The sequence below is a fragment of the Bradyrhizobium sp. KB893862 SZCCT0404 genome (assembly GCF_018130885.1).
Taxonomy (GTDB): Bacteria; Pseudomonadota; Alphaproteobacteria; order Rhizobiales; family Xanthobacteraceae; genus Bradyrhizobium; species Bradyrhizobium stylosanthis.
Map to the genome: position 1 here is coordinate 385,151 of NZ_JAFCLT010000009.1, position 44,984 is coordinate 430,134.

41 protein-coding genes and 1 tRNA gene are annotated in these 44,984 nt (G+C 64.8%); 24 read left to right on the plus strand and 18 right to left on the minus strand.

Translation table 11 applies throughout. The features are described 5' to 3' along the window. The first annotated feature begins 93 nt into the window (after positions 1-93). Positions 94-1,299 carry an ABC transporter substrate-binding protein gene (locus JQ617_RS31640; RefSeq protein ID WP_212029719.1) on the plus strand — a complete coding sequence of 402 codons (1,206 nt, stop codon included), beginning with the start codon at positions 94-96 and terminating at the stop codon, positions 1,297-1,299. Between the two features lie 49 nt (positions 1,300-1,348). On the opposite strand, the gene JQ617_RS31645 is transcribed toward JQ617_RS31640, so the two are convergent. The 3 genes from JQ617_RS31645 to JQ617_RS31655 form a co-directional block, all read right to left on the minus strand. After that, complete coding sequence (locus JQ617_RS31645) at positions 1,349-1,837, minus strand: DUF2059 domain-containing protein (protein ID WP_212029720.1); 489 nt, start codon at positions 1,835-1,837, stop codon at positions 1,349-1,351. A gap of 47 nt (positions 1,838-1,884) precedes the next feature. Continuing rightward, complete coding sequence (locus JQ617_RS31650) at positions 1,885-3,102, minus strand: OpgC domain-containing protein (RefSeq protein ID WP_212029721.1); 1,218 nt, start codon at positions 3,100-3,102, stop codon at positions 1,885-1,887. 373 nt (positions 3,103-3,475) lie between these two features. Continuing rightward, the gene (locus JQ617_RS31655) at positions 3,476-6,532 is read right to left on the minus strand and encodes an ATP-binding protein (protein ID WP_212029722.1); all 3,057 of its coding nucleotides are present in this window, start codon (positions 6,530-6,532) and stop codon (positions 3,476-3,478) included. A 260-nt stretch (positions 6,533-6,792) separates the two neighbouring features. On the opposite strand from JQ617_RS31655, the gene JQ617_RS31660 reads away from it, so the two are divergent. From JQ617_RS31660 to JQ617_RS31670, 3 genes are all read left to right on the plus strand, one after another. Next, the gene (locus JQ617_RS31660) at positions 6,793-7,284 is read left to right on the plus strand and encodes a hypothetical protein (protein ID WP_063686739.1); all 492 of its coding nucleotides are present in this window, start codon (positions 6,793-6,795) and stop codon (positions 7,282-7,284) included. A 209-nt stretch (positions 7,285-7,493) separates the two neighbouring features. Further along, the gene (locus tag JQ617_RS31665; protein ID WP_212029723.1) at positions 7,494-8,528 is read left to right on the plus strand and encodes a thermonuclease family protein; all 1,035 of its coding nucleotides are present in this window, start codon (positions 7,494-7,496) and stop codon (positions 8,526-8,528) included. A gap of 178 nt (positions 8,529-8,706) precedes the next feature. Continuing rightward, on the plus strand, positions 8,707-9,549 hold the full coding sequence (locus JQ617_RS31670) for an enoyl-CoA hydratase-related protein (RefSeq protein ID WP_249157699.1): 843 nt from the start codon (positions 8,707-8,709) through the stop codon (positions 9,547-9,549). Between the two features lie 384 nt (positions 9,550-9,933). Here JQ617_RS31670 and JQ617_RS31675 read toward each other — a convergent pair whose 3' ends face one another. Next, entirely contained in the window at positions 9,934-11,070 is a 1,137-nt protein-coding gene (locus JQ617_RS31675; RefSeq protein WP_212029724.1) for a hypothetical protein, read from the minus strand. Positions 11,071-11,682: 612 nt separating this feature from the next. After that, positions 11,683-11,759 (minus strand) — tRNA-Met (locus JQ617_RS31680). A 310-nt stretch (positions 11,760-12,069) separates the two neighbouring features. Between JQ617_RS31680 and JQ617_RS31685 the strand changes: the two genes are divergently transcribed. Together JQ617_RS31685 and JQ617_RS31690 are read left to right on the plus strand one after the other, a co-directional pair. Continuing rightward, entirely contained in the window at positions 12,070-13,527 is a 1,458-nt protein-coding gene (locus tag JQ617_RS31685) for a coniferyl aldehyde dehydrogenase (RefSeq protein WP_212029725.1), read from the plus strand. 110 nt (positions 13,528-13,637) lie between these two features. After that, positions 13,638-15,236, plus strand: a complete 1,599-nt coding sequence (locus tag JQ617_RS31690; protein WP_212029726.1) for a GMC family oxidoreductase — start codon at positions 13,638-13,640, stop codon at positions 15,234-15,236. A 198-nt stretch (positions 15,237-15,434) separates the two neighbouring features. Here JQ617_RS31690 and JQ617_RS31695 read toward each other — a convergent pair whose 3' ends face one another. Continuing rightward, positions 15,435-16,196, minus strand: a complete 762-nt coding sequence (locus JQ617_RS31695; RefSeq protein WP_212029727.1) for an SDR family oxidoreductase — start codon at positions 16,194-16,196, stop codon at positions 15,435-15,437. A gap of 132 nt (positions 16,197-16,328) precedes the next feature. Between JQ617_RS31695 and JQ617_RS31700 the strand changes: the two genes are divergently transcribed. The 3 genes from JQ617_RS31700 (at position 16,329) to JQ617_RS31710 (ending at position 18,812) form a co-directional block, all read left to right on the plus strand. Next, complete coding sequence (locus JQ617_RS31700) at positions 16,329-16,841, plus strand: CvpA family protein (RefSeq protein ID WP_212029728.1); 513 nt, start codon at positions 16,329-16,331, stop codon at positions 16,839-16,841. Between the two features lie 202 nt (positions 16,842-17,043). After that, positions 17,044-17,826, plus strand: a complete 783-nt coding sequence (locus JQ617_RS31705) for an SDR family oxidoreductase (RefSeq protein ID WP_063686725.1) — start codon at positions 17,044-17,046, stop codon at positions 17,824-17,826. Further along, positions 17,823-18,812: an NADPH:quinone reductase gene (locus JQ617_RS31710; protein WP_212029729.1), complete on the plus strand. Its 990-nt coding sequence runs from the start codon at positions 17,823-17,825 to the stop codon at positions 18,810-18,812. The genes JQ617_RS31705 and JQ617_RS31710 overlap by 4 nt, the downstream gene beginning before the upstream one ends. A 4-nt stretch (positions 18,813-18,816) precedes the next feature. Here JQ617_RS31710 and JQ617_RS31715 read toward each other — a convergent pair whose 3' ends face one another. Continuing rightward, positions 18,817-19,248 carry a DUF3775 domain-containing protein gene (locus JQ617_RS31715; protein ID WP_145656618.1) on the minus strand — a complete coding sequence of 144 codons (432 nt, stop codon included), beginning with the start codon at positions 19,246-19,248 and terminating at the stop codon, positions 18,817-18,819. 121 nt (positions 19,249-19,369) lie between these two features. Here JQ617_RS31715 and JQ617_RS31720 point away from each other — a divergent pair, with 121 nt between their 5' ends. The 8 genes from JQ617_RS31720 (at position 19,370) to JQ617_RS31755 (ending at position 27,655) form a co-directional block, all read left to right on the plus strand. Continuing rightward, the gene (locus JQ617_RS31720; protein WP_212029730.1) at positions 19,370-20,218 is read left to right on the plus strand and encodes an MBL fold metallo-hydrolase; all 849 of its coding nucleotides are present in this window, start codon (positions 19,370-19,372) and stop codon (positions 20,216-20,218) included. A 249-nt stretch (positions 20,219-20,467) separates the two neighbouring features. Continuing rightward, complete coding sequence (locus JQ617_RS31725) at positions 20,468-21,310, plus strand: fumarylacetoacetate hydrolase family protein (RefSeq protein WP_063686704.1); 843 nt, start codon at positions 20,468-20,470, stop codon at positions 21,308-21,310. A 180-nt stretch (positions 21,311-21,490) separates the two neighbouring features. Continuing rightward, positions 21,491-22,102, plus strand: a complete 612-nt coding sequence (locus JQ617_RS31730; RefSeq protein ID WP_212029731.1) for a glutathione S-transferase family protein — start codon at positions 21,491-21,493, stop codon at positions 22,100-22,102. 14 nt (positions 22,103-22,116) lie between these two features. Next, on the plus strand, positions 22,117-22,986 hold the full coding sequence (locus JQ617_RS31735) for an MBL fold metallo-hydrolase (protein WP_212029732.1): 870 nt from the start codon (positions 22,117-22,119) through the stop codon (positions 22,984-22,986). Between the two features lie 218 nt (positions 22,987-23,204). Next, positions 23,205-24,353, plus strand: coding sequence for an alpha/beta hydrolase (locus JQ617_RS31740; protein WP_212029733.1), 1,149 nt, complete (start codon positions 23,205-23,207; stop codon positions 24,351-24,353). Positions 24,354-24,420: 67 nt separating this feature from the next. Further along, the gene (gene mbfA, locus JQ617_RS31745) at positions 24,421-25,392 is read left to right on the plus strand and encodes an iron exporter MbfA (RefSeq protein WP_212029734.1); all 972 of its coding nucleotides are present in this window, start codon (positions 24,421-24,423) and stop codon (positions 25,390-25,392) included. 262 nt (positions 25,393-25,654) lie between these two features. Next, the gene (locus JQ617_RS31750; protein WP_212029735.1) at positions 25,655-27,127 is read left to right on the plus strand and encodes an amidase; all 1,473 of its coding nucleotides are present in this window, start codon (positions 25,655-25,657) and stop codon (positions 27,125-27,127) included. A 174-nt stretch (positions 27,128-27,301) separates the two neighbouring features. Then, the gene (locus tag JQ617_RS31755) at positions 27,302-27,655 is read left to right on the plus strand and encodes a nuclear transport factor 2 family protein (protein WP_212029736.1); all 354 of its coding nucleotides are present in this window, start codon (positions 27,302-27,304) and stop codon (positions 27,653-27,655) included. Positions 27,656-27,796: 141 nt separating this feature from the next. Here JQ617_RS31755 and JQ617_RS31760 read toward each other — a convergent pair whose 3' ends face one another. Both JQ617_RS31760 and JQ617_RS31765 read right to left on the minus strand, forming a co-directional pair. Then, a complete protein-coding gene (locus tag JQ617_RS31760) occupies positions 27,797-28,885 on the minus strand; it encodes a Zn-dependent alcohol dehydrogenase (RefSeq protein ID WP_063686691.1) in 1,089 nt (362 codons plus the stop codon). A gap of 42 nt (positions 28,886-28,927) precedes the next feature. Next, complete coding sequence (locus JQ617_RS31765) at positions 28,928-30,712, minus strand: acyl-CoA dehydrogenase family protein (RefSeq protein WP_212029737.1); 1,785 nt, start codon at positions 30,710-30,712, stop codon at positions 28,928-28,930. 221 nt (positions 30,713-30,933) lie between these two features. Here JQ617_RS31765 and JQ617_RS31770 point away from each other — a divergent pair, with 221 nt between their 5' ends. From JQ617_RS31770 to JQ617_RS31780, 3 genes are all read left to right on the plus strand, one after another. Further along, positions 30,934-31,635, plus strand: a complete 702-nt coding sequence (locus JQ617_RS31770; RefSeq protein WP_212029738.1) for an SDR family oxidoreductase — start codon at positions 30,934-30,936, stop codon at positions 31,633-31,635. A gap of 153 nt (positions 31,636-31,788) precedes the next feature. Next, entirely contained in the window at positions 31,789-32,619 is an 831-nt protein-coding gene (locus tag JQ617_RS31775; RefSeq protein ID WP_212029739.1) for an enoyl-CoA hydratase, read from the plus strand. A gap of 287 nt (positions 32,620-32,906) precedes the next feature. Continuing rightward, complete coding sequence (locus JQ617_RS31780; RefSeq protein WP_212029740.1) at positions 32,907-33,077, plus strand: RNA polymerase sigma factor region1.1 domain-containing protein; 171 nt, start codon at positions 32,907-32,909, stop codon at positions 33,075-33,077. 88 nt (positions 33,078-33,165) lie between these two features. On the opposite strand, the gene JQ617_RS31785 is transcribed toward JQ617_RS31780, so the two are convergent. Further along, positions 33,166-34,056: a LysR family transcriptional regulator gene (locus JQ617_RS31785; protein WP_212029741.1), complete on the minus strand. Its 891-nt coding sequence runs from the start codon at positions 34,054-34,056 to the stop codon at positions 33,166-33,168. Positions 34,057-34,176: 120 nt separating this feature from the next. On the opposite strand from JQ617_RS31785, the gene JQ617_RS31790 reads away from it, so the two are divergent. After that, positions 34,177-35,016, plus strand: a complete 840-nt coding sequence (locus JQ617_RS31790; protein ID WP_212029742.1) for an oxidoreductase — start codon at positions 34,177-34,179, stop codon at positions 35,014-35,016. A 56-nt stretch (positions 35,017-35,072) separates the two neighbouring features. Here the strand turns inward: JQ617_RS31790 and JQ617_RS31795 are convergent, their stop codons facing one another. Both JQ617_RS31795 and JQ617_RS31800 read right to left on the minus strand, forming a co-directional pair. Then, positions 35,073-35,696, minus strand: a complete 624-nt coding sequence (locus JQ617_RS31795; protein WP_212029743.1) for a GNAT family N-acetyltransferase — start codon at positions 35,694-35,696, stop codon at positions 35,073-35,075. 94 nt (positions 35,697-35,790) lie between these two features. Next, entirely contained in the window at positions 35,791-35,994 is a 204-nt protein-coding gene (locus JQ617_RS31800) for a DUF1127 domain-containing protein (RefSeq protein ID WP_063686677.1), read from the minus strand. A 110-nt stretch (positions 35,995-36,104) separates the two neighbouring features. Between JQ617_RS31800 and JQ617_RS31805 the strand changes: the two genes are divergently transcribed. Both JQ617_RS31805 and JQ617_RS31810 read left to right on the plus strand, forming a co-directional pair. Continuing rightward, positions 36,105-37,004 (plus strand): transcriptional regulator GcvA, encoded by a 900-nt coding sequence (locus tag JQ617_RS31805; RefSeq protein WP_212029744.1) that lies wholly within the window; start codon positions 36,105-36,107, stop codon positions 37,002-37,004. A 144-nt stretch (positions 37,005-37,148) separates the two neighbouring features. Then, a complete protein-coding gene (locus JQ617_RS31810; RefSeq protein WP_063686673.1) occupies positions 37,149-38,480 on the plus strand; it encodes an MFS transporter in 1,332 nt (443 codons plus the stop codon). A gap of 166 nt (positions 38,481-38,646) precedes the next feature. Here the strand turns inward: JQ617_RS31810 and JQ617_RS31815 are convergent, their stop codons facing one another. The 3 genes from JQ617_RS31815 to JQ617_RS31825 are packed head-to-tail and all read right to left on the minus strand — an operon-like array spanning position 38,647 to position 41,270. Next, positions 38,647-39,060: a Rieske (2Fe-2S) protein gene (locus JQ617_RS31815; protein WP_063686670.1), complete on the minus strand. Its 414-nt coding sequence runs from the start codon at positions 39,058-39,060 to the stop codon at positions 38,647-38,649. Between the two features lie 16 nt (positions 39,061-39,076). Next, positions 39,077-40,186 carry an amidohydrolase family protein gene (locus tag JQ617_RS31820; RefSeq protein WP_212029745.1) on the minus strand — a complete coding sequence of 370 codons (1,110 nt, stop codon included), beginning with the start codon at positions 40,184-40,186 and terminating at the stop codon, positions 39,077-39,079. 25 nt (positions 40,187-40,211) lie between these two features. Further along, positions 40,212-41,270, minus strand: a complete 1,059-nt coding sequence (locus JQ617_RS31825; RefSeq protein WP_212029746.1) for an amidohydrolase family protein — start codon at positions 41,268-41,270, stop codon at positions 40,212-40,214. Between the two features lie 172 nt (positions 41,271-41,442). Here JQ617_RS31825 and JQ617_RS31830 point away from each other — a divergent pair, with 172 nt between their 5' ends. Then, positions 41,443-41,925, plus strand: coding sequence for a CinA family protein (locus JQ617_RS31830; protein WP_212029747.1), 483 nt, complete (start codon positions 41,443-41,445; stop codon positions 41,923-41,925). A 174-nt stretch (positions 41,926-42,099) separates the two neighbouring features. Here the strand turns inward: JQ617_RS31830 and JQ617_RS31835 are convergent, their stop codons facing one another. The 3 genes from JQ617_RS31835 to JQ617_RS31845 all read right to left on the minus strand — a co-directional run bounded on the left by JQ617_RS31835 (position 42,100) and on the right by JQ617_RS31845 (position 44,717). Then, on the minus strand, positions 42,100-42,375 hold the full coding sequence (locus JQ617_RS31835) for a DUF1488 family protein (RefSeq protein ID WP_063686663.1): 276 nt from the start codon (positions 42,373-42,375) through the stop codon (positions 42,100-42,102). A gap of 133 nt (positions 42,376-42,508) precedes the next feature. Continuing rightward, positions 42,509-43,126: a tetratricopeptide repeat protein gene (locus tag JQ617_RS31840; RefSeq protein ID WP_212029748.1), complete on the minus strand. Its 618-nt coding sequence runs from the start codon at positions 43,124-43,126 to the stop codon at positions 42,509-42,511. Between the two features lie 121 nt (positions 43,127-43,247). Next, positions 43,248-44,717, minus strand: coding sequence for an AMP nucleosidase (locus JQ617_RS31845; protein WP_212029749.1), 1,470 nt, complete (start codon positions 44,715-44,717; stop codon positions 43,248-43,250). Positions 44,718-44,984 lie beyond the last annotated feature (267 nt).

Consider the following 44,984-nt stretch of genomic DNA (forward strand, 5'->3'; position numbering starts at 1 on the left):
GCCGCATCTGCCGCAAATTGACTCCGCCGGAACCCCGCTCTAACTTTGTCGGACAAAGGGACAGAATAGTCCCGAACAAGAGGAAACGTATCCATGAGACCTATCGCAGCACTCGTGTCTGCGGCCGGCTTGCTGTCGGCTGCCTTGATCGTCCCCGCCTCCGCCCAGCAGACCCCGCTCAAGATCGGCGTGCTCTCCGACTTCTCTTCGGTCTATTCCGATATCGGCGGCCAGGGGAATGTCGAGGCCACCAGGATGGCCATCGACGATTTCGGCGGCCGGATGTTCGGCGAACCGATCAGCATGGTCTCGGCCGACGTGCTCAACAAGCCCGACGTCGCCTCGACCATCGCCCGCAAATGGTGGGAGACCGAGGGCGTCGACATGATCATCGACCTGCCGACCTCGGCCACCGCGCTCGCGGTGATGGAGTTGTCGAAGCAGTACGAGAAGATCATGATCGTGACGGACGCGGCGAGCTCCGACATCACCGGAAAATCCTGCTCGCCCTACACCGCGCACTGGACCTACGACACCTATTCCAACGCTCACACCGTCGGCAGCGCCATCGTCAAGAACGGCGGCGACACCTGGTTTTTCCTCACCGCGGATTATGTGTTCGGCCATTCGATCGAGCGTGACACCGGCGATGTCGTGAAGGCAGCGGGCGGCAAGGTGCTCGGCAGCGTCAAGCATCCGCTCAACACGGCGGACTTCTCGTCATTCCTGCTGCAGGCGCAGGCTTCCAAGGCCAAGATCATCGGGCTCGCCAATGGCGGCGGCGACACCATCAACGCGATCAAGCAGGCCGGCGAATTCGGCATCGTCGCCGGCGGCCAGAACCTCGCCGCGATCGTGATGTTCATCTCCGACGTGCACAGCCTGGGGCTGAAGCTCGCGCAGGGGCTGATCATCACCGAGGCCTATTACTGGGACCTCAACGACAAGACCCGCGCCTTCGGCAAGCGTTTCATGGAGCGCGTCAGGCGCATGCCGACGATGAACCAGGCCGCGACCTACAGCGCGACGCTGCATTACCTAAAGGCGGTGCAGGCGGCCGGCACCAAGGACACCAAGACGGTGATGGCCAAGATGCGCGAGCTGCCGGTGAAGGACGCCTTCACCGACAACGGCATCCTGCGCGAGGACGGCCGCATGGTGCACAGCATGTATCTGTTCCAGGTGAAGAAGCCCGAGGAATCGAAGGGGCCGTGGGATTACTACAAGCTGCTCGCCGAGGTCCCGGCCGACCAGGCGTTCCGTCCGCTGAAGGACGGCGGCTGCCCGCTGGTGAAGTGAAGCGGCAGGCGCGCGAGGCATTTGCCCGCGCGCCTGATGGGGGCGCGCCTCAGAGCTTGTGCCCCTTCTGGCGCAGCGCCTCGAGCAGGCGCTGCTTCAAATCGTCGGCCGCCTTCTGGCTGACGTCCTGGCCGATCTGCGCGCTCGCCTGCGCCAGCGCATCCGACTTCTCCAGGAATTTGCGGCCCGCCGGCTGGGCATAGAAGGCTTCGATCTGGCGCAGCTCGTCCACCGTGAAGGTCTGGGCGTAGAGGGCGGCGATCTGGTCGATCATGCCGTTGAGAAACGGCGTGTAGATCTCGGCGCCGGGCGCCGTCATCGCATCGTAGTCGCGCTCGATCTCCGGCCTGTCCTGCGCGACCACGGGGCGGAGCTTGAGCAGGAGCTGCGGCAGCAATGCGCGGTACTGGTCCGCGATCTTCAAGGTGACGACGAGCTTGCGCGCTGCGCTCATCGCCTCCGGCGACGGAGCCTGCGCCGATGCGCCGCAGACCAGGAACAGGAGAGTGCCGGCGATCGTCAGCAAACGTCTGGACATGAATCTCTCCGTTGGACCTCTCCGGGACGATGCAGGGCCGGTGATCTTCAATGCCCCGCCGGGGCGGCGTTGGCGGTCGCGGCCGGCGCGCGTTCCAGGGCGGGATCGGCCTCCTCGACCTCCGTCACCTTCACGAACAGGTTCGGCACGCGCTCGGCCCGCCCGAGCAGCCAGGCGGCGCCGATCATGATCGCGATGCCGACGAGGGAGACGGCGAGCTGCTCCCAGAAGCCCTTGCTGTACTGCGTCAGGATCCAGTGCGCCGAGAACGACAGGAATACGCCGAGGCAGAAGATCGGCAGCGAATGCTGGCCGCAGACGATCACCGGGCGCAGCCAGGCCGCATGCAGCGCCCGCCATTTGCGCGAGATGAAATACGTCACCCAGATCGCCAGCGCCATGAAATGCGTGAAGCGCAGCATGTCGAGATCGGTCTTGTCGATCGGGTAGATCGCCTTGATCATCCATTTCGGGATCATCGCCTCGAGCGCCGGGACGTGCCAGGTCATCACGATCAGCAGCGCGAACGCCAGCCACGCCGCCGCGAGCGTCATAACCGTCCGCGACCACACCCATTTCGCGATCGTCTCGATCTGGCCGATGCCGCACCAGGCCGCGAACACGAACATCAGCTGCCAGCAGAACGGGTTGAAGTACCAGTGGGTGCCAGGCGGATAGGACGCCACGTTCCAGTCGAACCAGCGCGACAGCATGTAGAGCACGACGGAGCCGGCGAGCGTCAGGTTCGGCCGGCGCACCAGGCACCACACGATGAAGGGCGATGCGAACACCAGCGTGATGTAGAGCGGCAGCACGTCGAGATTGACCGGCTTGTACTTCAACACGATCGCCTGCCCGATCAGCTCGTCCGGATGCGACAGGAAGTTGAACACGTTGAACTCGTGCTCGTACATCGGATTGTCGAAGCGGCGCGCGGTGCGCGCGATCTGCGCGGTGAACAGCAGGAACAGCATGATGTGGGCGACGTACATCTCGGCCGCCCGCCGCCACAGCCGCTTGAGCGCGGCGAGAAACCATCCGCCCGCGACGATCGGCCCGTAGATCCAGCCGACGAGGTAGCCGGAGATGAAGACGAAGAACTCGGCGGCGTCGCTGAAGCCGTAGTTGCGCAGCGTCAGCCAGGCCACGACGTCGTGCGGGATGTGGTCGAGGAAGATCATCCACAGCCCGATGCCACGGAAGAGATCGAGCCGCAGGTCGCGCTCGACCGGTGCCAGGAGTGCCGACTGGTCTCGTGTGATCATGGCCCCCGCCTCATCGGGTGGGCGTCGCGCCATGGCGGCGCCGGTAAAATGGAATGCTAAAAAATAGAGATCAAAAGTCACCTGGCCCCATGGCCAGCTGCCCACCGAAGGTAGCCGACCTTCATACCCGCGCAAGGGCCTTCGTGTTTGCAGCAGCACCGACCGCCGCTGCGCCGCGCCGAAACGAGGCCGCTGCAACACAACTGCGAAAACAAGCCCATGCACAGTAGAAGCGAAAAACTAAGCCATTGTTTTATCTAGCAAATCAAAAAGGGCCGTCGGGCGAAAAAACGCCGCGGCGTATCTCATCTGCGGGACGCGGCGATCGATCGGCAAGGGTCGGCAAGGGTCGGCAAGGGGCAGGAAGTTACGGTCAGGTCAGTTGATCGCCCTTCGCCAGTCCCTCGTTCAGCATCGCCGCGGCCTTGTGCTGGAGCGGCAGTGCGCCGCTGTCGGAGGCGATCGCGATGCTGGCGCGCAGGGCGGCGAGGATCGCGGCCTTGTTCTCCTCGCCCGAAGCCGGCGTCGCCACGGCTTCGCCGAACAGCGCCTCGGCCTCGAGACCTGAAAACCCCTGCTGCCGCGCCGTGTTGCGGGCCTCGCGCAGCATGTTCTGCGCGGCCTGGACATCGCCGAGGCGGTGGGTTGCGAGCGCAAGATAGATCGAGCTGCGCAGCACCGCCGAGGTATAGCCGACCGCCTTGGCCTCCTCGCGCGCCTCGGTCAGCATGCCGCGCGCCCGCTCGAACAGCCCCTGCTCGAGATAGGCGATGCCGAGATGGCAGGCCAGCACCGGCACGAACAGCCGGATGCCGTGCTTCTGCGCCAGGACGAAGCCGTCTTCGAGGATGGCGGCGGCCGCCGCCGGATCGTTGCGGCCGAGCTTGAGCCAGCCGCCGCTATAGGCCGCGGCGACGCGGTCATAGGGACGGCCGGTCTCTTCCGCGATCGCGGCGGCCTGCTGCTGGAGACGTTCGGCGAGATCGAGCTCGCCCGTGACGGTAAGGGCGATGCTGTTCATCATGCAGCACAGCAGGAGCAGCGATCGCGGCGTCGTGCCGATCGGGGCACTTGGCGCCGAGCCCGCGAGATGGGCGCGGGCCGCGGCCAGCATCTTCTCGGCCTCCCGGTAGCGGCCGGCCAGAAAATACGCCTGCCCAAGTCCATATTGCGCGAGATTGCGCCAGCCGGGATTGCCCGAGCTTTCCGCCAGATGCACGACGTCTTCGCCGATCGCGACGGCTTCGAGCGGCGTTCCATAGAAGTTCTGCGCACCCGCCCGCACCGTCATGGCCGCGATCTTGCGTCCGATGTCGTTGATCGCATCGGCCCGCCGTTCGGCCTCGCTGCCGAGATCCATGGCTTCGGCGACGCGCCCCGAGCCGGAGAAAGCCAGGCGCGCTTCCATCCGGACGTCAATGGCGGCCGCCTCCCGCGCGGGCGTCATCGGGGTCTTGTCGAGAGCGCCCATCGCGATCTCGAAATAATCGACCGCGTCGGCATAGGCCGAGCTCAGCAGGCATTTTCGCGCAGCGCTCCGGCCATGGTCGAATGCCTTTTGCCAATCCTTGGCCCGCGTCGCGTGATAGCACAGCGTGTCGGGACCGTCGGCCCATGCTTCGTCGGTCTCGAGAGCAGCGAGAATGCTGGCATGGATGCCTTCGCGCACCTTTTCGACCATCGAATCGTAGGTCACCTGCCGGACCATCTCGTGCCGGAACTCGAGCGAGTCCTCCAACTCGCTGTCGATCCTGACCAGCAGCTCGGCCCGGTCGAGCGCGGTGAGGCACTCCTGCAGAACGTCTTCCGGCAAGGCCGCGACCTTCCGCAACATGGCCTGGTTTGCCCGGGGCCCGAGCGCCGCGGCGATCTGGAGCAGCGATCGTTCCTGTCGCGGCACGCGATCCAGCCGCGCCGCGATCACACCCTGGATGCTGCTGGGGATGCCGAGCTCGTCGACGGGACGCGCGAGGGACAGGTCGCCCCACTGGCCGAGAAGCATGCCGCTGTCCTTCAGGCTGCGGCAGACTTCCTCGATGAACAGCGGCACGTTGGCGGTGTGAGAGATGATCCGGTTCTTCAGGTCCGTGTTGGCGGTGTCGGGGCCGAGCATCTCCGTCAGCATGGCCAGCCCCGAATCGTCGTCGAGAGGCCGCATCGCCACGATTTCCGCCTGACAGCGCGCGATCCACACCGGCATTCCGCTGGGCCTCGTCGTCAGCAACACCAGCAAATCAGGACATTGCAGCGCCGACAGGGTGGCGACCACCGTATCGCTGGCGCGGTCGATCCAGTGCACGTCCTCGACCAGAAGGATGGTGCGCTGGCGACGGGCGACACTCTCGACGATGGCGCAGCTCGCATCCGAGATTGCGCGGCGGCGGGCGTGCGGCTCCAGCTCGTCCCATTGCGGATCGGAGATCGGCAGGTCCAGCACCGCGTCGACCGCCCGCTGCTGCACCACCGGCAATGAATTTCTGGGATCGTCCGTCCCGGCCGGATCGCGCGCGGTGCCACCGAGCACCGAGAGCAGCAGACGCTTCAGCGCGCTGTACGGTGCGCCCTGCAGATTCGGGCTGCACTCGGCGTCGATCAGCCGCCAGCCCCCGGCCCGGAGGTCCTGCGCGAATTCATGCGCCAGGCGCGACTTGCCGATCCCGGCGTCCCCCATCAGCAGGACCGTCCGCCGGCCGGCGGCGACCCGCTCCGTCGTACGCCATAGCAGCGCCCGCTCCGTCGTGCGGTCGACGAATCGGGACACGCTGCGGGCGCGCCTGACCCGCCAGCTCGAGAGATCGCTTGCGCCCATGACGCGGTACACCGGCAGCGGCTCGCCGAAGCCGCGCAGCGTCCTGCGGCCGAGGGATTCAAAACGGACATGCCCGTCCGCGAGCTCCTGGCAGGCTTGGGAGACGTAGATCTGGTTCGCCTCGGCCGCCGCCTCCAGCCGCGCGGCCAGATGCTGAGCGGCGCCGCCGATCTCGTAGACCTTGGAAAATTCGCTGGCGACCATGTAGGCCACCACATGGCCGGAGTGCAGGCCGACCCGGACCTGAAGTCCGGGATCGCCCAGGCTGCCGACGCGCCGGACCAGCTCGATGGCGGCGTGGCAGGCCAGCGGCGCGTGGTTGTCGTCGGCGATCGGCGCGCCGAATACGGCGGCCAGGCCATCGCCCAATTCCTTGCTGACGATGCCGCCGAACTGGCGCACCGCGCCCCGCATCGCGGCAAGCGCGGGTTCAAGGCGCGAGACCGCCGCCTCGGGCTCCAATTCGGCGACCAGTCCCGTGGAATCGACGACGTCGGCCCGCAGTATCGTCACGAACCGCCGTTCGCTGTCGGGCTCAACGCGCTCGCGGACCGCCGCCCCGCATTTGGAGCACCAGCTGTCGCCTGGACCAATCGCCGACTGACACGCGAAGCAATGCATTCCAGTGCCTTCAACGAACTGCCCTCGGCAGTCCCGCTCCAACGCCCGCGAGGCGTTTGGCGTACATTACCCATAGGGGAATGCATGGCAATTCGGCTTGCGGGATACGCGATGTTACCGGATGGTGGATCGCTGGACGAAGTGCAGTCCTGGGTGGTAGCGTGACTGCACACAACAAATTGTGTGATCGGTCGCGGCGTGCTGCACATTTCGGCAGCCAGCGTCAGGTTTTGACAAACAGACATATCGGGGAAGAGGCGATGGCCGGACTTGTATATAGCGGCAAGGCATTTCGAGACTTGATGAACGCCAATTACTATCCCTTGGCGAACATGAAAAAGAGCGTCGCCAAGCTCAAGGCATCTGACGACATCGACCTGCCGACCCTGGAATACGGCCAGTACCATTTGATCCTGAACCCGCCTTCGACATGGCCGCAGGGCAGCGCCAAGTACTGGCACAAGGAGAAGGGCCGGGCCCGCGTCGATCTCAGCACCCAACCGAACACGGTCCCGCTGTCCAAAGACGAGCCCGGTGTCATCCCGCTGACCCGGTGCGACCTGCTCGATGCCTGCGTCCGGAAATGCTTCAACTCCGAGCCGCCGATCCCGATGAAGACGAAAATCATCACCCACGCAGCGAGCGATGCCCTGGCCTACCGGCACGAGATCCGGCTGGAATGGGAGTACAAGAAGGGCTCGGACAAGCCGACGCTGCTCAATCTGACGATGGTCTGCCCGCATCGGTCCTGATTAGAAGCATTCTGCTTCGTTGAACGAATCATCGACGCCCGCGCGCTCCTGCCGCGCGGGCGTTTTGTCTGCGCCGGCCGCTAGCTTGTCGCTTCCGTCCCACCTCCCGTCACGGGCCTGTCGCACGAAGATGGTCCGCTGCCTTTCCGTGTGCGCGCGAGCTGCCTCATTGGATGGCGGCCGCCGCGCCCGTTGGACAGGAGCGGCCGATGCCCGTGGGACTGCTGGAGGTCGAAGGCACCATCGATGTCGGCCAGTTCTGGCCGGCGGGGCGGTCGGACGCCGACACCACGAAGGTGGTGGTGACTGTCGCGCCCGACGCGATCCGCTTCCGCAAGAACGACACCGCGCCGTTCCATCCGACCCGCGTCTTCGACAACGCCAGGGTGAAGGGCCGCACCTCGACGCCCCCGATCAAGAACGGCAAGCTCACCGTCCGGCTGCAGGGCATCGACGCGCCGGAGCTGCACTACATGCCGTCGCCGCTGTCGGCCGCCGAGAAGAAGGGGCTGACCGATGCGAAGAAGCAGGCCTATCACGAGGTCACGCATTCCTATCGGCAATTCCTCGGCGCCACCGCGACCAAGGCGCTGCATGATTTCCTCGGCAGCAGCGGAGCCACGCTGGCGTGCCGGGTGTTCACCCATGTCGATGCGCCGAACGAGGTGTTCGACACCTATGGGCGGCTGGTCGGCGATATCGAGGTCACGGCCGGCGGCGAGAAGGTCGACATCAACCACTGGCTGGTCGCGCAGGGCCTTGCCTATCCGACGTTCTACTCCTCCATGAACGATGACGAGATCACGGCTTTCCTCGCCTTGACCAAGACCGCGCGCACGAAGAAGCTGCTGGTGTGGAAGCACCTCGCCAAGACGATTCCGCCCTTCGACTTCGACCTGCGCGAGCCCAAGGTCGGTGAGACCAGCGTGCTCGCGACCGATAAGGGGCCGGTGATCATGCCGAAACTGTTCCGCCGCTACACCAACTGGTCGGCGCGCAAGAAGGCCAAGGTGACGAGCCAGAACTTCCAGAAGTACTTGAGCGAAGGCTCCGGCGGCAAACCCGACACCTGCTACGAGATCGACGACTTCCTGGCCAACGGCGTGCACTCGGCGACGCCGAGGAATTTTGCGGAGTTCGTCGAGGGCGGCAAGACGATCAAGTTTCAGCCGGAGGGGCTGGTGTTCGGCGAAGCACCGTCGACACTGGTCGGAGCGGACGGGAAGGTGATTAGGGAGTTTTGAGGGGTCAGACTGCGATTGCCTGTCCACGCGACTTGGGACGTGCGCATGGGGCGAGCCCCGGCAACCGTGCGTTTGCGCAATGGACGCTCCATCCCGGAATACGCTCGACGACGCGCTGATACGTTGGCGTTTATTTTCGGGCCGGACGCGCTGCAGGCCCCAAAATCGGGAGAGGTCGATGACATCGCAAACCGGCGCGACCGCGCAGTCCACGCGTATGGCCGACATTCCCTACGGTGAGCAGACGAAGATCACCATCGAGCGCAAGGGCCAGATTGTCCTGATCGGCATCAACAGGCCCTACATCGACAACCGGCTGGATCCGGACGCGACAGAGAGCCTGGCGAGAGCATATTACGACTACGATCGAGATCCCTCGCTCCGTGCGGCGGTCCTGTTCGGCCATGGCGACCGCTTCTCCAGAGGTGTCGACGTCGATGCCTACAAGGCGTTCGCTCAATCGGGAAAGACGCTGATGGATGGGCCCGGCTTCATCGACCCTCTCGGGCGGAGCCAGCCGGCGCTCACGAAGCCCTTGGTCATCGCGGTGCATGGCGATACCTGGAATATGGCGCACGAGCTTTTCCTTGTCGCGGACATCCGCATAGCGTCGGAGGACACGGAGTTCGGCCAGGACGAGAACACGCACGGTCGCTTTCCCGGAGGCGGCTCAACGGTTCGTTTCCCCCGAGAGGCCGGATGGGGAAATGCCATGCGTTTCATTCTGACGGGCGACCATTGGGGTGCGAGAGAAGCGCTCCGGATGGGAACGGTTCAGGACGTGGCCCCAAACCGCGATGCAGCTCTCGCAAAGGCCGTCGAGATCGCCAATAAGATCGCCGCATGCGCCCCGCTCGGAATCAAGACGTCGCTGGCCTCCTCCCATATCGCGCTTGACGATTCGAAGGCGGCGCTGGCCAAGCTCGACGACCAATATCGCGCGCTGTATGCGACCAGGGATTTCCAGGAAGGGCGTGATGCCCAGGCCCAAAAGCGTCGCCCCGTTTACGAGGGGCGGTGAGATCAGGCTCGCCGACGGTCGTTCGTATCCCTTGCGAGACTGTCGGCACACAGCGCACAAAACAAAAACGGCCCGCTTGATGCGAGCCGTTTTCATATCGGATCCGGTAAAATCCGAATTTGGTTGCGGGGACCCGCAGCAGACGCCCCCTAGACTTCTGCCGGCTGTAATTTCCCTGAGCTTGTAATGGCTTGGGCCCGGCCTGCTCTACACTCAATAGCTGACCTCGGGTTCAGCTTGGCGCGAGGTCACTTAGGCTACCTTGCAAAGACGTATCCTAGCGCCGGCGTCTATTCGATAGTGTTCTTCTTAGGCTGCGCGTCGCTGCATGATCGCGGCGCCTAACAACTCACAACCGCGCCGGCAGCGTCATCGGTACCGCACCTACGAGCACTTCGATCGCAGATATCTGTACGCGGAAATCATTCTGTCCGGATAAGTCTCGGGGAGTTCCCACACAATCATCGGATTGTAGTCCTTGGGACACTTATAATCTTTTCTACAAGCTTCGCCTCGCGGATACGGCGCTCCTCCGCAACTGCTGCCACTGACATCGTCTTGAGTGCAATAGAACTCGTCAACAGAGCCTTTAAGTATAATCGCCGTGCCTAAACCACGATAACCGTTCCCCTTTTCGGCTGCCACCATCTTGCTTATGTCGACAGTCATCGTTGTCTTTTTCTGGTCCGTCGTGGACGTCATCGAATACTTGCAACTAGCCGTCTTCGTTACACTCAGCTTCTCAAAATGAGGTTTTCCGTCCGACCATTCACCGTGAAGCTCTGCAGTTGGTCCAGAGCTCGTCCAACGGCTATGAAACGCCGGATCTGTGACCCCTGCATCAGCTTGGCGAAGCAAAAAAAGAACTGCTGCCTCCTCTGATCCCCAGACCTTTGGTGCCGAAAGATCGCTGTCCGGGAAGGTCGTCCGGATGAAGTTCTGAAAGATGATCCCTGCGGCAACAACGATAGCAACGCAACCACCGACAATTGGCGCATACCGCTTGAACATTGCGCGTTGCCGAAGGCTCTGTTCGCGCTCTCGCTCAAGAAGCGCTGCATGCTCGCGCGCTTGTTCCTGCTTGGCAGCTTCGTCACGCAGTTGATCGTCCTTCGCCGCACGGACGATACTGTCGACGATAGCTGGCAGGTAAGACTTGTCGTCAACCGACAGGTACTTGTAAGCGAGTTGCTCGACGTAGCGGGGGCCGAGCTTACCCACTTCATCAGCGGCTTCCCTGATTTCAGGATCTACCTCTAAGAGCGTCGACCATTTGGCACGGTTGAAGTCTTGCCCCGACGCGGCGGCCACTTGTTCGCTGGCATTCCGAGACTCTTGTCCGGCTAGCGCGGACACTGCCGAAGAGGTGAGTTTGACGCCGGTCACCGCCGTCTTTGTCATCCCCCTTATGCCAATGAACAATCCAGCAACAAACAGGATAGGCCCAATAAAAAATGGAGGCACCAGTGTCAGAATTACCCCCGCGGCAAGCATGATGCCGCCAATCACCATTCCCAGCATTTTCCCCCCGTCGGACTACAACGATGTGGTCGACGCCCCGCGAGCTGGTGATTGTGCAGAAAATGGAACCGCCTTCAAGATTGCACGGCGCGAAAGTCCCCCGATAAGTTGCATGGATGCGGCTACAGCCGGACGATGGGAATTTGCGCGAAGCACATCCCGCGCAGACCGGAGCGCGAATTGAAGCGGAGCAGTTGAATTTAGAGAAGTCTGCTTTGCAGCGAAGAACCGCCGGAGGAAAGCTGAGTCTGTCGGTATGATTGAGACCCGCAACAGACACTCCTACAGACTTCCCCCGCTCGTGGTTTCAGTTTGTTCAGCATCGTCTCGCCCGAGGCGTGGCGCCCAGAGGCGGGGTCAGGAACGGTGAGATAGAGCAACAGGTTGGGAGGGTGCGCAGGCGTATTCTATGGCTTTAAGCCCCATCGAATTTTTGCCCCCCGCATCTATCCCCCGGGGCTACTCGGCGTTTTTGCTAAGCTTGCGGGCCTCGGCCAGGTCGATTCTGTACTTTCGTCCGTGCTTTTGGGGCAAAGGGGGCGCCCCTCCCAAAACAAAAACGGCCCGCATCAAGCGGGCCGTTTTCGTATCGGATCCGGTGAAACCCGAATTTGGTTGCGGGGATAGGATTTGAACCTATGACCTTCAGGTTATGAGCCTGACGAGCTACCGGGCTGCTCCACCCCGCGTTAAACCGTTGCGCGCCTTCGTCGAAATGCCGGGGACGGTGGATGGTGGGCCGGCGCTGTTCGCGTGGCTTTCCTCTTCCGTCCCAAAGGCTTCCTTGGAAGGCAACCCCGGGCCAAAGCCCGTCGGGTGCGGGGCGTATGTATCAAGGCAGGCTGCCTTTGGAAAGGGCCGCGGGGACGTTTTTTTCGACTTTATGACAGGCAGATGGACCGGATTCCGGTCGATTTGCCGTAGACTTGCCAGAAGTTCCACAAAGCGCCAGCCTGGGGCAACAAACAGAGGCGAAACGCCGTTTCGGGGAGTAACGCCATGGACCGAGCTCTGGACCAAACCTTGGACCGGTCCCTGACGAGCGCCCCGATTCGGGCGTTGGAGGATGGCTTCCGCGCCATGGTCGCGCGGTCGCGGACCGATCCGGCGCCTGATTGCACCGAACGGCTCGACCGGCTGGCGCGCTTACGCGCCGTCGTCGCCGACAACGAGGAACGCTTCCGGCAGGCGATCTCGGCCGATTTCGGCCACCGCTCGGCGGTCGAGACCACCATCGCCGAAGCGATGATGGTCTACAGCGAGATCCGGCACGCGACAAAATACCTGAAGGGCTGGATGGCGCCCCAGCGCATCGGCACCGCGCTGCAATTCCTGCCCGCGCGCAACCGGCTGATGCCGCAGCCGCTCGGCGTCGTCGGCATCATCGCGCCCTGGAATTATCCGCTCCAGCTGACGCTCGCGCCCGCGATCGGTGCGATCGCCGCCGGCAACCGCGTCATCATCAAGCCGAGCGAGCTGTCGCCGCACTTCTCCGCGCTGCTGAAGGAGACGATTGCCGCGCGGTTCGATGCGACCGAGATGCTGGTCACCGGCACCGAAGAGGACGTTGCAAAAGCCTTCGCGCACCTCTCCTTCGATCATCTCGTGTTCACCGGCTCGACCCGGGTCGGGCGGCTGGTCGCGGAGGCCGCGGGACGCAATCTGACGCCCGTCACGCTCGAGCTCGGCGGCAAGTCGCCGGCGATCGTCGATGCATCCGCCGATCTCGAAGAAGCCGCCGAGCGCATCGCCTACGGCAAGCTGCTCAATGCCGGGCAGACCTGCATCGCGCCGGATTACGTGCTGGTGCCGGAAAACGCGCTGCAGTCCTTCGCCGAGAAGGTGCGCGCGCAGATGCGGCGCATGTTCGGCGCTGATCCTTCCAACAAGGACTACACCTCCATCATCTCCGACCGGCATTATGCGCGGCTGGAAGGCCTCGTCGCGGATGCCGCCCAGCGCGGCGCAAAGATCCTGCAGCCGGCGAAGGCGGACGATCCGAACTGGAAGGCGCACCGCAAGTTTCCGCCGACGCTCATCCTCGGTGCGACCGAAGCGATGGCGGCGATGCAGGAGGAGATCTTCGGCCCCGTGCTGCCGGTGCTGGGCTATCGCGAGCCGGCGGAGGCGATCGCCTTCGTCAACGCCCGCGACCGGCCGCTCGCGCTGTACTGGTTCGGCAAGGACCGCACCGCGCGCGACGAGGTGCTGGCGCGCACGATCTCCGGCGGCGTCACCGTCAACGACTGCCTGTTCCACTTCGCGCAAATCAACCAGCCGATGGGCGGCGTCGGCGCGTCCGGCACCGGCGTCTATCACGGCGAATGGGGCTTTCGCACGTTCAGCAAGTTGAAGCCGGTGTTCTATCGCTCGAAGTTCAACCGCCTCGCCGATCTCTATCCGCCCTATGGCGGCAAGATCGCGCGGCTGGAGAAGATGATGCGGTTCATGTCGTAGGGGGCAGTCGTTCCGGGGCGCGAAGCGAACCCGGAACCCCGAGATTCCGGGTTCGCTTCGCGCCCCGGAATGACGACCAACAAAAAGACTTTCGGAAGGGGGAAACAATCGTGACTGACACGTTCGATTTCGTCGTCGTGGGCGCGGGCTCCGGCGGCTGCACCGTCGCGGGCCGGCTGTCGGAGGATGCGGCGACATCCGTGGCGCTGCTCGATGCGGGCGGACGGAACGACAATTGGCGGATCACCACGCCGTTCGGGCTCGCCTTGCCGTACAGCGCGGCCAACTGGGCCTTCGACACCGTGCCGCAGAAGGGATTGAACGGCCGCATCGGCTATCAGCCGCGCGGCAAGGGCCTCGGCGGTTCCTCGGCGATCAACGCCATGGTCTACATCCGCGGCAACAAATGGGACTACGACCACTGGGCCACGCTCGGCAATGCCGGCTGGTCGTATGGGGACGTGCTGCCCTATTTCAAGCGCTCGGAGAACAACACCGATTTCGACGGCGCATATCACGGCAAGGGCGGGCCGCTGCATGTCAACCGGCTGCGCTCGGACAATCCGATCCATGACGTCTTCCATCAGGCCGCGCGCGAGGCGCAGTTCCGCATCCGCGAGGATTTCAACGAGGAGGACCACGAGGGGCTCGGCAGCTACCAGGTGACGCAGCACAAGGGCGAGCGCTGGAGCGCGGCACGGGCCTTTGTGCATCCCCACATCGACAAGCGCGCCAATTTGCGCGTCGAGACCGGCGCGCACGCCACGAAGATCCTGTTCGAGGGCGGGCGCGCGGTCGGCGTCGAATATATGCAGGGCAAGCAGACGAAGCAGCTTCGCGCGCGCCGCGAGGTGATCCTTGCCGGCGGCGCCTTCCAGTCACCACAGCTTTTGATGCTTTCGGGCATCGGCGATGGCGATGCCCTTGGCAAGCACGGCATCGGCGTCACGCATCATTTGCCGGGCGTCGGGCGCAATCTGCAGGACCATCCGGATTTCGTGTTCGTCTACGCCTCCGACTATCCGCACTTCGTTCACGCATCGCTCGGCCGGCTGCCGTCCCTGCTCCGCGCCATCCAGCGCTATCGGAAGGAGCGGCGCGGCCTGATGACGACCAATTTCGCCGAATGCGGCGGCTTCCTGAAAACCAGGCCCGACCTCGACGTGCCCGACATCCAGCTCCACTTCATCATCGCGATGCTCGACGACCACGGCCGCAAGAAGCACAAGGAGGCGGGTTTCTCATGCCATGTCTGCCTGCTCAGGCCGAAGAGCCGAGGCAGCGTCTGGCTGAAAAGCGCCGATCCGCTCGCCGCTCCCATGATCGATCCGAACTTCCTGGGCGAGGCGGAAGATCTCGAGACGATGGTCGCGGGCTTCAAGACCACGCGTAGGCTGATGGAGACGCCTGCGATGCGCGCGCTGCAGAAGAAGGACATGTTCACGGCGAACGTGAAGACCGACGACGACATCCGCAACATTCTGCGCAATCGGGTCGACACGGTCTATCACCCCGTCGGCACCTGCAAGATGGGCACGGATGAAATGGCGGTGGTCGATCCGAAGCTGAAGGTTCACGGCGTGGAGGGATTGCGGATCGTCGACGCCTCGATCATGCCGACGCTGATCGGCGGCAACACCAATGCGCCGACGATCATGATCGGGGAGAAGGCCGCGGATATGATCAAGGGGGAGATGCGGGGGAGTTAGCGTGGCGCGAGTGCGTCATCCTCCGCTGTCGTCCCGGCGAAGGCCGGGACCCATAACCACAGGGAGAAGTCGTCGGGCGAGATGATCACTCCAAGTCTTCGCAAAACTACTCCCTGGGGTTATGGGTCCCGGATCTGCGCTGCGCTTGTCCGGGACGACGGCAGAGTGAGCCGCGCTTGTTCGGCTCTACAGTGACGGTTAGTTCAGCAAGAACCCACCATCCACCGTCACCACACTCCCCGTCATGTACCTTGACGCCTGCGACGCCAGCAGCAGGATCGCGCCGTCGAGATCGGACTCGGCGCCGACGCGGCGCTGGGGGATGCGCTTGGCGAGGCGCTCGCCTGCCGGCGTCGACCAGAAGGCGTGGTTCATCTCGGTGTCGATATAGCCAGGCGCGAGCGCGTTGATGCGGATGTTCTGCCCGGCGAGCTCCAGCGCCATCGCCCTGGTGGCCTGGATGATGCCGGCCTTGGAGATCGCGTAGGGCGACACCGCCTTCAGCACCCCGGTGCCGAGCACGGAGGCGATGTTGACGATGTTGCCCGGCTGCTTGCGCGCGATCATGCGGCGGGCGATTTCGGTCGCGAGGAAATAGGCGCCCTTGAGATTGGCGCCGATCACCGCATCCCAATCGGCCTCGGTCTGCTCGGTCGCGAGCTTCTCGATGGCGATGCCGGCATTGTTGATCAGCACCGTGACGGGACCGAGCGCGGCTTCCGCGGCATCGACCGCCCTCGCGATCGAGGCGGTGTCGGTGACGTCGAGCGCGACGGCGGCGGCGCGGCCGCCTTTGCCGCGAATTTCTTCTTCGAGGCTCTTCAGCTTCTCGGTCTGCCGCGCGGCGAGCGCGACGGCCGCGCCATGCGCCGCCAGCACCCGGGCAAATTGCCGCCCCAGCCCCTGGCTTGCGCCCGTCACAAGGATGGTTTCTTTACTGACGTCGAATAGGTCTGACATGGCGATGTCCTTGGCGATGTTCTTGGCGCGGAACCCTGCTCTTTGCAGCCATCAATACAGACGATTTTAACGACCTGAAACCGGAATGATCGGTTCGGCGTTCATTCGTTCCATCGAGGCAGGCTTTCGCTCATGAACAGTTTCGATCTCGCCGTCTATGCCGCGCTCGCCATCGCGGTCTGGCTGGGTTTCAGGACCGGACTGCTGCGCAGCGCGATGACCATCCTCGCCTATCTCCTCGCGGCCCCCATCGCCGTTGCGTTGATGCCGCTGATCGCGCCGCAGCTCGCCAGCAACCCGAACTCGCCGCTGTTGCAGAACTGGATCTGGTTCTTCGCCATCTTCGTCGTCGTCGGCATGCTGTTCGGCCATATCGGCCGCATCGCGCTGAACGACACCATCGGCGAAGCCGGGATCGGCGACCGGCTCGGCGGCGCCGCGCTCGGCGCCTTCAGGGTCGGCCTCGTCGCGACCACGCTGGTGCTGGTGTTCGACCGGATCGTGCCCGCGAACCACCAGCCGCCCTTCCTGGCCGGTTCGCATCTGCGGCCGCTGTTCTCCACAGTCGGCCAGATGGGCTTCAAGTCGCTACCGCCGGAGGCCGCGTCCGTGATCGACCGTCTCAAGCAGGAGCGGCGCATCTGAGGCGCGAAGAAACGCGCCTGCCTTTTTGGCGTGACTCTTTCGGAAAACCGCTACGCACATTATCTGGATCATGCCTGCACATTTGCATCGCAACGCCGTCGCGCATGCATTTTGGTGCGAGCCCGTCCCTTATCAGCGGCGTCACTCTTGGCTAAGGTGGCCGCCGTCCAAAAACCTGCCTGCTATTTTCGGGAGTGAAACAGTGGATCTTGGGATCAAAGGTCGCCGCGCCATCGTCTGCGCATCCAGCAAGGGCCTCGGCCGCGCTTGCGCCATCTCGCTGGCCGAAGCCGGCGTCGACGTCACGCTGACGGCGCGCGGCGCCGAAGCGCTGAAGAAGACCGCCGACGAAATCCGCAAAGCCTATCCGGGCGTCAAGGTCACCGAGATCGTCGGCGACATCACGACGCCGGCAGGGCGCGAGGCCGTGCTGAAGGCCTGCCCCGAGCCCGACATCCTGATCAACAATGCCGGCGGCCCGCCGCCCGGCGATTTCCGCAACTGGACCCGCGACGACTGGATCAAGGCGATCGACGCCAACATGCTCACCCCGATCGAGCTGATCAAGGCGACCGTGGACGGCATGATGGCGCGCAAGTTCGGCCGCATCGTCAACATCACCTCGGCCGCGGTGAAGGCGCCGATCGACATTCTCGGCCTTTCCAACGGCGCACGCGCCGGCCTCACCGGCTTCATCGCCGGCCTGTCGCGCAAGACCGTGATCAACAACGTCACCATCAACGGCCTTTTGCCGGGCCCGTTCGAGACCGACCGCCTGACAGGCACGGCGAAGGCCGAGGCCGACAAGCGCGGCACAACGCCCGAGCAGATCCTGGCCGAGCGCGCCAAGCTGAACCCTGCGGGGCGCTTCGGCCAGCCCGACGAGTTCGGCTATGCCTGCGCCTTCCTGTGCGGCGCCAAGGCCGGCTTCATCACCGGCCAGAACATCCTGCTCGACGGCGGCGCCTTCCCCGGCACGTTGTGAGGGCGGTCTGGTACGAGCAGACGGGACCGGCGGCGGACGTCCTCACCTATGGTGAGATGGCGACGCCGGTCGCGGGCCCGGGCGAAGTTCGCATTCGCCTGGAGGCCTCCGGCGTCAATCCGGCCGATGTCGGCCGGCGCGGCGGCTCCTACCGCGCGATGGAGTTTGCGCGCGTCATTCCAAACAGCGATGGCGCGGGCTTCGTCGACCAGGTCGGCGACGGCGTGACGCGCTTCAAGGTCGGCGACCGCGTCTGGCTGTTCAACGGCCAGCGCAACGGCCGCGCCTTCGGCACCGCGGCGGAATATATCGCGCTCGCCGAGCAGCTGGTGACGCCGCTGCCGGACCATCTCTCCTTCGCGCAAGGCGCAACGCTCGGCATCCCCGCGATGACCGCCTGGTGCGCGCTGTTCGCGGACGGGCCGATCGTTGGCAAGACCGTGCTCGTCACGGGCGGTGCCGGCGCCGTCGGCCACTACGCCGTGCAGCTGGCGAAATGGGGCGGCGCGCAGGTGATCGCGACCATCAGCTCGGCGATGAAGGGCGAGCAGGCGCGGCAGGCCGGCGCCGATCTCGTGATCAATTACAAGGACGAAGACGTCGTCGCCAGGGCGATGGCCTTCACCGGCGGGCGCGGCGTGGACCACGTCGTCGATGTCGATTTCGGCGGCAACATTGCGACGACGCTGAAGCTGATGGCGTTCAATTCCACCATCGCGGTCTACGCCACCAACGGCAACCGCACTCCCGAAGTCCCGATGCGCGAGCTGATGGAGAAATGCATCAACCTGCGGACCCTGGTGCTGTTCGCGCTGCCGCCCGCGCTGCTTGCGGCAGCACAGACCGACATCACGAAATGGCTGGCGGCCGGGCCGCGCATCCACAATGTCGCAGCGCAGTTCGCGCTGTCCGACACCGCGCAGGCCCATCTCGCCGTCGAGAAGGGCGACAAGCTCGGCACCGTGATCGTCGACTGCGCGCGGTGAAGGGCTAAGAAACCGGCGTGGTCCGCTCGTCGGACCAGTCGATGCCGAGCTCGTCCATGCCGTCGGCGAGCAGATCGCCGAGCATCGGCTCGCCCAGCAGATATTGCACCGCCTCGCGCCGCGGCGCCTTGTATTCGGCGCGGGCCTCGGCCGCGCGGGCGCGCAGATCGTCCCACTCCTCCACCTCGCCGTCGCCGCGGCCGAGCCACATCAGCGTGACCAGGTCGAGCTGCTCGTCTTCATTCAGCGCATGGATGAAGCCGGCAAGCTCGGCCGCGACCGGATCGGACGAAGTGTCTTGCAGCACGTCGATCTCGTCATCGTCGGCCGCATTGGAGCCGGAATCCGGATCCGAGGCGCCTTCCTTGACGTCGAATTCGCGCGCCTTCTCGATGATGAAGGCGACCTTGTCGGCGGAAATGGCAAGCTCTGGCATGACTCCCTCTCGGACTTTTCCGGGTTCCCCCGATAACGCGGCACTGCACCAGATGATCCATTGCGTTCCCAAGCGGAAGGCCGCATCTTTCGTGAAAGCAAGAAAATCTGGGGCGCGCCGCATGCAGTGGACGATCGGGAAGGTCAGGATCACCAAGGTCGTGGAATTGGAGACGGTCGGCTCGACCCGCTTCATCCTGCCGCTGGCGGGCAACGAGGAAATCCGCAAGCTGCCCTGGCTGATCCCGCATTTCGCGACCGAAGAAGGCCGGCTGAAAATGTCGATCCATTCGCTGGTGGTGGAGACGCCGGACCACCGCATCGTGGTCGACACCGGCCTCGGCAACGACAAGCAGGGCCGCAACGTCCCGACCTGGAATAACCGCACCACGCCGTTCCTGGAGACCTTGACCGCGGCGGGCTTTGCCCCCGACAGCATCGACACGGTGCTGTGCACGCATCTCCATGTCGACCATGTCGGCTGGAATACGCGGCTGGCCGGCGGCAAATGGGTGCCGACCTTTCCGAACGCGCGTTACGTCTTCGGCCGCACCGAATACGAGCACTGGCGCGACCATTCCACCGAACCGGACAAGGCCGCCGTGTTCGGCGATTCCGTGCAGCCGATCGTCGATGCCGGCAGGGCCGATCTGATCCCTAGCGATCACCGCCTGTCCGACGAGATCAGCATGATCCCGACCCCGGGCCACAGCCCCGGCCATATGAGCATCCTGATCACATCCGACGGCGAACAGGGCCTGCTCACCGGGGACGTCGCCCACCACCCCTGCCAAATGGCGCATCTGAACTGGTCCTCGACCGCGGATTCGGACCAGACCCAGTCGGCGGCGACGCGGGCCGAGCTGTTCGGCCGCTTTGCCGACACACCGACGCTGGTGATCGGCGGGCATTTCTCAGCCGGGCACATCAGGCGCGACGGGGATGCGTTCCGGTTTGTGGCGCTGGGCTGATCGCCGTGTCCCGGACGCGGTGCAGCGTGCAACGCTGCTCCGCAGAGCCGGGACCCAGAATGCGGCAAAATGGGCCCCGGCTCTGCAGCGCATCACTTCGTGCTGCGCAGCGTCCGGGGCACGAGACCTAGCCCCACCCGCCGAATTTCGAGGGCTGCAATGCACCCCGTTTTGAGCGGTTGAATTTCCCGCCGCCCTGTTCCATGAAGCTATTTAACCGATCGGTCCATCTTTCAGGGAGAAACGAGAATGAAGCTTGTTCGTTATGGCGAAAAGGGTGCGGAAAAGCCCGGCCTGATCGACAAATCCGGCCAGTTGCGCGACCTGTCGGCGCATCTGAAGGACCTCACGGGCGAAGCCTATTCGCCGGAATCCCTGAAGAAGCTGGCCGCCATCGACCCGGCCTCGCTGCCCGCCGTCTCCGGCAAGCCGCGCTTCGGCGCGCCCGTCACCGGCATCTCGAAATTCGTCGCCATCGGCCTCAACTACAGCGACCACGCCAAGGAAACCGGCGCTGCGATCCCGACCGAGCCGATCATCTTCATGAAGGCCAACACTTCGCTGTCCGGCCCGAACGATGCGGTCGAGAAGCCGCGCGGCTCGACCAAGCTCGACTGGGAAGTCGAGATCGCCGCGATCATCGGCACCCGCGCCAAATACGTCTCGGAAGCGGATGCGCTGAACTACGTCGCCGGCTATTGCGTCTGCAACGACGTCTCCGAGCGCAACTTCCAGACCGAGCGCCTGGGTCAGTGGACCAAGGGCAAGTCGCATGACACGTTCGGCCCGGTCGGACCGTGGCTCGCCACCAAGGACGAGATCAAGGACGTGCAGAACCTGTCGATGTGGCTCGACGTCAACGGCCAGCGCCGCCAGACCGGCTCGACCAAGACCATGATCTTCTCGATGGCCAAGTGCATCTCCTACGTCTCGCAGTTCATGACGCTGCTGCCGGGTGACATCATCACCACGGGCACCCCGCCCGGCGTCGGCCTCGGCATGAAGCCGCCGACCTTCCTCAATGTCGGCGACGTCGTGACGCTCGGCATCGAGGGTCTCGGCGAGCAGCGCCAGGAGATCATCGCGGCGTAAGCTGCGATCCCCACACCACGTCATGCCCGGGCAAAAGCGCGGAGCGCGTCTTCGCTCAAGATGTCCCGGGCATCCACGTCTCACAGTCTGACCGCGTGGAAACGCGTGGATGGCCGGGTCAAGCCCGGCCATGACGAAGGAGACACCGTTCGCTCAAGATCGACCGCAGGGAATAGCCCCATGAAGCTCACCTTCTCCCCCGCCTCGCCCTTCGCCCGCAAGGTGCGCATCGCCGCGATCGAGCTCGGGCTGATCGACAAGATCGAGCTGACGCCGGCGACCGTCGCGCCGGGCACGGTCAACGAGGACTATTCGAAGATCACGCCGCTGAAGAAGCTGCCGGTGCTGATCACCAATGACGGCGACGTGATCCTGGATTCCTACGTCATCGTCGAATATCTCAACGAGCTGGCCGGCGGCAGCCTGATCCCGGCTTACGGTCCGCGACGCTGGAAGGCCAAGACCAACCACTCGCTGATCAACGGCATGCTCGATTCCATGCTGCTGTGCCGCTACGAGAAGATGGTGCGGCCGCAGGGCCTGCAATGGCAGGCCTGGTCGGACGACCACTGGAACCGGGCTTGGACCGGCATGGCGCGCTTCGAGAACATGCCCGAGGTGCTGAACGGCCCGTTCGACATCTCGCAGATCGGCCTCGTCTGCGTGCTCGGCTATGCCGACTTCCGCTTCGCAGATTGCGGCTGGCGCAAGGCCTATCCGAAACTCGACGCCTTCCATCAGAAGATGCTGGAGCGGCCCTCCGTGAAGATCTCGGTGCCGCCGGCGGCATAACCGCAGGAGCTACCATGAGCCTGAAATACGCGGTCGGCGATCTCACCATCCATCGCGTCATCGAGCAGGAAACATCGTTCGTCCCGGCGCTCGAGATGCTGCCGGGACTGACCCCGGACGTGTTGGCCGAGAACCGGGCCTGGATGCGGCAGGCACGCGCGCTGGACGAGCAGGACGTCCTGATGCTGTGCTTCCAGTCCTATGTGGTGAAGACACCGCACCACACCATTTTGATCGACAGCTGCATCGGCAACGACAAGCCGCGCCCCAATCGGCCGAAATGGAACATGAAGACTGACGACACCTATCTGCGCGCGCTGAACGCCGCGGGGTTTGGGGTCGGTGACATCGACTTCGTGATGTGCACGCATCTGCATGTCGATCACGTCGGCTGGAACACGCGGCTGGAGAACGGCCGCTGGGTGCCGACCTTCCCCAAGGCGCGCTACGTCTTCGCCAAGCAGGAATACGACCATTGGTTCGCCGAGAATGCGAAGACGGAGATTCCGCCCTTCGCCGACAGCGTATTGCCGGTGGTCGAGGCCAAGCGCCACGAGCTCGTCGGCAATGACCATCAGATCGGCGATCACGTCCGCATCCTGCCGACGCCGGGTCACACGCCCGGCCACGTCGCCTTCACGATGGGCCGCGGCAAGGACGACGCGGTGTTCTCCGGCGACCTCATGCATTCGCCGTTGCAGACGCTCTATCCGGAGCTGTCGATCAAGTTCGACGTCGATCCCGCAGCCGCCGCGAAAACGCGCCGCGGCTTTCTCGAACGCTATTGCGACACGGACACGCTGTGCTGCACGGCGCATTTCCCCTCGCCCTCGGTCGGCACGATCAAGCGCAAGGGCAACGCGTTCGTGTGTGAGTCGGTGTGACCAAGGCACCGCACCCGTAGGGTGGGCAAAGCGAAGCTTACCCACGTTACCGGGCCGTTGCGAAGATTCGTGGGCACGGCGCTTCGCGCCTTTGCCCACCCTACGGTGATTGCTCATCGTCATGGCCGGGCTTGTCCCGGGCATCCACGTTCTTACAATCGAGCAGCCAACAAGAACATGGATGGCCGGGACAAGCCCCGCCATGACGAGGAAGCAAAATGGCCCATCTCCCCGACATCCCCCTGCCCGCCGGAATCCGCTCGCGCTATGTCGACGGCATCAACGGCTTGCGCATGCATGTGCTGGAGGCCGGGTTCGAGACGCAGGGGCGCCCCTGCATCCTCCTGCTGCACGGCTTTCCCGAGCTGGCCTTCTCCTGGCGCAAGGTGATGCCCACGCTCGCCGCGGCGGGCTACCACGTGATCGCACCGGACCAGCGCGGCTATGGCCGCACCACGGGATGGACCGCCGACTATGACGGCGACCTCTCGCCGTTCTCGCTCCTCAACCTCGTGCGCGATGCGCTCGCTCTGGTCTCGGCGTTCGGCTACAGGCAGGTCGATCTCGCCGGACACGATTTCGGCAGCCCGGTCGCGGCGTGGTGTGCGCTGATCCGGCCCGACGTGTTCCGTTCGGTGACGCTGATGAGCGCGCCGTTCGGCGGCGCGCCGCCGCTGCCCTTCAACACGGTCGACGCGCCCGCAAAGCCTGCGGGCGAGGACCCCGTTCATCGCGAGCTCGCCGCGCTGCCGCGTCCGCGCAAGCACTATCAATGGTACTACGCGACGCGTCCGGCCAACGCGGACATGCAGCATGCGCCGCAGGGCGTGCACGATTTCCTGCGCGCCTATTATCATCACAAGAGCGCGGACTGGGCCGACAACAAGCCGTATCCGCTGAAGTCGTGGTCCGCGGGCGAGCTGGCGAAGCTGCCGACCTATTATGTGATGGACGCCGGCGAGACCATGGCCGAGACGGTGGCGAAGGAGATGCCCTCGCCCACCGCGATCGCCGCCAACCAATGGCTGCCGGACAGCGACCTCGCCTATTACAGCGCCGAATATGGCCGCACCGGATTCCAGGGCGGCCTGCAATGGTATCGCTACGGCACGTCGGGCGCGCTCAACAGCGAGATGCAGCTGTTCTCGGGGCGCAGCATCGACGTGCCCTCGTGCTTCATCTCCGGCAGGCAGGATTGGGGCACCTATCAGCGGCCCGGCGTGTTCGAGGCGATGCAGGGGCGCGGGTGCACGAAGATGCTCGGCTGCCATCTCGTCGACGGCGCCGGCCATTGGGTGCAGCAGGAGCAGCCGGCCGAGGTGAGCCGGTTGCTGCTCGACTTTCTCCAGAAGGCACGCAACGCCTGATTTGACCCGGGAACCCCGGCGCCCTATATAGTTTAGAATCATTCTAAACTAACGCAACAGGGCTGCTGTGAAGACTTTTGCCGAACTGACCGAGCGCGAGGTGCTGGCGGTCGCGATCTCCTCCGAGGAGGAGGACAGCCGCATCTACATGACTTTCGCGGAAGACCTCCGCGAGCGTTATCCGGATACGGCAAAGATATTCGAGGAGATGGCCGAGGAAGAGCGCGGCCACCGGCATCGGCTGCTGAAGCTCTACGAGGAGCGTTTCGGCCAGCATCTGCCGCCGATCCGCCGCGAGGACGTCAAAGGCTTCCTGCGCCGCCGTCCGATCTGGCTGACCAAGAACCTGCCGCTCGACACCATCCGCAAAGAAGTCGAGACCATGGAGCTCGAGGCCGAGCGTTTTTACGCGCGCGCGGCCGAACAGGCTCAGGATATCGGCGTGCGCCGCCTGCTCGGCGATCTCGCCGAGGAGGAGAAGCATCACGAAAACCGCGCCGCCGCGCTCACCGACGAGATCCTGAAGCCCGACGTGCGCGCCGAGGAAGACCGCACGCGGCGGCGGATGTTCGTGCTGCAATATGTGCAGCCGGGCCTCGCCGGCCTGATGGACGGCTCGGTCTCGACGCTGGCCCCGCTGTTCGCGGCGGCGTTCGCCACGCATCAGAACTGGCAGACCTTTCTCGTCGGCCTCGCCGCCTCGATCGGCGCCGGCATCAGCATGGGCTTTGCGGAGGCGCTGTCGGACGACGGCTCGCTGACGGGACGCGGCTCGCCCTGGCTGCGCGGCGTCACCTGCGGCGCGATGACGACGCTCGGCGGGCTCGGCCACACCGCGCCCTATCTCGTGCCCGACAGCTGGCCCAATGCGTTCTGGATCGCGACCGCAATCGCCTGCGTCGTCGTGTTCTTCGAATTGTGGGCGATCGCCTTCATCCGCTCGCGCTACATGGACACGCCGTTCCTCCAGGCCGTGTTCCAGATCGTGCTCGGCGGCGCCATCGTGCTGGCGGTGGGGATTGTTATCGGGGCGGCGTAGGCCGCGTCGCGTTCCGCTGTCGTCAGGGCCTCACCCTCGCTGTCATTCCCCGCGAAGGCGGGGAATCCAGTACGCCGCGGCCCATCGGCTCCATCACTGCTGTCACGGAGTACTGGATCGTCCGGTCAAGCCGGGCGATGACACTGACTTCTTGACTCCGTCCGCTCCACCTCACCGGCATATCAATCGCCATCAAACGCCGGTTGCGGCATTGTGCCAAACTGCGCATCATCCCTGGACAAGAAGAAACAGGAGAAGCGCGGTGGCCAAATCGGAATGGAGTTTCAAGAGCGCGGTCGAGCTGTCGGCCGCGCTGGCGGCGAAGAAGGTCTCGTCGGTCGAGCTCACGCAGGACGCAATCGACCGCATCGAACGGCACGACGGCAAGGTCAACGCGATCTGCGTGCGGGACTTTGACCGCGCGCTCGGCGCTGCGCGCGCGGCAGACGCGGCCCTGGCCCGCGGCGAACGCAAGCCGCTGCTCGGCCTGCCCATGACGGTGAAGGAATCCTACAACATCGCCGGCCTGCCGACGACCTGGGGCATTCCCGCGCAGAAGGATTTTGTCGCCAAGGAAGACGCGCTGCCGGTCACGCGCGTCAAGGACGCCGGCACCGTCATCGTCGGCAAGACCAACGTGCCGCTCGGGCTCGGCGACTGGCAGAGCTACAACGACATCTACGGCACCACCAACAACCCCTACGATCTCGGCCGCACGCCCGGCGGTTCCTCCGGCGGCTCGTCCGCGGCGCTCGCCGCGGGCTACGGCCCGCTGTCGATCGGCTCGGACATCGGCGGCTCGCTACGGGTGCCGGCGTTCCATTGCGGCATCTATGCGCACAAGCCGACCTTCAACCTCGTCGCCATGCGCGGCCACACGCCGCCGCCACTGCCGCCCTTGCCGTTCGAGCGAGATCTCTCGGTGATCGGCCCGATGGCACGCAGCGCCGCCGACCTGTCGCTGGTGCTCGACGTGATGGCCGGCCCCGATCCGATCGACGCGGGGCTGGCCTACCGGCTCGAACTGCCGGCGGCGCGCCACACAGCGCTGAAGGATTTTCGCGTGCTGGTCATCGACACCGATCCGGTGCTGCCGACCGACAAGGTCGTGCGCGGCACCATCAACTCGCTCGCCGACAATCTCGCCAGATCGGGCGTGACGATCGCGCGCAGCTCTCCGCTGCTGCCGGATTTCGCGGCGTCCTCGCGGCTCTACATGCGCATGCTGATGTCGTTCCTCGGTGCGACCTTCGCGCCGGACCTCTACGCGGGCGCGAAGAAGGCGGCCGAAGCGCTGCCCGAGGGCGACAACAGCCTCGCCGCGGAACGGCTGCGCGGCATCGCGCTCAGCCATCGCGACTGGCAGGCGGCGAACCACGGGCGCACCCGCCTGCGGGCGCAATGGCGCGAGCTGTTCAAGTCGTTCGACGCGGTGATCTGCCCCGTTATGCCGACGCCGGCCTATCCGCACGACCATGCGCCGGATCAGGAGAAGCGGCGGATCAGCATCGACGGCAAGGCGCACGTCTATACCGATCAGCTCGCCTGGCCCGGCATCGCGACGCTGCCCGGCCTGCCCTCGACCGCGATCCCGACCGGCTTCGCGCCGGACGAGCTCCCCGTGGGCGTCCAGATCGTCGGCCCGTGGCTGGAGGACCGCACACCGTTGAAGCTGGCCGAGCTGATCGAGCGGGAGTACGGCGGGTTCGTGCCGCCCAGGATGTTCGACGATTAGGTCTCGTACCCCGGATGGAGCGTAGCGAAATCCGGGACAGTCCATCCGCAGCAAAGACCCCGGATTGCGCTTCGCTCCATCCGGGCTACGGACTCTTCGCAATGACGGAGTAAGATAGCGTCGGGATTCCGGGTTCGCGCTTCGCGCGCCCCGGAATGACAGGGAGGAAGCAACATGAGCCGGGACCTCGAACAGCTCACCGCACTCAATCACGACTATGTCGCTTCGGTGCAGAACTGCGACGTCAAGCGCTTCGACGAGATCCTGGCGCCGGAGTTCTACTGCTCCAACCCCGACAAGACGCTGGTCGACCGCGCCGCCTTCCTGGAGCAGACGGCCCGGCCGATCGCGATCCGCAACCTGCACGCCTACGACGTCATCATCCGCATCATCGGCGACGTCGCCATCATCCACGCGGCGACGAGCTACACCACAGCGGACGGCCAGCAGGCGACCGGGCGGTACACCGATTGCTGGGCGAAGCAGAACGGCAAATGGCTAGCGGTGTCCGCCCACGTGTCGCGGTGAGGATTCTCCTGTAGCCCGGATGGAGCGCAGCGAAATCCGGGTCCGTCTATCCGCGGCAAAGGTCCCGGATTGCGCTGCGCTCCATCCGGGCTACGAACTGTCATCGCCGGCCGAGCCGGGCGATGACACCTTTGTTGTGGCTCAGCTGTCGAACACGATCACGCTGCGCAGCGTCTTGCCGGCTTTCATGTTGGCAAAACCCTCGTTGATCTCGGAGAGCTTCAGCTTGGCCGAGATCCAGTCTTCGAGATGCAGCCGGCCGCGCAGATAGAAATCGACGAGCCGCGGCATGTCCACGCGAAAGTGGTTGGAGCCCATCGATGAGCCCTGGATCCGGCGCTCCCTGAGGAAGTCGAAGCCGTGCAGCTCGATCTTCTGGCCGAACGGGATCATGCCGACGATGGTGGCGGTGCCGCCGGAGGTGAGCATGCCGAACGCCTGCTCGGCGGTCTCCTTGCGGCCGAGCACCTCGAAGGAATGATGCACGCCGCCATTGGTGAGATCGCGCACCTGCTTCACGACGTCGCCGTCGGCGGGATTGATGATGTCGGTGGCCCCCAGCTTGGTCGCGAGCTGGAGCTTGGCCGGATTGGTGTCGATGGCGATGATGCGGCCGGCACCCGCGATCTGCGCGCCGTTGATCGCGGCCATGCCGACGCCGCCGCAGCCGATCACCGCGACCGTCTCGCCCGCCGTCACCTTCGCCGTGTTCACCACCGCACCGTAGCCGGTGATGACGCCGCAGCCGATCAGCGCGGCGAGATCGAGCGGCATCTCCTTCCTGATTTTGACGATGGCGTTCTCGTGCACCAGCATCTGCTCGGCGAAGGAGGAGAGGTTGAGGAACTGGTGCAGCTTCTCCGACCTGTTCCACTGCATCCGGTTGGAGACGCCCGGCATCATTTTGACTGTCGTGTCGGTGCAGAGCACGGTGCGGCCCGTGGTGCAATTGTCGCAGGTGCCGCAGAACACCGACAGGCAGGTGACGACGTGATCGCCCGGCTTCACATAGGTGACGTCGGAGCCGACCTGCTCGACGACGCCGGCGGATTCATGCCCGAGCACCGCGGGAAGCGGATGCGGATAGAGGCCTTCCATGAAGTGCAAATCGGAGTGGCAGAGGCCGGCAACCGCGGTGCGGATCAGCACTTCGCGCGGGCCGGGCTTCGGCAGGCTGACATCCTCGATGACCAGCGGTTTGTTGACTTCATGGAGGACGGCGGCCTTCATCGAGCACTCCCTATCGCTTTTCTTTGGTTGGTGGCGGGCAGCCTACGCTGCCAGAACCAGTTCGCCAACCTCGCTCATGGAGGCATCGCGCTCACCGAGCAGCAGCGCCGCGATCTTCGCCTGAGTCGCATTTTCCGTCAGCCGGAACGGATCGCTCGGCGACACCCGGTGGTCGATCACGAGGCGCGACAGCAGCAGCCGGCGCGCATCGCCGCGCATCTCGTGGATGCGATGCGCTTCCCAGGCGAGCGCGACCGCGCTTGCGACGTGATAGAGCAGGCTGGTGGCGCGGCGCGCATCGGCCTCGTGCTCGGACTTGCCCGCGACCTCGCGCGCAAAGCCGACTGAGCGATCGACAAGGCCGCGCAGATGGTCGCGCCAAGCCTGCGGCACCGAGGCGCTGTCGTCGAGCCGGGCATGCAGGTCGGCAGCGAGCGCGGATTCGGCACCGTGGCGGCCGACCGCACGCCGGAGCGCATCGATCGCGACGATGTTGCCGGTGCCTTCCCAGACCGAGCCGAGATGCGCATCGCGCAGCAGGCGCGGCGTGGCGAATTCCTCGATATATCCGATGCCGCCGCGCATCTCGAGCGCGTCGCCGCAGACCTTGCGCGCATCGCGCGTCGCGCGGAATTTCAGGGTCGGCGTCAGGATGCGCAGCAGCGCCGCCGCATCCTGGCTGCCGGCTTCCGCACGATCGAGCGCGTCGGCGGTGAGGAAACTCATCGACAGCGCCTGTTCGACCGGCAGCATGATCTTGAGCATCTGCCGACGGCCGAGCGGGAGATCGATGATGCGCTGGCCGAACACCACGCGGTTCTTCGCCACCGTCATGGCGTCGTGATAGGCCCGCCGCATCAGCGCGGTGGATTTTACGCCGTTCGACAGCCGCGACGAGTTCACCATCTCGGCCATCTGCACGAAACCGCGATCGAGCTTGCCGACGGCATAGGCGATCGCACCCTCGAGCTTGATCTCGCCTGAGGCCATCGAGCGGGTGCCGAGCTTGTCCTTGAGGCGCACGATCCGGTAGTGGTTCTGCGAGCCGTCGTCGAGGAAGCGCGGCATCAGGAACAGGCCGACGCCGCGGGTGCCCGGCCCCGCGCCCTCGGGCCGCGCCAGCAGCATCACGACCTTGGCATCGGCATTCGAGCAGAACCATTTCTCGCCATAAAGGCGCCAATGGTCGCCCTCCTGCACGGCGCGCGTGGTCAGCGTGCCGACGTCGGAGCCGCCCTCCTTCTCGGTCATGAACTGGCCGCCTTGCGTCAGCTTGCTCATGTCGGTCGAGGTCAGGCCGTCGAGATATTTCGCCTTCAGCGCCTCGTCGCCGAAATTCGCCAGCAGCTTGGCGCATCCGTCGGTGACGTTGATCGGGCAGCCCATGCCGAATTCGGTCTGGTTGAAAAGAAACGTGAAGGCGTGCTTGGCCGTGACGGGATATTTGTCCGGCCAACCCATGATGCCCTTGCGGATCGAGAGCGCGTGGATGCCGAACCGGCCGAACGCGGCGTTCTCCAGCTCGCGATAGGCGGGATGATATTCGATCCATTGCACGTCGCGGCCGAACTTGTCGCGCTGGTGCAGCACCGGCGTGTGCCGGTCGGCCAGCCGCGCGCATTCGTCGAGCGCGCCGCCGGCCATCTCGCCGAGCCGATCGAGATGCGGCTCGATGTGGCGGAACAGATTGTCCGGCAGATGGATGCGGAGCAGATCCGTCAGCGCCGGATCGGCGCGGTAGAAATTCATGCCGGACGTATCCGGTGCCAGCAGGCCCGATTGCCCGGCCGCCACATTCTTCGGCTGCGCTGTGACCGGCTTGTGCATGATCGTCCTCTTCGTTTCCGCCCGACGGCAATTCTTACCGCTTGCCGCGTTGAATGATGTCGATCATGCTCCAGCTGCGGGGACCGATAAAGCCGCAAATTGTCAGGGAGGCATGATCGCCGCGAAGGAGCAATTCGCCCTGCGGAATTGTGATCGACCCGGGTGGTCGTCCGCGTGATCCATGCTTAGATCAGCCGCACCCTGTCCCAAGAGATCGCGCCATGGAACATCCGAAATACAAGATCGCCCTTATCGTCGGTGCCGGTGAAGGCCTGAGCGCCTCGCTGGCGCGGCTATTGACCGCACAAGGCATCCGCGTCGCGCTGGCCGCGCGCAAGATCGAGAAGCTCGGGGCGCTCTGCACCGAGACCGGCGCGAAGGCCTATGCCTGCAACGCCACCGACCCGGAGGAGGTCGAGCGGCTGTTCGGCCTGGTCGAGCGCGAGATCGGCACGCCCGACGTCGTCGTCTACAACGCCAGCGGCCGCACCCGCGGGCCGTTCGTCGACCAGGTGCCGGCCGACGTCGCGAACGCCATCGCGATCAGTGCCTATGGCGGCTTCCTGGTGGCGCAGCAGGCGGCAAAACGCATGCTGCCGAACAAGCACGGCGCGATCCTGTTCACGGGCGCTTCGGCCAGCGTCAAGGGCTATGCACAGTCGGCCTCGTTCGCGATGGGCAAGTTCGCGTTGCGCGGCCTTGCGCAGAGCCTGGCCCGCGAGCTGTCGCCGCAGGGCGTCCATATCGCGCATTTCGTCATCGACGGCGGCATTCGAAGCGCCGCGCGCACCGAGCCGGAGGACAAGCCGGAATCGATGCTCGATCCCGATGCCATCGCGGAGAGCTATTGGAACGTGCTGCAGCAGCCGCGCAGCGCCTGGAGCTGGGAACTGGAGCTGCGGCCCTGGGTGGAGAAGTTTTGAGACACGACTGCCGCAGGGTGGGTTAGCCGAAGGCGTAACCCACCTCTCTAATCTCCGCGGCGGCAGAAGTGGTGGGTTACGCCGAGCAGATGCGCTTCGCACATCTGTTCGGCTAACCCACCCTACAAGAGACAACAAAAGCAGGGAGGATCAATGACCACGGAAACCACCGTCGATACCGGCACCAACGAGCTCCTCTGCGTCATCCGCGACCGCGTCGCCATCATCACGCTGAACCGGCCGGAGGCGCGCAATTCGCTATCGGACGAATTGACGCCGGCGCTGCGCACCATGATCCGGACCTGCGCCGAGGATCCGAATGTCGGCGCGCTCCTGCTCACCGGCGCGGGCGAGGCGTTCTGCGCCGGCGGCAACGTCAAGGGCATGGGCGCGCATCGCGATCCCAACAAGATGGCGATGTCGCTGCAGGACCGGATCGCCGACCTGCAGGAGCGGCAGCGTCTGCTGACCGGCGCGCTGGTGTCGGTACGCAAGCCCACCATCGCCGCCCTCCCCGGTCCCGCGGTCGGCGCCGGGCTCGCCATCGCCATGGCCTGCGACATCCGCATCGCCGCGCAATCCGCTTTCGTCGCCACCGGCTATGCGCGCATCGCGCTCAGCGGCGATTACGGCATCGCCTGGCTGCTGACGCGGCTGGTCGGCACCGCGCAGGCGCGCGAACTGATGTTCACCGGCGACCGCGTCGATGCCGCGCGCGCCGAGACCATCGGCCTCGTCAACCGCGTCGTGCCCGGCGACAAATTGCAGGCCGAAGCGTTCGCGCTGGCAAAGTCCCTCGCCGAAGGCCCGCGCCTCGCGCTGCGCTACATGAAGGACAATCTCGACGAAGCCGTGCTGTTCGATTTCGAGACCGCGCGGGATCACGAGGCCGAGCGGCTGGTTCGCCTCACGACCACTGCCGATCACAAGGAGGCGGTGCAGGCGTTCATCGAGAAGCGCAAGGCGGTGTTCACGGGGAAGTAGCGGCATTCGAGACTCTCCGACCGTCACCCCCCGCGCAACGGCGGAGCCGTTGTCGCTCGGGGTGGCCGCTCCTTCAGCGGCCCTCGAAGGGCGACGGCCCGAGTGTCGCGGCGAGGAACCGAGCGCAGAAACACCGGGGCCGTACATCCTTCGAGGCTCCCATGGGACGCGTGGCGTCCCATGCCTCGCACCTCGGGATGACGGGGAACCAGTCGCTGCATCCAGGCTACGCTGTCCCGACCACTCGATCATTCCATATAGTAGGAGCCCTTTTTCGGGAGAGCTGAATGGATTGGTCTGAGGTGGTCCGGAAGGCCGTCATTCTGGCCGAGAAGTCCGGCTACGTTACTTTCCGTGAGCTGAACGAATTGATGCCATCCGCCGAGGCGAAGCCGGAAGATATCGAAGCAGTGCTCACAGCTCTAAGCGACCGGGATATTCGGATCGAGGAGGACTAGCCTTCGTAGCCTGAATGGAGCGAAGCGAAACCCGGGGCAGTCTGTGCATGCGGCACGAATCCCGGATTACGCTTGCGCTCCATCCGGGCTACTTCGCGGGCGCCCGCGCAAAATCCACGAACGCGCGCAGCGCGGCCGGCAATTGGCGGCGGCTGGGGTAGTACAGGAAGAAGCCGGGATAGGCCGGGCACCAGTCGGCGAGCACGCGCACCAGCTTGCGTTTGGCGAGCAGCGTTTCGACCTGCTGCTCGAAGACGTAGGCGAGGCCGACACCGTCGAGCGCCGCATCGACCATCAGATCCTGGTCGTTCATGGTCAGCGGGCCCGTGACATCGATGGCGAGCTCGATGCCGCCGCGCTCGAACTCCCAGTGATAGAGCGCGCCTGAGGTGAAGCGGTAGCGGATGCAGGGCAGGCCATTCAGGTCGTGCGGCGTGGCGGGCGGCTTGTGCGTCTTGAAGAATGCAGGCGAGCCGACCACGGCAAACCGGTGCCGCGGGCCGATCGGCACCGCGATCATGTCGGCGGCAATGGTCTCGCCGAAGCGCACGCCGGCGTCGAACCCGGCCGCGACCATGTCGATCAGGGAATCGTTGATCACGATCTCGACGCCGACGTCGGGGAATTGCTTCAGGAAACGCGTTACGATCGGCAGCAGCACGAGCTGCGCCGACTGGCGCGCGGCGGTGAAGCGCAGCGTCCCGGCGGGCTTGCCGCGAAAATTATTGAGGTCCTCGAGCGCGTCGCCGATGTCGCGGAAGGCCGGCGTGATGCGGGCGAACAGGCGCTCGCCGGCTTCGGTGAGCGCGACGCTGCGGGTGGTGCGGTTGACGAGGCGCAGGCCGAGCCGCTCCTCGATATTCCGCAAGGCATGGGACAGCGCCGAGGGCGTCACGCCAAGCTCGGTCGCCGCGGCGCGAAAACTGCGGTGGCGGGCAATGGCGAGGAAGGTCGCGAGGTCGGACGGGTCGATCCGCATTGATGAATTTTGCTCAGTATCCTACCGAATATATAGCGGATTATCTCAGTTATGGCGAGCCGCTACACCTTGCCCATCGGCTTCGGCACATCGCCGGGCCCAAATGGAAAGGACAACACCATGCGTGTCTGGTTCATCACAGGAGCTTCGCGCGGATTTGGTGCGTTGATCGCCGAGGCAGCTCTCAAGGCCGGCGACGCCGTGGTCGCCACCGCGCGCGATCCGTCCACCGTCACTGCGCGGCTCGGCGCTCACGAGCGGCTGCTGGCCACACGGCTGGACGTCACCAGCGAGGCCGAGGCGCACGAGGCCGCCGGCCAGGCCGTGAAGGCGTTCGGCCGCATCGACATCCTCGTCAACAATGCCGGCTACGGCCTGCTGGGTGCGATCGAGGAGGCCAGCCAGGCCGAAACGCAAAAGTTGTTCGGCACGAACGTGTTCGGCCTGCTCGGTGTCACCCGCGCCGTGCTGCCCCATATGCGCCGCCAGCGCTCGGGCCACATCATCAACATCTCGTCGGTCGGCGGCTACACCGGCTATCCCGGCTGGGGCGTCTATGGCGCGACGAAGTTTGCGGTGGAAGGCCTGAGCGAAGCGCTGGCCGGCGAGGTCGCGCCGCTCGGCATCAAGGTCACCGTGGTCGAGCCGGGCTTCTTCCGCACCGACTTCCTCGACGAAAGCTCGCTGTCGCGCACGGCCATGCAGATCGACGACTATCGCGACAGCGTCGGCAAGACCCGCGCGCATGCGGCCGACGTCAATGGCGGCCAGCGCGGCGATCCGCGCAAGCTGGCGCAGGCCTTCCTGAAGCTCGCCGATGCCAGGACCCCGCCGATGCGGCTGCCGCTCGGCAGCGACACGGTGGAACGGATCGAAGCGAAGAACGCCTTCGTGGCGAAGGAGCTGGCCGAGTGGCGCACGGTCGCGACCTCGACCGACTTCACCAGCGACAGCGCTTGAGGGAAGGCAAAAAAATGCCCGGCTCTGGCTTGGCCAGGGCCGGGCTTGGAGTGGTGTCAGGCCGAGGCTGAGGGGCTGTCGGCCTGACGGGAAAGGGCGGCGAGGCGCCAGCTCGCGCAGGGAATGTCCTTCGGCGCGACGCTGATCTCCTTGTCGAAGCGCACCAGCTTCCAGTCGTCGGGGTGGTTGACGAAGATGAAGCCGGATTTGCGCGCGAGGGAAATCATGGTCTCGTTGGAGCGCAGCGTGTCGCCGAACATGTGCTCGGCGCCGAGCGCGGCGGCGCGGCATTCGAGATTCTTCATCAGTGCGGTCGCGATGCCATGGCCCTGCCAGCGGTCATCAACCGACAGGCCGAATTCGAGCGTCGACGTCTCGGCATGAAGGGCATAGCGCGCTTCGGCAACGATGGTCTCGAAACCATCGACCATCTTGGTCGCCACGACGGTGAAACGATCGCGCTCGCCGACCTCGAGGAAATCGTGCAGCAGGCCCTTCGGCAATTCACTGATCGCGCCAAAGAAGCGGCTGTAGCGGGAGCGGGTCGAGAGCGAACGGAAATAGTGCTGAAGCTCCTCGGTGTCGCGCGGCTCGACGAAGCGAACGTTCAGCCGCTCACCCTGCCGGGTCTGCAGCGTGTCCGAATACTGCTTGAGATCTTCGAGGCGAAGGCTGCTCATGACACATGCCCCCAAGGGAACCAGAGGAAGACGGAACAAGGAAAAAGGGACCGCCGGCGCCCCTGTGATCAGGCGGCGCCGGCCTGGCGGCCAATCAGGCCCGCCAGAAGGGTTTGTCGGCCTCGTAGGCAATGTCGGACCAGGACAGCCCGACGTCGTGGAGATCACGCGCGGTCCAGTTGGTGAGCTCGCGCCTTGTGCGGTAACGCTCGTGCCACACATGCAGGGTCTCGCCGATCTGCTGGATCAGCCCGGGCGCATGATGATTTGTCATCGAATTGTGGGTCAAAGTAGACATTTTCAGCTCCTTGAGCTAACTTGACCGCTAATATCTGCCTCCCAGTGCGCTGCGACAAACGACAATTTGTACCCTTTCGCATGAAATAACGTCATGCATCCTGCTGCCAGATGACTGCCAGATTGCCTTCCCTGAACGGATTGCGGGCGTTCGAGGCCGCCGCGCGCCATCTCAGCTTCACACTGGCGGCCAGCGAGCTGAACGTGACCCAGACCGCGATCAGCCATCAGATCCGGCGGCTCGAGGAAGAGCTCGGCATCCGCCTGTTCGTCCGGCAGAACCGCGCGCTGGCGCTGACGCCGGAGGCGCGCGACTACCTCCCGGGCGTCCGCGCCGCCTTCAACGATCTCCGCCTCGCCACCGACCGTCTGCTCCGCAAGGACGACGACAAGGTGCTGACGGTGTCGACACTGGCCTCGCTCGCGGCGAAATGGCTGCTGCCGCGGCTGACTGATTTCCAGGAACAGCATCCCGGCATCGACGTCCGCATCACCACCTCGACGAGCCTCGTCGACTTCCAGCGCGACAACGTCGATGCCGCGATCCGCTACGGCCGCGGCCAGTGGGCGGGCCTGCGCGCCGACTGGCTGATGGCGGACGAGCTGTTTCCGGTGTGCAGCCCTTCGCTGCTGCGCGGGGACAAGCCGCTGCGACAGCCGGAGGATCTGAAGGGCTACCCGCTGCTGCACACCTCCAACGCCAACAGCGACGACTGGCGGCTCTGGCTGACGGCGGCGGGCCTGCCGGCCGATATCGCGCGGCAGCCCGGCATCACCTTCGACATGATCTTCATGACCATCCAGGCCGCGATCGACGGCATCGGCGTGGCGATGGGGCGAACCTCCTACGTGCAGGACGACATCGCCAAGGGCCGGCTGGTGGTGCCCTTCAAGATCGCGCTGCCGGCCGATGCCGGCTTCTACCTGGTCGCGCCGGAGGGCCGCCGCGAGGCGCCGAAGCTTGCCGCGTTCCGCCAATGGATCGTCGCTGCAACGCAAAATAAGGCCTGAAAAATCATCAGTTTCCTCCCGAAAACCGATTGACTCCCCCCGCCCCGCGCGGGAAGGGGTAGGACAGATTGTCGCAGCTTAATCTGTCGCCTTGCCGTGAAATGAGTTCCGGTCCGGCCACGCCTTTCCAAGGGGAGCAACGTCATGGCTGGACCAGCCGCCTCAACCAATCCGCCCGAGATCAAGTCGCGCATCGGCGCGATCCTGCGCGCCACCAGCGGCAATTTCCTCGAGCAGTTCGATTTCTTCCTGTTCGGCTTCTACGCCGCCGCGATCGGCAAGGCGTTCTTCCCCTCGACCAACGAGACGGCGTCGCTGCTCAACACGTTCGGCGTGTTCTGGCTCGGCGCCTTGATGCGCCCCGTCGGCGCCATCGTGCTCGGGGCCTATATCGACCGCATCGGCCGCCGCCAAGGCCTGATCGTCACGCTCGGCATCATGGCGATCGGCACCGTCGTCATCGCGTTCTGCCCGAGCTATGCGACCATCGGCATCGCGGCGCCCGTCATCGTGCTGATCGGCCGCCTGCTGCAGGGCTTTTCCGCCGGCGTCGAGCTCGGCGGCGTGTCGGTGTATCTCGCGGAGATCTCGACACCCGGCAATCGCGGCTTCTACACCTCGTTCCAGTCGTCGAGCCAGCAGGTCGCGATCTTCGTGGCCTCGATCCTCGGCTATCTCCTCTCCGAGGTGATGCCGGCCGACACGGTCGCCGCCTGGGGCTGGCGCATTCCCTTCTTCGTCGGCTGCCTGATCATTCCCCTGATCTTCTTCCTGCGCCGTACGCTGGAGGAAACCCCGGCCTTCCTCGCCATGAAGAAGCATCCGACCGCGCGCGAAGTGTTCGCCTCCGCGCTCGCCAACTGGCGCATCGTCATCCTCGGCATGATGATCGCGATCCTGACCACGACGACATTCTACTTCGTCACCGTCTACACGCCGACCTTCGGCAAGACGGTGCTGAAGCTGTCGACGCAGGATGCGCTGCTGGTCACACTGCTGGTGGCGGTGACCAACTTCATCTGGAACCCGGTCGGCGGCGCGCTGTCCGACCGCATCGGCCGCAAGCCGGTGCTGATCGCGATCGCCTCGCTCTCGCTCCTCACCGCCTACCCCGCGCTGTCCTGGCTGGTGGCCGCGCCGACCTTCGGCAAGCTGCTCGCGGTCGAGATGATGTTCTCGTTCTATTTCGGCATGTACAGCGGCACCATGCTCGGCGCGCTGGTCGAGATCGTGCCGGCGCATGTGCGCACCACCTGCTTCTCGCTCGCCTTTGCGCTCGCCGCCGCGCTGTTCGGCACCTTCACGCCGTTCGCCTCGACCTGGCTGATCGAATACACCGGCAACAAGGCTGCGCCCGGCGCCTGGCTGATGTTCGCCGCGCTGCTCGGCATCATCGCGGCTTCGATTGTGTATCGCGGCGGCGGCAAGGCGGTGCCGACCTATGATACGGCGGCCGAGCCGGTTGCGGGGCATTGAGGAGGTCTTCACCTCTCCCCGCTTGCGGGGAGAGGTCGGATTGCATCGCAGATGCAATCCGGGTGAGGGGGTACAGGTCTCTCGACGACCGCTCGTGTGGAGAGAGGCCCCTCACCCCAACCCTCTCCCCGTAAGAACGGGAGCGCACTGCCGGCGCGGCAAAGACCTAAAGCTCCACCACCACGTAATCGCTCTCGATCCTGACCGGGATCGTCTCGGCGACATACGGCCCCTTCACCACGCTCGCGCCCGGTTCGACATGCGCCGGATAGGCTTTCACGCGGAAGCGGCGGGGGTCGCAGTAGGACTGGCCGGTGCGGATGTCGAACTCCCAGCCGTGCCAGGGGCAGCGGATGATCTCGCCGAGCTTGGTGTATTCGATCTCGCCGGGATTGCTCGACTGCGCGAGGCCGATCAACGGCCCCTCGCACAGGGCGGCGCCCTGATGCGGGCAGCGGTTCATCAGGCCGAAATATTCGCCCTTGATGTTGAAGACCGCGATCGGCCGTCCCTCGATCTCCAGGAATTTTCGCGTGCCGGGCGGAAGCTCGTCGACCGCGGCAATGACGTGTCTTGCCATCAGGAAGTTCTTGCCATCAGGAAATGCCGTACAGCTTCTTCGCGTTGCCGAGATAGAACGCCTCGCGATTGGCTTCGCTGACGCCCGCCGGCAGCACCCGCGACGGCTCGTCATAATCCCAATGCGGATAGTCGGTCGCGAACAGCAGGCGGTCCCAGCCGATCCATTTGATGACGTCGAACAGATCTTCGCGCCTCTCAGGATCTTCCATCGGCTGCGTCGTCCACCAAACCTGCTCGCGGATATACTCCGACGGCGGCCGTTTGACATGCGGCACTTCACTCCTGAGCCGCTGCCAGGCCTTGTCCAGCCGCCACGCCAGTGACGGCGCCCAGCCGAAGCCGGCCTCGATCATCACCATCTTCAGTTTCGGGAAGCGCTCGAACACGCCTTCCAGCACCAGGCTCGCCAGCGCCGATTGCTGGCACTGCGAATGGCCGACCATCTCCTCGATGTAATAGGACGGCCAGCCCGACGGCGTGATCGGATTGCCGCCGAAGCCGAAGGCGTGGACGCCGACGGGCAGGCCCGCCTCTTCCGCGGCCTGGTAGATCGGCCAGTAGCGGCGCTGGCCGAGCGGCTCGACATTGCGGCTGAGCAGCAGCACCTGCACGAAATTCTTGTCGCCGGCGCGCTCGCGGATTTCGGCGGCGGCGGACAGGCCGTCCTCATTGCCGACGACGATGGACGCTTTCAGCCGCTTGTCCTTGCTGGTCCATTTGTCGATCTGCCAGTCGTTGATGGCCGAGCACAGCGCGGCGGAGAGCTCGTGATTGCGGATGCCCTGCCCGGTGTTGAGCGGATTGAGCACGCCCAGCTGCACATTGTTGGGATCGAGCAATTGCTGCTGCATGAAGGAGAGCGAGGAGCCCTGCGGGCCGCCTTCCGGCGGATAGGCGTCGCGGCGCGATGCGTTGGGCTGGGCCTTCGGATAGGGCGGGCCTTCCATCATGCCCTGATAGGCATGGACGCCGTAGACTTCGAGATGATGCTGCCAGCGTTTGGCGAGGTAGGGATAGAGCTCGGTGCGGGTGGTACGTGCCGGGTGGATGTCGCAGTCCGCGATGGCGGTTTTGGCGGTCAGCGGGGAAGCGGCTTCTTGGTTCTCGCGGAACTGGATATTCATCGCCTTGCCTCCTTTGGCAGCGGGCTCATTTCAGGCGGGGATAGGTTGCATGCGGATTGTCGATCATGATCTTGCGCACGAGATCGGGGGACAGACCTTCGGGCAGCGCGTCCAGGCCGTCGAACTGCCAGTGCGGATAGTCCGTGGAGAATAAGACCAATTCGTCCGACTGCATATGCTCAAACAGGCGAATTAATGTCTCCGGCTGCGGCGGTGCATCAAATGGCTGTAACGAAAAGCGGATGTTGCTGCGCACAAGTTCCAGCGGCGCGCGATCGACCCACGGCGTCTCCATCCGCACGCCGCGCCAGAACTTGTGCAGCCGCCAGAGATAGGGGGAGATCCAGGAGACGCCGGATTCCAGCATCACCATTTTGAGACGCGGATATTTGGCGAACACGCCCTCGACGATCAGGCTGGTGAGCTGGGTCTGGAACGCCTGGGCCTGACCGACATAATCCTCGATGTGATAGGAGCCCCACCCCACCGCAGTCGGCGGATTGTGATAGGCGGAACCGGCGTGAACGCCGATCGGAAAATCGAGCCGTTGCGCGGCCTCATAGATGGGCCACAGCGCGCGCTTGCCGAGCGGCGTGTCGCCCATCACCAGCATCAAGACCTGCACGAAGCGGCGATCCGGCGCGCAGCGCTCGATCTCTGCGACGGCCTTCTCGATGTTTTGCGTCGGGATCACGATCGAGCCGCGCAATCGTGAATCGTGATCGAGCCATTCCTTTACGAGCCAGTCGTTCAGCGCGCGGCAGAAGGCGGCCTGCATGTCCTCGGAAAACACCATCTGCACGCCATAGAGCGGATTGCAGATGGCGTAGCTGAGCTGGAAGGGATCGAGCACGTGGCGCTGCATGTCGGGCAGGCTCTCGCCGGGCTTGCCCTTCTCCGGGCGCCAGTCGGGCCGTGCCGTGATCGGCGAATTCTGCGGATAGGATTGCGAGACGAGATCGACCATGCCGCGCGTCGTCACCTGATCGCGCCAATAATCGTTCAGGTACGGCAGCAGGCTGGTCAGATGCGGCACGGCCGGATGCACGTCGCAATCGATGCCGCCGGCGATCAGGGACGCCATGACGTCTCCTTCACGTTTCCTCGCACGTTTCCTCGTCTTGTTGCGAGCGGCGCCTGGCCGCTCTTTCTTTCCGCCATTGAAGCAGGCCTGCCCGTCGCCCGCAACTCGGCCAAGCCTGCTGTCATATGCTAGGAAGGCTGGGCTCAGTTGCGAAGGAATAAGGAGTTACGGAATGAAAGAGCTCGTTGCCATCGCGGAACAGGTCGCAGCCCGGCTGATCGCGCGCAAACAGACCGTTGCGGTCGCCGAATCATCGGCCGGCGGCCTGATTTCGGCCAGCCTCCTCGCGGTGCCCGGCGCATCCGCATATTTCCTCGGCGGCGCCGTGGTCTACACGCGCGAGGCACGGCGCGCGCTGATGGATATTTCGGATGAAGGAATGAAGGGCTTCCGTTCGTCATCCGAGCCCTACGCGCAATTGCTGGCCGAGCGGATGCGCAACCGCTTCGGCAGCGACTGGGGCCTGTCCGAGACCGGCGCCGCCGGCCCCACCGGCAACCGCTACGGCGACGCCGCCGGCCACAGCTGCATGGCGATCACCGGGCCTGCGTCGGAGGTGATGACGCTGGAGACGGGAAGCAATGACCGGTTCGCGAACATGGAAGTGTTTGCGGCGACGGCGATGCGGTTGCTGTTGAGGAAGCTGGAGGGGTGACTCGTTGATTGGAGCAGCCACGCTATCTGACCCGTCATCCTGAGGTGCTCGCGTAGCGAGCCTCGAAGGATGTACGGCCCCGACGCAGCCGGGCCGTCGCCCTTCGAGGGCCGCTGAAGAAGCGGCCACCTCAGGGGGACGGTGAGGGACGAGTGCCCGCGGCGACGACCGACGTCACCGCCCCAAATGCCGCATGAAGATCCGCACCACGTATCCCTGTACCCGCGGCGCCTCGTCGTAGAGATCCGACGCAATCCGCTCGATGGTTTCGCGCAAGGACAGGAACTGCGCCTGCCGCGCGCTGCTTTCCGTACCTTGCATGCCTGCGAGCTCGTCCATCGCGGCGTCGCTGATCTGACAGTCGACGACCTCGCCATCGTTCAGCATGGTGAAGCGAAATGCCAGACGTTCGAGGTCGTGGCCGATAATCCTGTCGCGCGTCAGCGGCATCCAATTGTCCCGTTCGCACCCCCGAACGGGACAATGCTGAAAATCTGCCGCGTTGTCACCACCCGCGCCAGGGGACATCACGGTCATCCGACGCTCTTCAACGGAGCGCTCGTCAGTCGGCCACGCTCCGAGCTCAGTAGACGAGCGCCGTTCCGGTCGGCTTGTCCAGTGCCGCGGCCAGCGATCGATATTCCTCGCAGTCCGTGCCGCAGATGGATGCGATCCGGCCGAGGTGATAGAGCGCTTGCTCGCGGTTGCCCCGTTCGAGCTGCCACAGTCCATAATATTGCCATGTCAGCACGTGGTTCGGATCGGCCTGCAACGCGCGCTCGTACCAGACCTTCGACTGCTCGTAGTCGCCGAGCTTGCGGTAGGAGTAGCCGATGAGGTTGGCGACGTTCGGATGATCGTCATGGCCGAGCGACTTCAGCTGCGCGATCGCGGCCGCATAGTCGTTGCGCTCGTAGATGGTGTCATAGGCGGCCCGGTAACCGGCGGCGAAAGCGGGATCGCCGATACTGGACTGGTTGCCCGGCTTCTTGCCCTTCTGGGTTGCCTTCGTGCCCGGCCGCTTCGGATAGGTTGGCTGCGGTTTCTGATCCGAATAGGCGCCGGCATAAGGATCGGTGGAGCTGATGCTGCCACCGCCTCCTCCTCCACCGCCGCCTCCGCCCGCGGCAAGCGCCGGCGAGCTCAACAAGGCTGCCGCAAAAGTGCCGAGTGCGACGAGCCTGATCATCCCACTGAACATCTTCGTCTCCTGTCCTGCTTCATGCAGCCCCGGACGAATCGATAACCCTGCCTCGGCAGCAATATTCCGGGACACTGCGCTCACGGAGACGTCAGCGTTCGTAAGACAGTTCCATTGTCCTTTACTGGAACGCGACCTCGGCAAAGCTCCTCAGCTTTCGCGAATGCAGCCGCTCGGATTCCTGCTCTTTCAGCCGCTCCAGTGCCTTGAGGCCGATCTCGAGATGCTGGCCGACGCGGCGGCGGTAAAATTCGCTGGCCATGCCGGCGAGCTTGATCTCGCCGTGCAGCGGCTTGTCGGAGACGCAGAGCAGCGTGCCGTAGGGAACGCGGAAGCGGTAGCCGTTGGCGGCGATCGCGGCCGATTCCATGTCGAGCGCCACGGCGCGCGATTGCGACATGCGGCGGATCACCTCCGGCCCCGAGATCTCCCAATTGCGGTTGTCGACGCTCGCGACGGTGCCGGTGCGCATCAGGCGCTTGAGCTCGAATCCTTCGAGGCCGGTGACGTCCTCGACGGCTTCTTCGAGCGCGACCTGCATCTCGGCAAGCGCCGGGATCGGCACCCACAGCGGCAGCTCGCGGTCGAGCACATGGTCCTCGCGCACATAGCCGTGGGCCAGCACGTAGTCGCCGAGCCGCTGCGTGTTGCGCAGGCCCGCGCAATGGCCGAGCATCAGCCAGGCATGCGGCCGCAGCACCGCGACATGGTCGGTGACGTTGCGCGCGTTGGAGGGGCCGGTGCCGATGTTGATCAGCGTGATGCCGCGATAGCCTGATGTGACCAGATGATAGGCCGGCATCTGCGGGGTGCGTGCCGGCGCATCGCCGCTGACGGCACCACCGCTGCGCGTGATCACATTGCCGGGCGCGACGAAGGCCTCGAGGCCGGGCTCGCCGGACTGGAGCCGCTGCTGGCAGAGCTGCGCGAAGGCGTCGACATAGAACTGGTAGTTGGTGAAGATCACGAAGTTCTGGAAATGCTCGGGATCGGTGCCGGTGTAATGGTAGAGCCGGCGCAGCGAGTAATCGACACGCGCGGCGCGAAACAGCGACAGCGGCTCGGGTGCGCCCGCCTGCAGCTGGAACGTGCCGTCGGCGATGGAATCGTCCATGGTGGCGAGATCAGGCACGTCGAACGCGTCGCGCAGCGAGCGCGTGACCGGCGAGTTCTCGCTGGTGGTGATGGCGGCTTCGATGTTGATGTCGCGGCGATAGGCGAAGTGGATCGGGATCGGCTCGGCCGATTCGCCGATCTCCACGGGCACGCCGTGGTTCTGGATCAGCAGGCCGATCTGCTCGGTGAGGTAGCTGCGGAACAGATCCGGCCGCGTGACGCTGGTCTCGTGCACGCCGGGCCCGGCGACGAAACCGTAAGCGAGCCGCGAATCCAGCCGCGCATGCGTCGCGGTGGTGAGACGGACGAAGGGATAATAGGCCCGTACCCGCGTGGTGACGGCCTCGCCGCCGACATAGGCCTCGAACCGGTCGCGCAGGAACTTGGTGTTGCGCTCGTAGATCTCTTCGAGGCGGGCGACGGCTGCGGCTGCGTCGGAGAAGGATTTGGTGGCGATGGACGGAGGGGATTGCATTGTTCGACCGCCGGGTTGCTTGGGCTTCGAGTCGAACTATAGCAAAGAAGGAGGCGCCGTAGGGTGGGTTAGCGCAGCGTAACCCACCACTTCCGCTTCCGCGGATCGAGACGTAGTGGGTTACGGCTTCGCCTAACCCACCCTACGAGATCGAGTATCACAACACACCACTGTCAGGCCCCGACCTGACCGGGGCATCTACCGTGATGTTCGTCAAGAGGTCGATCAGGGGCAAGAGTGCGGCATCGTGCTCGCCGGTCAAGGCGA

Bases quoted from the DNA above. Each gene is read 5' to 3' on its own strand.
- JQ617_RS31640 (WP_212029719.1), top strand. From the start codon at position 94: ATGAGACCTATCGCAGCACTCGTGTCTGCGGCCGGCTTGCTGTCGGCT.
- JQ617_RS31645 (WP_212029720.1), bottom strand. From the start codon at position 1,837: ATGTCCAGACGTTTGCTGACGATCGCCGGCACTCTCCTGTTCCTGGTC.
- JQ617_RS31650 (WP_212029721.1), bottom strand. From the start codon at position 3,102: ATGATCACACGAGACCAGTCGGCACTCCTGGCACCGGTCGAGCGCGAC.
- JQ617_RS31655 (WP_212029722.1), bottom strand. From the start codon at position 6,532: ATGCATTGCTTCGCGTGTCAGTCGGCGATTGGTCCAGGCGACAGCTGG.
- JQ617_RS31660 (WP_063686739.1), top strand. From the start codon at position 6,793: ATGGCCGGACTTGTATATAGCGGCAAGGCATTTCGAGACTTGATGAAC.
- JQ617_RS31665 (WP_212029723.1), top strand. From the start codon at position 7,494: ATGCCCGTGGGACTGCTGGAGGTCGAAGGCACCATCGATGTCGGCCAG.
- JQ617_RS31670 (WP_249157699.1), top strand. From the start codon at position 8,707: ATGACATCGCAAACCGGCGCGACCGCGCAGTCCACGCGTATGGCCGAC.
- JQ617_RS31675 (WP_212029724.1), bottom strand. From the start codon at position 11,070: ATGCTGGGAATGGTGATTGGCGGCATCATGCTTGCCGCGGGGGTAATT.
- JQ617_RS31685 (WP_212029725.1), top strand. From the start codon at position 12,070: ATGGACCGAGCTCTGGACCAAACCTTGGACCGGTCCCTGACGAGCGCC.
- JQ617_RS31695 (WP_212029727.1), bottom strand. From the start codon at position 16,196: ATGTCAGACCTATTCGACGTCAGTAAAGAAACCATCCTTGTGACGGGC.
- JQ617_RS31700 (WP_212029728.1), top strand. From the start codon at position 16,329: ATGAACAGTTTCGATCTCGCCGTCTATGCCGCGCTCGCCATCGCGGTC.
- JQ617_RS31715 (WP_145656618.1), bottom strand. From the start codon at position 19,248: ATGCCAGAGCTTGCCATTTCCGCCGACAAGGTCGCCTTCATCATCGAG.
- JQ617_RS31720 (WP_212029730.1), top strand. From the start codon at position 19,370: ATGCAGTGGACGATCGGGAAGGTCAGGATCACCAAGGTCGTGGAATTG.
- JQ617_RS31725 (WP_063686704.1), top strand. From the start codon at position 20,468: ATGAAGCTTGTTCGTTATGGCGAAAAGGGTGCGGAAAAGCCCGGCCTG.
- JQ617_RS31730 (WP_212029731.1), top strand. From the start codon at position 21,491: ATGAAGCTCACCTTCTCCCCCGCCTCGCCCTTCGCCCGCAAGGTGCGC.
- JQ617_RS31735 (WP_212029732.1), top strand. From the start codon at position 22,117: ATGAGCCTGAAATACGCGGTCGGCGATCTCACCATCCATCGCGTCATC.
- JQ617_RS31740 (WP_212029733.1), top strand. From the start codon at position 23,205: ATGGCCCATCTCCCCGACATCCCCCTGCCCGCCGGAATCCGCTCGCGC.
- JQ617_RS31755 (WP_212029736.1), top strand. From the start codon at position 27,302: ATGAGCCGGGACCTCGAACAGCTCACCGCACTCAATCACGACTATGTC.
- JQ617_RS31760 (WP_063686691.1), bottom strand. From the start codon at position 28,885: ATGAAGGCCGCCGTCCTCCATGAAGTCAACAAACCGCTGGTCATCGAG.
- JQ617_RS31765 (WP_212029737.1), bottom strand. From the start codon at position 30,712: ATGCACAAGCCGGTCACAGCGCAGCCGAAGAATGTGGCGGCCGGGCAA.
- JQ617_RS31770 (WP_212029738.1), top strand. From the start codon at position 30,934: ATGGAACATCCGAAATACAAGATCGCCCTTATCGTCGGTGCCGGTGAA.
- JQ617_RS31775 (WP_212029739.1), top strand. From the start codon at position 31,789: ATGACCACGGAAACCACCGTCGATACCGGCACCAACGAGCTCCTCTGC.
- JQ617_RS31780 (WP_212029740.1), top strand. From the start codon at position 32,907: ATGGATTGGTCTGAGGTGGTCCGGAAGGCCGTCATTCTGGCCGAGAAG.
- JQ617_RS31785 (WP_212029741.1), bottom strand. From the start codon at position 34,056: ATGCGGATCGACCCGTCCGACCTCGCGACCTTCCTCGCCATTGCCCGC.
- JQ617_RS31790 (WP_212029742.1), top strand. From the start codon at position 34,177: ATGCGTGTCTGGTTCATCACAGGAGCTTCGCGCGGATTTGGTGCGTTG.
- JQ617_RS31795 (WP_212029743.1), bottom strand. From the start codon at position 35,696: ATGAGCAGCCTTCGCCTCGAAGATCTCAAGCAGTATTCGGACACGCTG.
- JQ617_RS31800 (WP_063686677.1), bottom strand. From the start codon at position 35,994: ATGTCTACTTTGACCCACAATTCGATGACAAATCATCATGCGCCCGGG.
- JQ617_RS31805 (WP_212029744.1), top strand. From the start codon at position 36,105: ATGACTGCCAGATTGCCTTCCCTGAACGGATTGCGGGCGTTCGAGGCC.
- JQ617_RS31810 (WP_063686673.1), top strand. From the start codon at position 37,149: ATGGCTGGACCAGCCGCCTCAACCAATCCGCCCGAGATCAAGTCGCGC.
- JQ617_RS31815 (WP_063686670.1), bottom strand. From the start codon at position 39,060: ATGGCAAGACACGTCATTGCCGCGGTCGACGAGCTTCCGCCCGGCACG.
- JQ617_RS31820 (WP_212029745.1), bottom strand. From the start codon at position 40,186: ATGAATATCCAGTTCCGCGAGAACCAAGAAGCCGCTTCCCCGCTGACC.
- JQ617_RS31825 (WP_212029746.1), bottom strand. From the start codon at position 41,270: ATGGCGTCCCTGATCGCCGGCGGCATCGATTGCGACGTGCATCCGGCC.
- JQ617_RS31830 (WP_212029747.1), top strand. From the start codon at position 41,443: ATGAAAGAGCTCGTTGCCATCGCGGAACAGGTCGCAGCCCGGCTGATC.
- JQ617_RS31835 (WP_063686663.1), bottom strand. From the start codon at position 42,375: ATGCCGCTGACGCGCGACAGGATTATCGGCCACGACCTCGAACGTCTG.
- JQ617_RS31840 (WP_212029748.1), bottom strand. From the start codon at position 43,126: ATGTTCAGTGGGATGATCAGGCTCGTCGCACTCGGCACTTTTGCGGCA.
- JQ617_RS31845 (WP_212029749.1), bottom strand. From the start codon at position 44,717: ATGCAATCCCCTCCGTCCATCGCCACCAAATCCTTCTCCGACGCAGCC.